Genomic DNA, 57,671 nt, shown 5'->3' on the forward strand with positions numbered 1-57,671 from the left:
ATGCCAGACGATATCGCTGCCGTTCGAAATAATTCGCCGCTTTTTTGATGACCTGCGAATAACTGAACTGATTGGTTCCTAATACGACGCCGACTGCAAGAGCAAAAAACAATACAAACACGACAATGATCGTCGGTGTCGACACCTTTTTCTGATCCTTTTCGGCTTCCATCTCGGCAGCATACGCTTCATCCTTTTGTCGTTTTTTGTCCGCTTTTTCCTTCTGCTTTGCTTTATCCTTCGCCTGCTTTGCAGATAGCATCTCCTGCTTTGCGGCATTCTTTTCTTCTTTCTTTGCTTCCCGCTCTGCCTGTTTCTGCTTCTTTTCCTCTTCCTTTTTGGCTTTCTTCGCTTCAAATAAAGCCTCTTCTTCTATATCATCTTCATCCGGCTCACCAAAAAGGATCTCGGAGATTGTCTTCTTTTTATGTTCTGTCTCCTCTGCATCGACCACAGTTTTTTTCTTCTTCTCTGCCTTTTTTCGTGGCTGTTTAACTTTCTTCGCTGGTTTTTCCGGCTTTTCGCCAATATCCTCAATATCTGCCAGATCTCCGTTCAATAAGCTTTCTGCCATCGACGACTGCAGTAATGCATCTAAACTATCCTCATCCGCTGTATATGGATTCTTCTCTTTCTCCGTTTTTTCCGGTTCTTCCGGCAATCCCATATCCATGGAACCAAATAACGCATCATCAAATACGCCTTCTGGCAATGCGGTATCTTCCTGCATCTGCATATCTGCATCGCCAAAAACATCGGAATCCTCTATATTCTCCGATTCGTCCTTCTGCTTCGCATTAGCCTGCTGTGAATCACTCTGTTGCACATTCTCCTGATTTGCCTTTTCGATCAAAGCATCAAGATTCATGTCATCCGGTTCTTTTTCCTGCGGCTTTTTCTTTACGACTGGATTTGCTCCCGCGTCCAGATTTGTGATATCCACATCATCGAAATCTATATCATCAAAATCCAGATCCCCTAAATCCATGCCGTCCAGATTATCTAGTTCATCCAGAGAAATACCATCCATATCATCTGCATCGACATCCACACCAGAATCCATATCGATATTATCATTCAATTCTCCGTCCATGGATGCCAATTCATCCAACAGACTATCCAGATTATTATCGTCCAAAATCTTCCTCCATGTATTCATAATTCCACAGATAAAATTATCATATCACATTCCAAAACCCAACACAAGTAAAACCAACGCTCTCCTGCACGCAAAAGGCACCGTACATTTGCTGTACAGTGCCTGTCTTTCTTTTATTCCCAATCATCAAAATCCTCATAATCATCATACGCGCCATTTGCATAATTCTTCGTATAATTAATATTGCTGGATCGTTTCTGCTTTGGCTGCGGACGACTGGATTCCCGTTTTTTATTATTCTGCTTCTTTTTTACCGACTTCTGTTCCTTCTCTAAGCGCATCTGGACCTTGTTTTTGTCCGGAATCGCCATCGTAGGCTTACTCTCCTTTGGACGGGATGGCTTACTTCTTCTGCCTCTGTCTTCTTCATCCTCATCCTTCTTTGGAAACTTAGGAGCACCTCCGTAGTTTCGGTTTGGACGCTCATTTCTCGGTGGTCTGTCTCCATATGGTCTGTCACCGTATGATTTCTCTCCATATGACCGGTTTCCATTTCCACGCTGTGGTCTGTCTCCACCTGCCTGTCTGTCTCCGCGCGGAGCACCTGAACGATCCGATTTCTGGAATCTGGTTCCTCCACCCTGTCGTTTCTCCCGATCAAAATATTTTCCTTGTCCTCTGTTCATGCTGGAACCACCTTCTCTTGTTCCTTCCGTTGCCACGTCTTTATCTCCTTTCGTAACTTTGCATGGATTTTATTTTTTAGCTTGCATGCATTTTATACTCAATTCTAAGCTTGTCTGCAATCAAGGCAATAAATTCGGAATTTGTCGGTTTTCCCTTTCCCGCACTGACCGTATAGCCAAACATGTCTTCAATCACATCAATTTTTCCTCTGCCCCATGCAACTTCAATCGCATGTCGGATTGCACGCTCAACGCTGCTTGATGTCGTCTTATACTTCTTGGCTATGCTCGGATACAACAGCTTTGTAATATAATTGAGCATATTCATATCATTGACTGCCATCATAATTCCTTCACGTATGTACTGATATCCCTTGATATGCGCCGGAATTCCAATCTCCCGGATAATCTCCGTGACATCGTTTTCCATTGTATGCACACCATAATCATATACGTTATCTGCCGGCAGTTTGACATCTTCATCTGTGCATCCTTCCATCGGCTCCCCAACCTTTGCAAGGTCTGCAATCTGAATAATTCTCTTCGCCAGTACCTTCGGATTACACGGCTTCATGACGTAATAATCAGCACCCAGATTAAATGCCATATTGATGATCCTGCTTGATCCGACTGTAGATAAGAAAATAATCTTCAAATCCACAAGCGACGGATTGTCACGCAGCTGTTCCAATACTTCAAGCCCATCTACATTCGTAATGAAAACATCCATCAACAATACATCCGGCTGTGTCTGCAACGTCTGATCATATACTTCACTGCCATCCGCAGTACAGCATACTATCTCAAATCTCTCCCCACTGTAGGATTCTAATTGCCTGCTAAGCATCTCATACCCGGCATCTGCAATCATCACCCTGATCTTCTCTTTATTCATATTATCCTCCCCTTCTTAGAACCAACCTCCTATCAATCTAAATTAACCATAGGAAGATGATATAATTTCAAAATACCATTGTCAAGCGCATTTCCACAGAAATTTTCTTTTTGTGGATAATTTTGTCTAAGCGCTTTTTACCTTCGATTCAAGTCGTATTTTGTCGGCAATCAATGCAATGAATTCAGAGTTTGTAGGTTTCAGCTTCCCCTGCTGCAGCGTATATCCAAACAATTCATGCATCGTGTCGGAGTTTCCCCTGCTCCAGGCAACTTCAATCGCATGTCGGATTGCACGCTCCACTCTGGATGGCGTTGTATTGTACGTCTTTGCAATCGAAGGATACAACTGTTTTGTAATCGAATCCAGAATATCCATATCCTGTACTGCCATCAGAATGGAACTTCGCAGATACTGATATCCCTTTATATGCGCCGGAACACCTACTTCATGTATTATATCCGTGATCTTAACCTCTAACTGGGTCTGCAGCTCCTCTCCCGTTCCCTCTGTCTGACAGACACTCATTCCAGTCTGTTTGCAGCGGGCCAATGCCAGGATTTCTTTCTCAATATCCGGATCATTGCACTCCTCATCGATGAATCGTACAAAAATATGGTCTACACTTCCCCGGCATGTAGTTTGGGCAAATCGAATCTGACTGGCGTTCCCTTGCAGCAGGAAATGGTATCCACGGTTTCCCCATCCGTTCACTTCTTCCATCACTGCCAGTCCGTCCAGATTCGGCAACAGAAAATCAAGCAGGATTACATTTGGATTTTGCATGCGAATTGCCGAAACAGCATTTCCGCCGTCTGAAATAATATCGCATACGCTGATATCCTTGTTCTTTGAAATTTTCTGTCTTAATTCCGTTGCTGCCTTCGTATCATGTTTTATGATAAGCACTTTTGTCTTCATAAAACTATCCCCCTCTAATTTTGATATCAAAGACATTATAGTTTCATTGTTTTACGAGGGCAATACATAACAAAACGCAAGTTGCGACAGTAAATATTGACAGCATTTTCGGTCATTTTTTCCCATTTTTTACTGCATCATTTCTTCGATGAAAATGCCGTAGCCTCTTGTCGAATCATTGACAAAAACATGTGTGACCGCCCCTATTAACCTGCCATCCTGCAAGATTGGAGTTCCACTCATTCCCTGCACAATTCCACCCGTTAATGTTAACAGATCCGGATCTGTCACCTTAAGTTCCATACACCTTCCATTCTCATTATCTGCATCGACCGACACAATTTCGACTTTATAATTTTTCGACTCTCCGGATACGGACGAAAGCAGATACGCAGTTCCGACATGAACATCCGATTTATGTCCAACCGCTACTTTCATGTCGTTTTCATGTGTCTTTTGCTGTCGTTTCGTCAGATATCCATGAATCCCATAGGCGCTGTTTTCTTCCACTCTTCCAATCACATATCTCCCCGTATAATTGATTATCCCCTCTAATCTCCCCGGTGTATCCTGTTCAGGCTTCCTGATCCGGACAATCGTTGTATCATATACCGCACCATCAGATACACGAAACATCAGTCCGGTATCATTGTCATTGATACTGTGTCCCAGTGCTGCAAACCGTTCTCCATCTGTATAGGTAAGCGTTCCGATTCCCGATATATCATCTTTTACCCAGACACCGATTGCATATTTCCCATCCTCTTTCTTGATTGGAGTGACACATATATTTCGATACTGATTTTCCCGACATACCCGGAGCAGGATTTCTTCTCCTTCACTCTGTTGAATCAGCGCAATCAAATCGGTTTTATCGTTCACTGCTTTCCCATTGATCCACATAATATAATCGCCCGGGATAAGTGCACCTTCACAGGGAGAGATTTCTGTTCCATCAGCAGATTGTACAGCATTCACGCCAATGACCATCACTCCTTTTGTTTTTACATAGATACCGATCGGTTGTCCAGACGGGTAAACCATACATTCTGTTTCACCTTCATTTGATACGACCGGCATGGAATCCGTATTCTCAACATTTACAACTGTTTTTTGCGGATTTCCAAACAGATACTCCCGATTGTGATATGCCAAAACTCCGAGCAGAAGCATCAATACAGCGATTAGAAATATTCGATACTTTCTCACATCGCATCCTCCTCTCTTCCTTCTTTTTATTTTTATGCAATACGCCTAATTTCATAAAAAAGAGTACATAGATTCTCTCCATGTACTCTTAGTATCTAATATTTCATACTATGTAATTCAGTTTATTTTTGCCTGTTCTGCCAATCCTTTCATTTCCGCGACGGTATGAATCGTTGTCTCTGTAATCTTCGCACCACCGATCAGTCTTGCCAGTTCTTCTATTTCCTCCTCTTTTGAGAGAAGCCGAATGCTGGAAATGGTTTTCTCATTTTCCACATTTTTTTCAATCAGATAGTGTGCATCAGCCATCGCCGCAATCTGTGGTAGATGCGTAATGCAGATAACCTGATGATGTCTCGACAGTATCGACATCTTCTCTGCCACCTTCTGTGCCGTTCTTCCGCTGATACCAACATCAATCTCATCAAAAACAAGCGTCGGTGTATCATCCTGGTTTGCAAGACAGGATTTCATTGCCAGCATGATTCTTGAAAGCTCACCCCCTGATGCTACCTCCTGCAGCGGCCGCATCGTCTCTCCGACATTTGTTGATATATAAAAGCACGCATCATCATATCCATTTGCGGAATACACAGGTGCTGTCTCAAAACGCATCTCAAAGCGTACCATATTGAAATTCATATCTTCCAGCGATTCACGAATCTTCGCACACAACTTTTCCGCAAGCGCACGCCGTTTCTCTGAGAGTGCACGACTGCTTGCCTCAAGTTTTGCTGTCTGTTTTTTCCATTTCTCGGAAAGCTCTTTGATATAAGCATCATATCCGGAAAGTGTCTCATATTCCTTCTCAAAGGATGCGAGACTCTCCAGAATCTCAGATATGGAGTTTCCGTATTTTGCCTTGAGCGAATTAATCTGATCTAACCGGCTTTCCATCTCATGAAATTCCGACTCATCAAATTCCATGTCCTTCATATACTCACTGATTTCCCGGTTGAAATCCGCAAGAAGTCCATCTGCATCCTGCAAAATATTCGATGCATCTGTCAACTCTTCGTCAAGCTCAATCAGACGCCGCATATCGCGGATTGCCCGTCCAAGCTGTTCTGCAGCCGAAGCTGCACCATATCCGGTCATCGCATAAATATCATTTGCATATTGCAGAATTTCCTTCGCATTGACTGCCTTTTTATACTGATGCTCGAGTTGTTCGTCTTCCCCTTCCACCAGTTTCGCATCCTGAATCTCTTTGATCTGATATTTCAGAAAATCCACACGTTTGTTGCGTTCTGCCTCGTCCATGCTGCCTCTTTTTTTCTCTTCTTCAAGTTCCCGGTAGCTATGATAATCCTCCTGCACCTGCTTTTTCAGCATCTGGATATCTTCCCCGCCGAACCGATCCAGAATTTCCAGATGCTTTGCCGGCTTTAACAGTGTCTGCTGTTCATGCTGTGCATGCAGATCTATAAGCAGTGATGCGATATCCTTCAGTCTCGAGATCGTAACTGTCGTATCATTGACCCGGTTTACGGTTCTTCCATTTGGCGACAGTCTTCTGGATATCAAAAGTTCATCCTGCTCATCGACTTCTACTTCCATCGCTTCTAACGCTTCCCGGATTGCAGGCTGTTCTACTGAAAATGCCAGCTCCACCAGACCATCCTTTGTCTCGTCCCGTAGCAATTCTTTCGGGAATTTTCCTCCCAGACAGATTCCAAGTGACCCGATAATAATTGACTTACCGGCACCGGTTTCTCCTGTCAGGATATTTAACTGATCGTGAAAATCAATATCGATTTCTTCGATCAGTGCAATATTCTTTATGTGCATTGTCAACAACATTTTTTTATCTCTCCAATTATATGTTCTGCCTGCTGCCCATCTCTGATTGCAAGAAACAATGTATCATCCCCTGCAATACATCCCATGATTCCTTCTACCAACAGATTATCTATCGCCGCGCCAACCGCCATCGCCATTCCGGAAACGGTCTTTACTACAATAATATTATTGGCAGCCTCAATAGAAAGAATACTGGATGTCATCACATGCTGGTACGATGCATGCGTACCTGTGCCTGCCTCCCGACCGACAGCATACCGATGTTTCCCGCTTCCGCAGGATATTTTTTCCAGTTTCAATTCCCGTATATCTCTGGATACTGTTGCCTGTGTCGTCTCAAATCCAAGTGCCTGTAAACGTCTTGTAAGCTCTTCCTGTGTATCTATCTCATATTCTGAAATCAATTCCAGCAATGCCTGCTGGCGTTTCTGCTTACTCATGTCATGCACCCCCTATTTTTTCCCGAAGTACACTGTAGAAACTCACATCATACATTTTAATCAACGATATTTCCCGTTTCGAACATGTCACTTCCACACTCTCACCGGCAGATAACTCAATATTATCTGCACCATCAAAGGAAACGATAGCCTCTGTCTCCTGTGTCCTTCGTTTTTTGACAACTTCTATCCGTATACGATCTGAGCTGTCAAACACCACGCTCTTGGAGGTAAGCGAATGCGGAGAAATCGGTGTTACCACGACAGCTTTTGATTTTGGGCTGATGATCGGACCCCCGGCAGACAGATTATATCCGGTCGATCCGGTCGGTGTCGCGACAATCACACCATCCGCTTCATAGGTATCTAACAACTGTTCATTCACATAGATATTAAGTCCGATGATACGCGAAAATCCTGCACGTGTAATCACTACATCGTTCAGACAGGAAAAAGAAGTCTCTCCTGTACATCCTTCAATCATCATACGTTTCTCTATGCCGTAATCGTCCACCAACAGACGATCGATTGCCTTATAAGCATTCGACTCTTCCACTTCGGTTAGAAATCCAAGCGTTCCAAGATTGATGCCCATAAGCGGAACCTCATAGGTTCCAATACTATGTGCCGCACGAAGCATGGTTCCATCTCCGCCAAGCACAATCACGGCCTCTACACCTTCCATATACTCTGGCTTGATCGCTGTACCGTTATAATGCTGCCGCATATCACTTACGACCATTGCCGTCGCCCCTTTTTCGTTGATATAGGCAACAATATCCTGGGAAAGTTTTAAATTGATATCTTTGTCAGTATTTGCGACGATTAAAAACTTATTCATTGCCCTGTTCCTTATCTAACGTTTCATGGGAAGCTGTAACGACTTCATTTATATCAATGGATGAAGCATCCACGATTTCCAAATCCTTTTTGTTTTTTGATAGAAATAATAAATACTCAATATTTCCTTCCGGACCTTTTACCGGAGAAAAATCCAATGCCAATGGGTAAAGATCAATAGACTCTGCGTAATCCATCACCATACGGATCACTTCTTCATGCACAGCGCGATCACGCACAACCCCTTTTTTCCCTACTTTTTCCCGTCCGGCTTCAAACTGAGGCTTGATCAGACAGACAATCTGCCCATCCTCCGTCAGAAGATCCTTCACCGGAAGCAGTACCTTTGTGAGCGAGATAAACGACACATCAATCGATGAAAATGCTGCCAGCTCATCGATATCCTCCGGAACGACATAGCGGATATTTGTCTTTTCCATACAGACAACCCGCTCATCGTTGCGAAGCTTCCACGCAAGCTGCCCATGTCCGACATCAATCGCATAGACCTTTACTGCACCATTCTGCAACATGCAATCTGTAAATCCGCCCGTCGAAGAACCAACATCCATGCAGACCTTACCGGAAAGTGTAATAGGAAATTTCTGCATTGCCTTCTCGAGCTTTAAACCACCACGGCTCACATATGGTAACGTCTTTCCTTTGACTTCGATTGCCGCAGTCTCCGGAAATGTAGTTCCTGCCTTATCCTCTTTGTTCCCATCTACATATACAATTCCTGCCATAATAATTGCCTTTGCCTTCTCCCTTGAAGGTGCCAGTCCTTTTTCCACCAGCAATATATCCAGACGTTGTTTCTTCTGTTTTTCCATCTTTTTTCCTCTATAATATCTGCTATTTCACATATTGGTTATACACTTCTGACACCTGTTCAACCAGACTCTCTGCATCTATCTGCATATGATGCCGAAGTTCCGGAATCGCCCCTTGTGGCACACTTGGAAGCGGAATCGCTCCACTGATAAACCGATAGTTCTCCGGATTTCCTTTTCGTGCCAGATAAAATTCCAGTTTTTCACTGTATCCACCCTGCACAATCGTATCTTCCAATGTCACAAATATCGTATGTGTCTGCATAAGCCGGTCAATCAATTCGGTATCAAGCATCGATTCAAACCGTACATTGATCAGGCTGACAGGAATCTGCATCACCCGTAACTGTTCAACCAGCCGGTCAGCTTCCTCCATCATATGTCCACACGAAAATACTGCAACACCATTTTCTTCCTGTATGACTTCACTTTTTCCATAGACAATCGGATCCTGCTTATCTGCATGTCCCTTATATGCGCTGCCACGCGGATAACGAATAGCAATCGGTCCATCATGCTCATACGCATAATCAAGCATCGCTTCCAATTCATAGCGGTTCTTCGGTGCAAGCACTGTCATATGCGGCATATGTGACAGATATGCCAGATCATAGATGCCCTGATGTGTCTCTCCATCCTGTCCGACAAGTCCTGCACGGTCGATTGCAAAAATCACATGCAGGTTCTGCAGACAGACATCATGCAGAATCTGATCATATGCACGCTGCAAAAATGAAGAATAAATTGCCACGACCGGCACCATACCTGCCGCTGCCATGCCAGCCGCGAATGTCACGGCATGCTGTTCTGCAATTCCCACATCAAAAAAGCGTGTCGGATATGCCTCCTCAAACCGGATTAATCCGGTTCCCTGTGCCATCGCTGCTGTGATTGCCGTCAGTTCTTCATGTCTGCTGCCTATCTCCACGATTTTCTTTGCGAAAATGTCTGTATAGCAGCTTGTTTTTTTCGCTGCCAGCACCTTTCCGGTTGCCTTATCAAACGGTGCAATTCCATGGAAATAATCCGGATGCCTCTCAGCATAGCCATACCCTTTTCCCTTTTTCGTTTTCACATGGATAATAATCGGTTTGTCCAGTCGAAATGCATGCTGAAACGTCGTGATCATCTGATTGATATCGTGACCATCAATCGGTCCGACATATGTGATGCCAAGTTCTTCAAAGAACATTCCCGGCACCAAAAACTGTTTGATATTATCCTTTGAACGCTTCAACACCTTTGCAATCTTCTTTCCGGTTTTTGACCCCATCAGACTGCTCTCCACACCGGTTTTTAACTCATTATATGCATTGCCAAGCCGGATTTCGTTTAAATACTTGGATAAGCCACCGACATTTTTGCCGATAGACATGTTATTATCATTGATCACAACCACGCATCCGGTCTTTAACTGCGCAAGACCATTTAAAGCCTCATATGCCATACCACCGGTCAGGGATCCGTCCCCGATCACAACTGCAACCTTCTCATCTCCGCCACGGAGATCCCGTGCCATCGCGTATCCCATTGCCGCCGAGATTCCGGTTGAGCTATGCCCGGTATCAAACGCATCACAAGCACTCTCATTACGTTTCGGAAATCCGCTTAACCCATCATATTGCCGAAGAGTATCAAAAGCTTCCTTCCTGCCAGTCAGGATTTTATGTGTATACGACTGATGTCCCACATCAAATATCAGCTTATCTTCCGGAAAATTCATCACCGCATGCAGCGCCATCGTAAGCTCCACCGTACCAAGGTTCGAAGCCAGATGCCCTCCATGTTCACTTACTTTCTCGATTAAAAACTCCCGGATTTCTTCTGCTAATACAGGATAATCCTGTCTTTCTATCTGCTTAATATCGTTTTCTTTTGTTATCTTCTCTAACATCTGCATTGTCTTTACCTGTCTTATATAACATCGTATACAATCGGTTAATGGTCACGGTTGATCAGACTTTTCACAAGTGCGATCATATCCGCCTTTGCCTCCGCATCAAATACGCTTATATTCTCCAATATGGAAACCGCCTTTTGGGACATCTCTGACACATACTGTTTTGCAGCATCCATCCCATGCAGTGTCACATATGTAATCTTATGATTTTTATCATCGGAATGAATCGGCTTTCCAAGTACCTGCTCGTTACCAACAAGATCCAGGATATCATCCTGTACCTGAAATGCAAGTCCGACTGCATATGCCGCCTCTTCAAGCTGTGCCACAACCATATCCTCCGCACCGGCAAGATACGCGCCACACATGCAGGCCGCTGCGATTAAAGCACCTGTTTTATTCTCGTAGATGAATGCAAGCTGTGCCTCATTCATTGGCATCCCGGCGCGCTCCACATCCAAAACCTGTCCACCAACCATACCATAGATACCTGCTTTTTTTGCAAGCACGGCAAATGCCTTCTCTACATTGACATCACCCGGCTTGACAGAAAATCCCAGACAGGCTGTCTCAAATGCAAAGTTTAACAATGCATCTCCGGCTAAAATTGCCATATCCTCACCAAACTTGACATGCACGGTCGGAAGTCCTCTTCGCAGCTCATCATTGTCCATTGCCGGAAGATCATCATGAACGAGTGAATATGTATGAATCATCTCCATTGCTGCCATAAATGGACGCACCAGTGCCTCCTCCGGTTCAGCCGCAAACATATCGTAGCACAGACGGAGCATCATCGGACGAAGTCTTTTTCCACCTGCTTTTACCGCATAATTCATCGCAGCAAGCACCGTCTTCTGGTGCCCTTCTTCTGCAGGCATATATGGTTGTATCATCTGTTCAATTACCTTGGCATCATACTTCATCTAATATCTTGATCTCCTTTTCCACACCTGCCAGTTCTTCCTTGCAGGCATTTGCAAGCTGTACCCCTTCCGCATAAAACGTCATGGAATCCTTCAGATTCGTATCCGGATTTTCCAGAAGCTTATTGATTGCATCGAGCCGTGCAAATGCTTCCTCTATGTTAAATTCTTTCTTCTCATTTTCTGCCATTTTATCGTATTCTCCCTATCGTCCATCTTCACTTATATCCACGGAAACAACTGTCGCATGAATTCTGCCATCATGCAAAGTAACATCCAGCGAATCTCCTACCTGCGTCTGGCTTGCCGACATCACCGGTTTTCCCTCCGACTCGAGATAACCAAATCCTCCAATCAGTTTCGCCGTCGGTGCATTTCCATGCAATCGTGTCAACTGCAAGCATAATCGGTGTTCATAATCTTTATAGCGAAGCCCGATCTGCGCACGCAATTTCTCCTGATACTGCGCAAGCTTCTCTTGATTCTTCTCAAGCTTTGCCTTCGGATTTAAGACCGCAAGCTGCTGCATATACATCTGCAGCTTCGTCCCCTTCTCCTGCATACGCCCCTTCATACGGATGCGCATTTCTTTTTCTCCTGCTGCAAGCCGAGTCTGATATAAATTCTTCTTATTCGTCACATGATAGTTCATCGTGCGCATATACTGATGAATCAAATGTAAAATATCATCAATAGATGGCACGGCTGCCGTTGCCGCTGCCGTTGGTGTCTCCACACGAAGATCTGCCGCATCATCTGCCAGAGAAGTATCACCTTCATGTCCGGTTCCGGATATGATCGGTGTCTTCGCTGCATAGATTGCCCGAACGACCGTCTCATCATCAAACACTTCCAGATCTTCTCTCGATCCACCACCTCGTCCGATGATGATCGTATCCACGCCCATCGCATCCAGTCTGCGGATTCCCTGCACGATCAGTTCCCGCGCATTTTCACCCTGTGCTCTTGCATCACAGACAATCATCTGCACATAAGGATTTCGTTTTTTTGAAACACTCATGATATCCTTGTATGCATTGGTGCCAATTGATATTACCACCCCAACCTTCCGCGGATACTTCGGAATCGGCTTTTTGATTGCCGTGTCAAAGATACCTTCCTGTCCAAGTTTCTTTTTTAACTCTGCATATGCATCGCCATGCCAGCCGCGTTCTTCTCTCTTTTGCACTGAGACCGCATTGACACTATATTCACTCTTGACATCGTAAATAGAACAGCTTCCCCTTACGATTAGAATATCACCCTGATTAATGGGTGGAAGCTTCAGTTTCTCCACAATGCTTCTCCACACATTCACCTTGATAATTCCTTTATAAGATACTGTCTCATTCTGTCCTTCCGGTGTCGTACAGTCTTTGAGTGTGATATACAAATGCCCCGTCGGTCCCTTGCTGAAACTTGATACCTCACCTTCCAGACAGATATTCTTTAACAGGTAATCCTGTTTAATAATATTGCCTATATAAGTATTTACTTCACAGACAGAAAGAATTTTCTTTCCATTTTCTACTCTCATGGTTCCTCAACCTTTGCCAGTACCGCATTGATAAATCCGCTTGCATCCGGATTACAATATTTCTTTGCCAGTTCCACCGCCTCATTGATTGCTACGCGGAATGGTACTTCCTCGTCATAAAGCATCTCGTAGAGTGCCAGACGCAGGATTGCAAGTTCCGGCTTTCCAAGTCTGCCAATCTGCCATCCATCAGAAATCTCACTGATCTTCTCGTCGAGTGTCGGGATCATAGCAAGTATCTTATGTGATTTCTCATCGATATATGCCAGATCTTCCTCTTTTACTTTTCCTGCTTCCGTCACGGCGATATCCTCCGGATCATCCTCCGGTTCGCCGATTCTTCCTACCGAAAATCGAATCTGTTCTTCCATGTCTTCCTGACTGTTGAAAGCTGCCTTAAATACAATCAGAAAAATATTTTCTCGTATTGCTCGTCTTGTCATAATTAACCGCCTTACTCTTTATTCATTTTGATGCCGGATACAACTACATTTACAACGCGCACATGAAGACCTGTCATGTTCTCGATTGCCTGCTTTACCTTCTCCTGCACACCTTCGGATACTTTCTTGATGCTTGTACCATACTCAACTTCCAAAGAAACATCTACAACAACATTTCCATCTGTAATCTCTACTTTCACACCATTGGCAAGATTCTTCTTACCAAGCTTCGCTACAAGTTCCTTGGAGATATTACCTGTCAGCTTGGAAACACCTTCTACCTCGATTGCCGCAATTCCTGCGATGGATGCCACCACGCCATCAGCTATACTGATTTTACCAATCTTTTCTTCTTCATTTATCATATCGCTCATAATTGCCTCCTTATCATATTCTTCTATGTTTCTATATCATTGCATATGTAAAATATTATACCCAATTTGTGCATATTATGCAACCAAAAAGCCCTGCATCCCTGCAAGGCTTTTCATAAAATACTGAAATATTATTACTGCGCAAGTGTAATTACAATTTCTTCCACTGCACATCCGGTCTTTCTTGTTACAACATCCTCAACCTGTGCCCGTTTTTCGTCCGGCAGATCCGTACAATTTAAAACGACATCCACACTTCCATCCCCAATCGATACGATTGCATCTCCAAATCCTTTCGCTGCAAGAATAGCCTCTGCCTCCTGCTCTTTTTCCGCATCTTCTGTCAGCTTCACATATGCATTCGTCGCTTCCTGCACCGCTTGTGCATCCATCCCATCGCCATTGATGATCTCAAGCAGATTCTCCTTATTCTGGCTCCGGCTCTGCTCCCGGTTTAATTTAATCGACACAAAATTATTTGCTGCATTCGCAGAAGTAAGTACCGCTTCTCCGATTTTATCTTCCGCTGAATTTAATTCGATATATTCATCTTCGGAAAGCTCTGACACGGTCAGCTCCCCGGAAACAATTTCTGCCGGTTTTGCATCCGTCATCGTCTGCAGCTGTTCTTCCGCAAATGCAGATTCTGTCGGCTGCGACTCTCCCGGCGCTAAATCCAGCTTATTTCCGGAGAAATTTATGTAGCCCGCTACACCAAGTAATACCGTGAGTGCCCCAATGATAATCTGGTTTCGTTTCATGGTTTTCTTTTTCATAAAACCCTCCCTAATTTTTTACCAAAACCGCCACTTTATGTGCCGGCAGATCAAATAATGCGCACACTGCCAAAGTAATATCTGCAATTGTTGTATCCGAGACCACTTCCCGTCTGACCGTGATCAGCACACCTGTAATCGTCTCTCCCACGCTTGAACCATAATAGGTCTGCTTATGCTCTCCTGCATAGATCAGCACGTCAATCATGTCCTCTCCATAGGTATCCGTCAGCAGTGCCCGCAGACGATCTTCATAGGAATTGACGGTCTCTGTTGTAGCGACTGTTCCCACCGTTCCCATGTTCAACGACTTTTGCGGCATCACAATCACCAGCAGCAAAATACCACACAATACAACCAGAATCACCTTGTTCCATTTTTCGTTTTTCTTGAATTTCCACTCCATATTCTCACCGTCTTACTACATATATACGAACATCATCCAGATTATAGACATCTGAAATGTATTTTTTTATTTCTTTTTCCATATCATCTGTTGCCATATTATTGGTCAGATAGATCGTACATTGCAACAAGGTTCCTTCTGTATCGGTAATAATTGCAACATCTTCCACCGGATATGATGCAAGTTCTTTTTTTATTCCCTCCCGAAATCCCATACCATAATAATCCGTAATACTTCCGCCAACACCTGCCGCTGACTCCTGACTCTCAATATGAGAAAACTCATTTAACAACTCCTGCAGATCTCCACTTCCAAAATCGAACAAAAATTTCAACGGACTTGCCAGAAGCACGATTACAACCAGTCCGATAAAATAACGAATATATTGTTTATACTGGTTTGATGGTGCCATATGTGTGACAATCGTCGCCAGCAATAAATAAAAAATCAGACTTTTCATCCACCCAAACAGCACCTGCTCACCCTCCTGTTCCATTCGTTACACCTGTCATAATCGCAAGTGTAATGATAAAAAGCACCAATGCACTTGCAAGTGCCTGCATCAGCATTCCAATTCCATGTGCCAGCGCCGCCGTACCATCTACATAACGCTTATCTCCCATCGGCTGGATCAGTGCCGTGGTGATCCGCACGGTAAACATCAACAAAAAAAGTTGAATCACTGGTGCCAGACAGATACCTGACAAAATTAAAATTCCTGCAACGCCGATACTGTTTTTAATAATCATTCCGCAAGCCAGATATGTTCCGGCAAGCACCGATACAACACTTCCCGGAATCGCTGTCAATGCACGATTGACCGCCGATTTTCCAATTCGATCCATCTGTGGCTCCAGCAGACCTTTAATCACATTTAGTCCGATGACGACGACTATGATTGTCCGCAAAATCCATTTTATCAGGCTTTGCACAAGCTCACACAGCTTTGAAAAACTGTCTTCCTTTTGCAGATTGTTGACCAGAGATACGATTACATAAAATTCGATCAGCGGCAGCACCAGACGTATGATAACTGCCTGAATCAACCAGATACCGATCAATACAAGGTTGTAGGTTCCGCCTGCAGTTGCAGCATGTCCGACAAACTGCAGGACAAGCAGAAATGCAGGCACCAAAAGCCGAACCGCAACCAGCACTTTGTCAAGCGCGGCAAGCGTAATGGTATATGCCATAGAAAACGAAGTCAGAAGCAGCGAAGTCATTAGCATATACGTAATATAAAATCCGTTCTCACTGATAAACCCGCCAGCAAATGAATTGGACAGATTCACAAAGATACTTCCAATCAGCACAATTCCAACCAGTTCCAAAAGCAGGCTTTTATTCTTCTGCAGCTCTCCGAAGAACACCTGGCTGATCGTTGCAAACAATGCTGAAAAAACAGATTTGCTATCCCCTTCCACCTGTTTTTTCACCATCTCTGAAACAGGCATTGACGTTGCAATCCCCTCCTGATTTAGGGCACGCTCCAGCTCGTCCAGATTTAACTCTTCAAAAATAACATCATAGATAGATGAGGTATTCTCTTCCGTTGTTGCAGAAATGTTTTCTGTCACAGTCTCTGTCTCCTCAGACAGGTTATCCGGCTCCCGCCCTAATTCCGTTGTAACAGCCTGTTCTCCTGTCTCCTGTGCATACAAAACCCGTATACCAGAGTGTAAAAAAAGAAAAATGGCCAGTATTATTACCAGCCATCTGCAAGTAAAATATGCAATTGTTCGTGTTGTCCGCCGGTCCATTCCGAAGTTCCTTCCATCAATTGATCAACGCCAAAACAGTCTGCACGACCTGCATAAATACCGGAAGTGATACCACAAGCATCGTCAATTTTCCCAACAGCTCAATCTGAGAGGCAACCGCACTATACCCGGCATCCTTGCTGATACTCGCTGCGAACTCACAGATATAGGCAATCCCAATCAATTTGACCAGAATTACCAGATAAGTACTGTCCATCCGGATCTTGTCTGTCAGTGTTTCAATGCCGGAAAGCATCACCCGCATCCGCGACACACAGATAAATAAAAGAACCAGACACACTGCAACACTGATAAATGCACTGTATTCCGGACTTTTTGATTTCAGGGACAACGCCAGGATGACTGCCACAATTGCAAACACCATTGTCACACCCAGATTCATGCTGCACCCTCCCTTAATATCTTTCTAAAATCCAAACAACGTGTTGATCTCCTGAAATAACTGATTGACATAAGGGATGATCCATGTGAGAACAATAATCAACCCAGCAAGACTGACCAGATACGCCTGATCGTCTCTTCCGGAGTGCTTCAGCACTTGATTGATCAGTGCCACAACAATCCCCACAGCTGCAATTTTAAATATCAACTGAATTGTCATCTACATTCCCCTGCATCTTCTAGATCAAGATTATAATCAACAGCACACCCACTACCGTTCCTATCACAAATGCTACCTTCATCTGTTCCTTCGATGTAGACTCCAGCTCACGGATATGTCTGCCAAGATCTGTCTGCAACAATGCAAGACCTTCCTCCTGCGCCTGCACATCCAGATACCCGATTGTCTGTCCCAGGTTATATATATATTCGATATCCTCCTTTTTCAGACCGGACTTTTCATATAACTCGTCCGCGTTTTTCATCCATATCTGATAGAAATCCGCTTCGGCGGCTCTCTCCTGCACCGGTGGCATATCCTGTATGTTCCTGAGTGATACTGAAACCGCAGACAACCAATCCGCGTACGGCGCTTTACATTTTCTCGACACACGTGTAAATACCTGTGCCAGAATATCTCTGTGATAACGTAATTCTCCTGTCAGAAAGGAAAGGATCCGGGCGAATTCCTGCATCTCTTTCACACGTCTTCGAATTCCCATCGCCCGCAAGATTCCCATTGCCGTACAACCGCCAAACACCAAGGTCATCCCGATCAGTTTGCAACCGAAAGTGAACCAATGTATAGCTCATTACCCCTCTCGTCAAAAATAGATTCCACCGTTCCGATTCCTGCACTGTTTCCAAGCACGATATACCGTTCAAACACTTTCTCTTCCACTAATTTCCGCAGTACCGGCCGTGTGCGGATATCATCGATGGAATCTCCATGGATTGTTGCCAGAATTCCACAACCACAATTGATTACATACGAAATCGCATCAATATCATCCCTGCTTCCGATCTCATCCACAGCAATTACCTTCGGACTCATCGACCGAAGCAGCATAAGCATTCCCTCTGCTTTCGGGCAGCCATCTAAAATATCTGTACGCAATCCGACATCATTTTGAGGTACTCCCATATAACAGGCGGCAAGTTCCGACCGTTCATCCACAACTCCGACATTCATGCCTCTGCAATAACTGTTCCCATCCGATATCAACCGCACCAGATCGCGCAGAATCGTCGTCTTTCCACATCCCGGCGGCGATATGATGAGCGTATGCAGCAGTCTGCCCTCTTTAATCACATACGGCAGCAGCCCCGAAGCACACCCTTGAATCTGATGTGACACACGAATATTAATAAACGATATATGTTTCACGTTTTTAACTCTCCCATGTTCCAATACAACCTGACCGGCAACACCCACGCGATGCCCGCCACACACTGTCACAAACCCCTGTCTCACTTCATCCTCATATGCATATAACGAATAATCGGTGACTGCATCCAGAATTGCCCGGATATCATCTGCAGTCACACGATATGCTTTTTTTCGATCCAGTGTCAGCCCCCCACAGTTCTGCACAAAATATTCTCCCTGTTTAAATACAAGGATCAGCGGCTCACAAATACGAAACCGTAATTCTATCAGGGAGTTATAATCTATATCAATCTGATTCATTATGTACCGAACACAAGGGGGAAGCAATTTAATAATTTCATTTTTCACAGCATTCACCCCTATCTTATATATATGCGGGATACAGAAATATATGATTGGAAAATGTAGATTTCATCTGGATTACAGATCACACTATCACGCCTATCGGCTCAGTATGTATAAAAAAGGCACGTCCCGAACGGAACATGCCTTTGATCATTTTGATTAAATTTGAAATTCAAATTACTTTGCTCTTGAAAGATATTTTCCTGTACGTGTATCAATCTTAATAATCTCACCCTGATTGATGAACAGAGGAACATTCAATGTTGCGCCTGTCTCAACTGTACATGGCTTTGTAGCGTTTGTAGCTGTATTTCCTGCTACGCCCGGCTCACACTCTGTAATCTCAAGTTCTACAAAATCCGGACCTTCCACTGCGAATACATTACCTTCGTAGATAGAAATCTTACATGTCATACCTTCCTTAACAAACTTCATAGCGTCACCGATTACACTCTCATCAACAGGGATCATCTCGAATGTCTCCTGATCCATGAAGTAATACAAGTTACCATCTCTGTAAGAGTAGTCCATATCCTTACGCTCGATGTAAGCGGAATCGAACTTTGCTGTAGGGTTGAAACTTGTCTCTCTGATTGCACCTGTAATAATATTCTTATACTTTGTACGGACAAACGCAGCACCCTTACCTGGCTTTACATGCTGAAATTCTATTACCTGACAAGGCTGACCATCACATACAAAAGTCACACCATTTCTGAAATCACTTGCTTCCATAATTATCCTCCTAAAATAACATATACGTTCGAAATTAAATACATTCAGTATCTTTGATATTTTAATATACCTAATAAAAATTTTCAATAACTTTTCTGGATTTTTCTTATTTTTTCATATTTTTTATATTCAATTTACATTTTTTGTATAATGTTCACACTTTGTTCACTTGAAATAGTTTGCCAAAATCCGGAAATTATAGTATGCTAAACATAAATCGTTACAAAAGTCGTGATATAATTATGAACACTGGTACAAAAATCTACCTGTACCGAATCACATAATCTCATACATCACATATACTCTATTTAAAAATCAAGTAAGGAAGTGAATATATGAATCAACAGGAATTTTCAGCAGTCACACCGGAGTTTGAGCGTTTGGCAAAATTATGTGAAAGCCATGATGTGATTGATCCCGAATTGTATACAAAATATCAGGTAAAACGTGGGCTACGTGATTTAGATGGCAAAGGAGTACTGACCGGACTTACAGAAATCTCCACAATCATCTCCTCCGAGGAGGTAAATGGTGTCACAATACCAGTCGATGGTCAGCTCTACTACCGCGGAATTAATATTTATGATCTGGTCAGGGGCTTTACTTCCGAGAAGCGTTTTGGTTTTGAAGAAACCGTATATCTACTGCTCTTCGGTGAGCTGCCGAATAAAAAAGAGCTTGCAGATTTCAACACGCTGCTCGGTTCCTACCGGAAGCTGCCTCATTATTTTGCAAGAGATATTATATTAAAAACACCGACACCCGATATCATGAATGCCCTTGCGAAAAATATCCTCACACTCAGTTCTTACGATACAAACGCCATGGATGTCAGCATCCCGAACGTCCTTCGCCAGAGCATTGAGCTGATTGCGAATTTTCCAGCGCTTGCTGTGTACTCGTATCAGGCATACCGCCACTACGAGCTTGGGAAGGGACTTTATATCCACCAGACAAAGCCGGAGCTTTCCACTGCCGAGAATATTCTGCGCCTCCTGCGTCAGGATAAATCTTATACCGATACCGAGGCAAAGGTGCTCGACTTAGCGCTCGTGCTCCATGCTGAGCATGGCGGTGGTAACAACTCCACATTTACAACACACGTTGTTACCTCTTCCGGAACAGATACATATTCTTCAGTTGCCGCTTCCCTTTGCTCTTTGAAGGGGCCAAAGCACGGCGGTGCCAATGTCAAGGTAAAGCGTATGTTTGACGATTTGAAGGAACACGTCCGTGACTGGGATGATAAAGATGAAATCCGTCAGTATCTGTGCGATATTTTGGACAAGAAAGCTTTCGATCGTTCCGGACTGATCTACGGAATGGGACATGCCGTATACTCCATCTCCGATCCACGTGCGAATGTATTCCAGACTTTCGTCGGAAAACTGTCCGAGGAAAAGCACAAAGAAAAAGAATATAAGCTTTATATGGATGTCGCTGAGATTGCGAAGGAAGTCATCGCAGACAAGCGTAAAATCTATAAGGGTGTCAGCCCAAACGTCGATTTCTACAGTGGCTTCGTCTACACAATGCTTGATCTGCCGGAAGAACTCTTCACACCGATGTTCGCCGTTGCCCGTATCGCCGGCTGGAGCGCCCACCGTATCGAAGAGCTGATCAATGCCAACAAGATCATCCGCCCGGCTTACAAGTCGATTGCGGAAAACCGTGCATATACACCGATTGCAGAGCGGTAAGATAATAGTTTGTTTATTTGTAAATAATACGAGACATAGTTTATTACAAATTTCACGCAGACACGTTCGCACTCATAGAAACACATAGCGGATACTAAATTCGTGCTTACGCACTCATTAAGTACCGATGTGTTTCTAATGGTCTGCTTAGAAATTGTAATAATTTATGTCTCTTACTTTTTCTTTATTTTTTGATGGTTTTCCGTTATAATCCCTTTTCTTTCAGCTTCGCCACAAGCTGCACGTAAAATTCCCGCACATCAAATCCCGGAATATCTTCGCGGTTCAAGTCAATCACATCCCCATGCGAGATTCCACGCTTGCCCTTTACAGTCAGGAACTGGTAGTCTTCTCCCCATGCAAAAGACTTTTCTCCAACCAGACCATCATTCGGTCCGTCAAACCGCTTAACAAGCAGATACGACAGATTGAGCGGGAATCGTCCGGATGATGGGCGGTTCAATTTCGAGCCAAAAGACTGGTAATAAATCCCCGGTACATTCTTGACTTCTTCATTGAAGCTTGCACAGTTCGTAGAAGTGAGATCATGCACAGCCGCCATGAAATCAGGATTCGTATCTCCAAGCTTTTCCGCGCCTGCATTGTATGCCTTTTCAATCGCCTTTTGCTGTGCCTCCGGAATCTTCTCTAATAAATAATCGGCAAATTCACAGCCTCTGTGTGGCGTGTTAATCGTCGTAAGTGAAGCAATATACTTTCCTGCCGAAGTCAGTGCGATTGCCGCCCTCGTGTCAAGTCCACCTTTGGAATGTGCGATCACATTTACCTTCTCACAGCCGGTTTCCTCGACAATCTGCCTGATACGTGCCTCTAATTCCTTTGCACTATCCCGCACAGCCGCGGCACTGTTATGGTTTCCGTAATAGATCTTCGCACCATTTTCCGTAAGCTCCGCCGGTATTCTGCCCCAGTAATTTAAGTGTTCAAAATCCCGGAAGAACACGCCATGCACCATAAGTATCGGATATTTTGTTTTACATATCTGCTTATCTGCCCGCGCAGCATTTCGCTTCGCACGCAGCTTCTCGAACTTTACTTCCCGTCTTACCGTCCGGATAATGATATGCAGCATCACCAGATGCGCAATCGGAATCCAGCCACATATAAGCCCCAACACACGCCAGCGGATTCCCAGCTGCTGTGATGTCAGATACACGCTGATCATTCCAATCCAGAATATCGTAATCTCAACCAGGAAGATAATACACAGACGGATCAGCCAGTATTTTTTCTCTACCGTAATTCCTGCCGGACCATTTGCAAACCATCGCTCATAGAATCCGCAAAAGCCAAGAATCAGATAGATAGCCGCAAGTAACGTTGTCACATAAAATATCTGCAACATGTTCTTACCGAAATTACATATCTTCAATTTTCCTGTCATTATTTTCTCCTATCGGCATCTACCCTTGCAGTCCTGCTGACTGACGGATCATATCCTCAACAACAATATCATAAATCTCGCCAACTGTGTTGCAATACTCCAGCACCTTCCAAGGCTCATTCGTATGAAAATGAATCTTCACCAGATCCTCGTCTCCAGCCGCAATCAAGCTGTTTCCCTCGATATGATCCGTGATATAATCTGCGATCTCATCCTCGTCCAAATCCTTATCTCTCCGGTCGATCAGCAACTGCGTATCATACCGATATGCAAACTGATCATCCTCTGCATCAATTGAATTCATTCCCATGTTTGTTTCCTCCATTTTTCAATCTTTACTCTGCTTCGGTTATTTTCTTCGCAAGCACATGACTTCTCCAATTCCAGCGTAGCCGCTCCTAGGTCAGCAATAACCAGCTTGCAGTACTACCTGCGTCGCTCCAGCTTCGTGGCCCGCATCATATAGCTTACATTGTTCACAAGCAGGATCATACATACATATACAAATCCCATAATATCTGTCTTAAACAAAAATGTAAAGATAAATGTGACAATACACAAGATCAGGCATACCACATTTGTGCTCAAAAATGCCTGATATCCCGCTCGATATGCAATCAACCGCTCTGCTTCATCACAAGAACTCATCCACACCTTATGAAACTGGAAGTCTAATGCATTTCCACGTTTTTCCGGATTTAACTTTTTCTCAATATCAACTGTAAGTTTTGGAATCAGAGTCTCGACTGCCATTGTTATTACAAACAACGCAACTGCAATCAACCACATCGCGGATTGATATCCACCAGCTTTTCCATATCCTTTTTCTACGTCATATAAGAAGCAAAAGAACAAGCAAAGTTCAATAATTGAAAAAATATTCGACAAAATCATCGGCACATTCAATTTATCCTCCAACGTATCCCACAGATCATCATTTTCACGATCCTTCTGTAACTGATTATATAAATTATTGCATCTTGCATACGCGATTACCGGAAGCAGGCATCCAAGAAACGATGCAGTCGCGAAAAGTATCGGAATCGCATCAAATGCAAATGATCGAATTGCTGTAACAACTGCGTCGAAATTTTGCGTCTTTTCTACCTTTCCCATGATTTTACCTACAATATATCCCGCCAAAAAACAGATTGCCAACACAGAAATTAAAATGATTAATGCCTTCTTTGTTGATTTTTCCTTCAGTTTCTTATCTTTACTCATCTTCCGCATCCTCCGTATATTCAAAGATATCTTCCACTGTCACACCACATGCTTTGGCAATCTTCAACGCTAATGTGACAGACGGCGAATAATCTCCACGCTCAATCTGACTGATTGTCTGGCGCGATGTCTGCACCAAAGCTCCCATCTCCTGTTGATTGACTCCAAGCTTCGTCCGGTATTCTTTCAAATGATTATTCAGCGGCATCGTGATTCTCCTCTCCATCATGATATTTTGGATTCACAAAAGCAAAAGATTCCCACACCTTTTTATTTTTCGTTCCACCAAAAATCATATTTCCGTACAGACTTGCAAAGATTGCCGCATAGCAGAGAGCAAATCCAATGTTATCCATCGTCATCCAGCCAACAGCGAACCCGACAACAGCCCCAAGAAGATATCCGAATGCAACACTCTTTTTCTCCTTTGGATCCATATTCTTCTTGTAAACAAGTTCATCTCCCCACTCGATTCCAGCCCAAAATCCGTCGCTCATACAGCCTTTCATGTAATTGCGGATCATGTCTTCAATCTTATTTTTCTGGTCGGACAGTGCATCTGGCAAATACCATAAAATAAGCTTCATTGCCGCTTTGCTATCTTCAAAAATCTCTTTCAATTTTCCGACAGCTTCCTGACTCTCCATCCTCCGTTCACCCGCCATAGCTTCATTCTTCCCGGCTTCTATAAAATAATCCTCAATCCTCTCAAACACATATATTCCGACCAGTTTTTTCTCCTGATAAATGCCACACACCTTTCCGTTGCTTGCAAGCGCCTTGTCTACAGCTTTTTTTATATTCTCACCGGATGCCTCAATCGGTACTGCCTCGCCCACATGGGCGCCCAGCTGGAAATCCTCTCTATCCACACGCTTACCCTTGATCGTATAGATTTTCAGCTTCTTATCCGCTTTAACAGTTCCAATCTCCATATCACACACTCCATTCTTCCGCGCCCTTACAAAATTGCATTGCCCGGTTATTTATACTCACTCTTTTTATACTTGACAACTATTCTTGTCATTTGTGCACGATCTATATATAGCATATGACAAGTTTTCTTGTCAATATATTTTGACAACTTTCTTTGTCATTTTTTCGTTTGCTTTCCTCTACTCCGGGTGTCACCACATCGTAGGTTTTTCCGCTCGCATTCCACTCCTCACGCCCAGTTTTCTCTCCGTCACCTGCCTATTAGTTTCCGGTTTGGGTTTTCTCGCTTGCTTTTCTCTCCCCAAACCCACGCCATGGGTTTTTCCTCTCGTTTCTTACCCCACACGCCCAGTTTTCTCTCCTCCACCTGCCTATTAGCTTCCAGTTTGGGGTTTCTCGCTTACTTTTCTCTTTCTACACCCACGACGTGGGTTTTTCCGCTTGCTTCCTACTCCTCACGCCCAGTTTTCTCTCCGTCACTTACCAATCAGCTTCCAGGGTGGGTTTTCACGCTTGTTTTTCTCTTCCTGCACCCACAACGTGGGTTTTTCCGCTTGCTTCCTACTCCTCACGCCCAGTTTTCTCTCCGTCACTTACCAATCAGCTTCCAGGGTGGGTTTTCACGCTTGTTTTTCTCTTCCTGCACCCACAACGTGGGTTTTTCCGCTTGCAAACACCCGCGCACACCAATTTAATAAAATGTATCTAACCATGCGGTCAAACTCATATATAATATGTTTGGAATTTAGAAGTTCTTGATGTTCTGTTTGATACACAGCAATACCTGAACACGATGTTCAGGTAAGCCGCCACTGAGCCATGGACGGCGAATTGGCGGCGGTTGCGTGCATGTTTATTACCTATATCAGAACATCTTAGAACTTCTTAATTTCAATACATCATATATGAGTTGACCACATGGCTAGATACAAAATTAACAGGATGCGCGGGGATTCGCTCATAAAAAAACGCCACACGATTGGAAATCCCAAACGCATGGCGTTTCATAAACTCTAAATTTATTCTGCTTTTCCGATTGAAAGGAATCCATTGTCGTTCGACTGAAGCAGGAATGAAAGTCCGATCTTCTTCTTTGCTTCCTCGGTTGCAACATAGATTTCCCCGGTCTCAACCAGAGATTTTGCAATCTCAAGCACCTTATCCTTAAACATCATCATCTCACGGCGATCTCTGGAACTCAGCTTGAACAGATACTGGTTCTTCGAGCTGATCAACAGGATGCTGTAAGAATGTACGTTATTCTTTGTCTCACGCATACCGGAACCAATCATACGGGAATTTGCAATGATGATCTCAGCATTCTCGTCCGGCAGATACTCTGACAGGATCAGCTTGTAGATCTTCAGATAATCCTCCTCCTGATCTGCGCTGACCGGCATCTCCGCAACCGCAAACTCCACAACGGAATCCGCAAGCTTGATCGTACCGCCCTCGTCGTTGATCACAGCCGTACTCTCCTTCGGAACACACAGGCGGAAGAACTTGTTCTCGATAACCTTCTGTCCGCTAGTTGGCTGCTTGATTACAAGGTCTGTATACTTCTTCTCCAGCATATTCATGGAGATAATCGCACTGTCATCCCCCGTCTCCGCAATCTCACACAACTCATTATACAGATCCACGATGCCCGGTGTAATATAGGCGACCATCTCTACAATCTTCTTCACGGCCGGAACATATGCCTGCTTTGCACTGTGCATGTAAAGCTCAATCTGCTTGCTCATATCACTTGTCTTGCCAGCCTTATACTCAATTACCTTGAAGAGGTTGTCCTTATCAAAATCCTCATAACCGTTGTCGTAAGCCTTCTCAAAATACTTGATACTCTTGATCTCACCGTGATAATTCTCATCTGCCTCCTGCTGCTGGTAGATCTTACCAAGCTCGTAAGCTGCCTGATAGCTTCCCAAGCCAAGGGCTTCCAAAAATGCTTTTTCAATCTCATATGAATTTGCAATATAGAACACCTGACTCTGCTTATACAGTGCAACCTTCAATGCTGCCTGTCCGCTTCCGGCTTCTACAGAACGCTCCCATGTTTCTACTGAACGCTGCAGATCCTCGTTACCAAGCTCCTGAATATCCTTGATATACGCTTCTGCCTCCAAAATACCATTTGCCTGCGCTTCCTTGAAATACTCTAACGCCTTAATACCATCCCGCTTCGTACGAAGCACACCGTAGTAATAAAAACGTCCCAGATAGAATGCAACCCTTCGATGTCCGAGACGATGTGCTGTCTCATACCAATTGAGCGCCTTCATGTAATCCTTCATCTTCTGATCATAGATGTTACCAAGCAGGAATGCCAGATCCGGATCCTTCGTTGCATCAAACAACTGCTTTGCATAACTAATTGTCTTCTCAAGATCCTTATATGGTGAATCCTCATCGTAATACAATTCAATCAACAGATAACTAGCCTTGATACTTCCAAGCTTCAACGCCTGCTTCGCAGCCGCCATCGCCCCCTCGTAGTCCTCTAAATAATAACAATACAACGCCTCACTGTAATACTGGTTATCCTTACGGTTCAGACTCTGGTCACTAACGAGTGTCGGGTCAACAAATGCGAACGAATTCGCTGTCTCGAAGATAATCTCCTCATACTGTTCGATAATCTCCATAGATGCACATACAAAACGCATACACGCAAGCCGCTTACCCTGATAAAATGCAAAGGTTACAATACCCTTCTCCATCTCCTTGTGGTAGAATGTTGTACAGATGCCATCTGCATACTCTGTGATATATGCCTTTAACTGTAATTCCTCGTCAAATGCATCGTTACAATAACGAAGATAATTCTCCAAAGTTTTCTTGGAATCTCTTGGAATGCTGTCATAGCTTACATACATGGCAAAATCCTTGTAAGTAAGACTTGGTGCATAATATTCCTCATCGGTATCGCTGTTAATCGTCTTTACCCAGTCCTTTGGAAGCTTATGAATATATCCATCAATCTGATTATGTACATATGTATACTGATACTGCAGACGTGCCGGATCAATTGCTTTATATTTTGGTTCCTTTCCCTTCGCACGTCTTGCCTCAGCAATCTCCGTATACAGTTTGTCTTTTTCCTCAAACTCAATACTATCTGTATGCTGGCTTGCATACTCGACACGGTCATAGGCACTCTTTGCCTTCGTATCACCCATATCTGCGAGCTTCTTGTACCATGACATTGCCTTCTCGTAATCTACCGGCACTACAAAATCACTCTTATTTCCGTACTGATCAACACGATTCAAACCATTCTCATAGATATTACCCAAATTCATATAAGCAGCCTTGATTCCACACTCCGTTGCCTTCTCGAAGAATGTGATTGCTTTCGAAAAATTCTGGATATCCAGAAGCATCTGCGCAAGCTTATAGATCATCTCGCCATCTTTGCTTAAGTTTGTATATTTCTCATAGTATTGTGTTGCCTTGCTCAGATCCACATCTACAATACAATTACTATACTTACCAGTCTCATATAATTCCCCTAGAATTTTCAGCGCATCCGTTCCAAAATTCTTATAATTCGGATCCATGATTGCGATGTCAACAATCTTCTCCAATATTTCTACGGCATCCTCGGCGTTACCATTTTCCATAAGGTTTAATGCCTTATCATACTGAAGTTCTACATTGCTTTTGGCTGACTTTTTCTTGCCGCCAAGTCCGGACAAAAACGGAATCTTGCTAAAGAAATTACTTAGCTTTCCCATCTGCGATCCTCCTTTGTGGTCTTCCCCTGCATAATTATTTATATAATACCATAGTTAAAATCCTTATGCAACAAACACTACTTGACAGATTCAATATAATTTTTGATTTCTTCGACAGCAGCCTCCTCATCCGAACCATTCGCTTCAATTTCAAGAGAATCTCCATTTCCGAATCCTAAGCTCATCATTCCCATAATGCTTTTTGCATTGATTCTTCGATTCTGCGAATTGATTGTAATTTTACTCTCATACTTGCTTGCAATCTGCACGAGCACAGCCACCGGTCTTGCCTCTGCATCCGCTGGTAAATTCACAACAACTGTCTTACTAATCATTTTGGTTCCTCCTTAGCTCTTCGGCTATCTCACTTATTTTCTTCAATCTATGATTTACTCCGGACTTTCCGATTGGTGGGTTTAATTTCTTACCAAGTTCCACCAGACTCGTATCCGGCTCCTCCATACGCAGACTTGCGATTTCCCGCAAATGCTCCGGAAGAGATTTTAATCCTTTGGTCTGTTCAATATACGCGATATCCTCCATCTGCTTGACAGCGGCATGTACAACCTTATTTAGGTTTGCAGTCTCACAATTCACCCTTCGGTTGACTGAATTGCGCATATCCTTCAAAATACGTATATTTTCCATATCCATCAAGGAAACATGTGCTCCCATAATATTCAACAGATCCACGATCATGGATCCATCCTTGATGTATACTACAAAATATTTTTTTCGTTGAATCTGTTTTGGTTCAATCGCAAAATCACGAATCAGTTTTGAAATCATATCTGCCTGTTCCGCATGGTCACAGACAATTTCAAAATGATATCCCTTCTCTGGATCGGTCAATGAGCCAGTCGCCAGAAATGCGCCACGAATAAACGCCTGCTTACAACAATTCCGTTCTACCAGAATTGGATTTACGGAAAGATAATCCCCATGATCTGTAAGCTTTAACATCTGTCTTCCCTCGGGTGTGTTGATGTCCACCCCTAGAAGTGCGGTCAGCTTCATGATTTTTTCCTGTAAAATGGCATTTTCACCACGCATCATCCAGATGCTATCCCGATACACGCCAGACATTGCAATCATCGCTGAAAGCTCCGCCATCCGGCAGTGTCTGCCTGTACTGATATGAGAAAGCAATTCCGATTTTACTTTCGATGAAAACGACATATCTATTCCCCTTTCACGATACGATCCTTGCCGATATCTCTATGATACAGCCGCACCGTATATGGAAGCTTCTCTAATGTCTCGTACAGCGCATTCGCAACAGTCACAGAGCGATGCTTTCCTCCCGTACAACCAACAGAAATCACTAACTGATTCTTTCCTTCTTTAAGATAATTCGGAATCAGGAATTCCAACATGTCTGTAAGCTTTTCCATAAACAATGGATATTCCCTGCAATCCTTTACCATATCGGAAACCGGCTTATCATTTCCGGTTTGAGGCCGAAGTTCCGAAACATAATATGGATTCGGAAGGAATCGCACATCAAACACAAGATCAGAGTCTCTCGGAATTCCATATTTAAATCCAAATGACATCACAGTCACAATAATGTTATTATACTGTTTGCCTTCTACAAATATTTTTTCAATCTCATGCTTTAACTCGCGAGTCAAAAGATTGCTTGTATCTATAATATAATCTGCGCGCTGACGCAGAAACTCAATCTTCTCCCTCTCCTTGACAATACCCTCGTTGATTCTGCCATGCTTGGATAACGGATGCGCTCTACGCGTCTCCTTATACCGTTTTACAAGCACCGGTTCATTTGCATCCAGAAACAAAATCTCATACGTAAAATTTCTCTTTTTCAGAGTCTCCAAACATACTGACATCTCTCCAAGAGCCTGTCCGCTTCGGATATCCACACCGATTGCGACATTGTCAACCTCAAGCTTATCATCATGCGCAATCTCAGCAAATTTTTCAATTAACATGACCGGGAGATTGTCAACACAGAAGAATCCCATATCTTCTAACATTTTCAACACCGTTGATTTTCCAGCGCCACTCATTCCCGTTACAATAACAAATCTCATCGGATTATCCTTACCTCCGGATCCAACATCACACCGTACTTCTCGTTCACAACTTCCTGTACGTGCTGCATAACTGCAAGCACATCTGCGGCGCTTGCATGCTCCACATTGACAACAAAACCACAATGCTTCTCTGACACCATTGCACCACCGACACGATAACCTCGTAACCCACTATCGTCAATCAGCTTTGCTGCAAAATATCCTTCCGGCCGTTTAAATGTCGAACCCGCACTTGGATATTCCAGTGGCTGTTTGCTTCTTCTTGCTTCTGCCAGTTCATTCATCCGGTTCAAGATTACAGTCTTATCACCTTTTTGAAGCGCAAGCTCCACGCCTACTACAATCTTATCCGAATCAATAATACTGTGACGATAGGAAAATTCCATCTCATCACAAGTATATTTCCGACGCGTACCATCCGTAGACAACACATCTACACACGATACAATGTCCTTCATCTCACCGCCATAGGCCCCTGCATTCATCACAATGGCTCCACCAATACTTCCCGGTATTCCTGCTGCAAACTCCATACCCGTAAGGCCTGCCTCATATGCAGTTTTTGCCACTCTTGCCAGTATTGCCCCCGCCTGCGCGTATACAACCGTTCCATCCACCCGGATCTCACTCATAGCATTGCCGATCTGGATTATCATGCCCGCATAACCAGCATCTGCAAATAGAACATTACTTCCATTTCCAAGCACACAATATGACATATTATGCTTCTGGCAATAAGCAATCAGTGTCTGTATCTCATCAACATTCTTTGGAATCGCAAAATACTTTGCCGCACCACCAACGTGAAACGTCGTATGTTTTTGCATCAGTTCTTGTTCCAGAACAGTGATTCCTTTTATATCATCTATCATTAAACTCATCATATCCTCACAAAAATAACATAAAAAAGCCCATAAGCTCTGATTTATCATAACTTATGGGCAAAATTAATTCAATATGAAAAAATATAGAAAAAACTTAAGGAAAAAGTGTTTCCTTCGTCATTTTCACGATTAGGAATCCCTAATTATTCATGATTGCACAGGCTCCACCATACATACCTGCATCATTTCCAAGTGTTGCAAGCGTAAACTTCGTGTTTTTGCATGCATGGAATGCATACTCCTTGAAGTACTTCTCTGTTGTATCTGTGATAATTGTACCCGCTTTTGATACACCACCACCAATAACAAAGACTTCCGGATCAACAACACATGCGATTTGTGCCAATGCTTTACCAAGGCATTTTCCATGTCTGTCTACAATCTCAGCAGCAAGCTCATCGCCCTGCTTTGCTGCATCAAACACTTCCTTTGCAGATACATACTGTACATTACGAAGAGCAGATGGACGATCCGTTGTGTTGAGCAATGTATTTGCCATTCTTACGATACCGGTTGCTGATGTATACTGTTCCAGACATCCCTTTCTGCCACAGCCGCAAACCTCTGTCTCATCATCGTTCACCTGAATATGTCCGATCTCTCCTCCAGCGCCATTCACGCCGGAAAGCATCTTTCCATCTAAGATAATACCTCCACCAACACCGGTTCCAAGTGTTACCATAACGATGTTGCTGAAGCCTTTTCCACCACCTTGCCACATCTCGCCAAGTGCTGCCATATTGGCATCGTTACCCGCTTTAACCGGAAGTCCTATAATCTTAGATAATTCATCTGCTGCATTGAAGATTCCCCATCCAAGATTTACACAGCGAAGAACCGTTCCATCTGCCTTGACCGGTCCCGGAACACCCATTCCGATACCCTTTACTTCGCTCTTGGCAATCTGCTTTTCTGCAAGCTTATCCTCGATAGATTCTGCGATATCGCCTAAGATATACTTTCCGCCCTCATCTGTGCGTGTTGTAATCTCCCACTTATCAACCATCGTTCCTTCTGCCGTGAAAAGACCAATCTTAACTGTTGTTCCTCCGATATCTACGCCAAATACATATTTTGCCATGTTCCTCTATATCCTCCTTATTTCTCTTAGACATTATGTGAATTTTTTGCTATATTCTGTGTTACACGGTTGTACAACTCCTGCGCTGCATTGTAACCCATCTTCTTCTGTCTGTGGTTGACTGCTGCCGCCTCTACAATAACCGCAATATTCCGTCCCGGTCGAATCGGAATCGAATGACTGACAATCTTATTTCCAAGAATCTCCGTATACTGGTCTTCCAATCCAAGACGATCGTAATTTGCATCCTTATCCCATTCTTCCAAATTCACAATCAGGTCAATACTCTGTGTATGCTTTACACACTCTACGCCGAACATACTCTTGACATCGATAATTCCGATTCCTCGAAGCTCGATAAAATGTCTCGTAATATCCGGTGCAGTACCAATCAATGTCTCATCACTGACTTTCTTGATTTCCACGACATCATCGGATACAAGTCGATGTCCACGTCGTATCATCTCCAGTGCTGCTTCACTCTTACCAAGACCACTGTCACCGGTAATCATAACGCCTTCACCATATACATCAAGCAAAACTGCATGAATAGAAATGCGTGGTGCCAATTCCACATGCAACCACTTTACAACCTCGTGTACAAAATCAGAGGTTGTCTCCGATGTATCCGTCAGAATCGGTATACCGCATTTCTTTCCAGTCTCGATAATATAATCGTATGGCTTAATATTCCGACAAAAGATCAAACATGGAATCTTGAATGCAAATAACTTCTCAAATATCCGGACATTCTCTTCCTCTGTGTGCATATTCGAAATATACGCAAACTCTACATTTCCACATATCTGAATACGTGCAGAATCAAAATGTTCAAAAAATCCCGCCAACTGAACTGCCGGACGGTTCATATTCGGATCTTTAATCAATATATGATCGGTATCTATTTCAGGCGTATGATTAATCAGATTCATCTTTTGAATCAATTGGGTCACACTTACGCTATATTCTTCTTCCATGCCCTCTTACGTCTCCTTACTTATTTTGAAAAAACGGGCTGTCGCAGACGCAACAGCCCTTTGCTATTTTACTCTTCATCCTCAGACGCTACTTCCTGATATTTCTCAAGAATAAGACTCTGGATTTTGTCTCTCGTCTCAGAATTGATCGGATGTGCAATATCCCGATATTCGCCGTCCGATGCCTTTCGACTCGGCATTGCAATAAACAGTCCCTTCTCTCCTTCAATCACCTTGATATCATGCACGACAAATACATCATCAATCGTAATTGAAACAACTGCCCGCATCTTGCCCTCTTTTGTAACCTTACGTACCCTTACATCTGTGATTTGCATATTAGTCCCCCTTTTACGCAACTCTTTTTGTGAAATTATAATGCGTATCTGAAATTCTTTTCTACAATGACCTTAATCTCATTTGGATCACCGGTATGTACTGTATTCGCACGAAGTGTATCACGACTCTCCACGATACAGTTCTCAATATAACAGTTATCCCCGATATGTACATCGTTCAGAATAATTGAATTCTTGATTACGCAGTTGTTACCAATATAAACTTTTTTGAAGAGAACAGAATCCTCTACCGTACCATTGATGATACTTCCGCTCGCAATCAAACTGTTGCTTACCACTGCATCACCGTTATATTTTGCCGGTGGCAGATCCTCAACCTTGGAATATACATCCGGATGCTGGCGGAAGAAGTAATCACGGATATCTTTCTTCAGGAAATCCATATTTGTCTTGAAGTAAGAATCAATCGTACCAATATTTCTCCAGTAAGAATCCAGCTTGTATGCGTATACCTTCTTTACATTCTTATAACGAACAAGTATATCATTTACAAAATCGCTTCTGCCTTCTGCAGCACATGCCTCAAGCAGCTCAATCAACTGACGACGTCTTACAACATAAACACCGATTGAGGCTGTATTGGTTTCTGCTACGATTGGCTTTTCCTCAAAGCTGATTACACGATTGTCATCTGCAAGCTTTACAACACCGAAACGATTAATATCGTCTTCGCCCGGCTGAATATCCTTACATACAACCGTGATATCTGCTCCTGTTGCGATATGCTCCTCAAGTACCTTATTGTAGTCGAGCTTATACACTGCATCACCACTGGCAATAACAACATATGGCTCATGAGCTGATTTCAGAAAATTGATATTCTGATACAGCGCATCTGCCGTTCCCTTGTACCAGTAGCTGTTTGTTGCTGTGATTGTTGGTGTGAACAGATAAAGTCCACCCTGCTTTCTTCCGAAATCCCACCACTTAGAGGAATTTAAATGTTCATTTAATGAACGTGAATTATACTGTGTATAAACAGCTACCTTCTGAATATGAGAGTTTGTCATGTTGGAAAGAGTAAAATCGATTGCACGATAACTTCCCACGATCGGCATAGCCGCAACCGCTCTCTTTGCGGACAGCTCTCCCATTCTGCTACTATTTCCACCTGCTAAAATAATACCGATTGCTCTCATTCTACTCACCTGCCTTTATAATACTGGATCCACTCTTTAACAATCCATCCGGATATTCGTCAATGGTTGTCTCACCAGAGATGGCAACGTTCTTACCAATCTTCACGCCTGCCGGAATTACGGAATTCTCTCCGATTGTTACAAGACCGAATGAGTAGATATGTGGTGCAAGTTCATTTGGAACTTCCTCACCGACACCAAGTTCTGCGTTATCTCCAATATGAACACCCTCTGCAATAATTGCTTTGTCCATAACAACACCGTCACCAATCACAGCACCATTCATAATGATGGAATTCTTAATCACAGCACCCTTTCCGATTGTAACACCGGAACCGATAACGGAATGCTGTACAGTACCGTAAACTTCCGTTGCCTCACCAACAATACTCTCTGTCACAGATCCTTCCGGATCAATATACTGCGGCGGAAGCTGATCGCTCTTTGTATAAATTCTCCAAAATTCCTCATACAGGTTGAACTCCGGTATGATATCAACGAGTTCCATATTTGCTTCCCAGTAAGAACCAAGAGTTCCTACATCCTTCCAATAGCCCTTATACTCGTATGCACAAATCTTGCTTCCACGCTCATGGCAATATGGAATGATATGTTTACCAAAGTCACAAGAAGGCTGATCTTTCAGAGCTGTCAAAGCTTCACGAAGCAGCTTCCAATTGAATATGTAAATACCCATAGACGCCTTATTGCTCCGTGGATGCTCCGGCTTTTCCTCGAACTCCTGAATACATCCGGTATCGTCTGTGATAACAACACCGAAACGGCTTGCTTCCTCTATTGGCACCTGATAGGTTGCCAATGTGATATCGGCCTTGCTTGTCTTATGATAGTCAAGCATTGCCTCATAATCCATCTTATAGATATGATCTCCGGAGAGAATCAAAACATAGTCCGGATTATAGTAGTCAATATACTCAAGATTCTGATAGATTGCGTTCGCAGTACCCGTATACCACTGGCTGTTTGCACTCTTCTCGTATGGTGGAAGTACGGTAACACCACCGATGCTTCGATCCAGATCCCATGGGATACCGATACCGATGTGCTGGTTGAGCCGGAGTGGTCTATACTGTGTCAACACGCCGACAGTATCAACCCCCGAATTAATACAGTTGCTGAGTGGGAAATCAATAATCTTGTATTTTCCACCAAATGCAACCGCCGGCTTAGCAAGCTTCGAAGTCAAAACGCCCAGACGACTTCCCTGTCCGCCTGCTAAAAGCATAGCTATCATTTCTTTTTTAATCATAATGTCACCCCTTTTAGCATAATATGTTTGTATTATAGCATTAAACCCAAAAAAGTGAAATACTTTTAGGCAATTTTTATAATTTTTTCGTAAAAAAGCTCATTGGAATAGTGAATAATACTAAAAATTACATTTTATTACACATTTACCGTTCCTGCGACATCTTTCATTGCCTTTAAAAATGGCAAAAAATCCACTTCCAACGACGCAGCAAGTTTGATATCATCCTTTTCCTGCAGAACTTTACCAAGGCGTCCAACCGCAGACGCCATTTTCGCTTTATCTATTTTTTGTTCCTTCTCGTTGATTAGATCCTCACAATTATTGAAAACTTCAATTTCCCAATTGATTCCCTGAATCACCAGATTGAACAACTCATCCGTATCGGTCTGCCGATTATGTCTGAGTTCTGTAATCAGTGTTTCCGTTCCCGGAATGATATTTGCACTGTAGTTGTAAAGTTCTTTCAGCAATTCCTGTTGTGCAGATATTTTATCACTCATACAAAATCTCCTCCTGCCTACGACTCTTTGTTCTTTGTGACAATCTCCGTCAACGATGATGCTAGTCCTGCAATCCCGGAAATCTCACTCGGAATAATCAACTTGGTTGCCTTTCCATCAGCCGCTTTCGCAAATGCTTCAAGACTCTTCAATGTAAGAACCGCCTGATCCGGTGCAGCCTCATTTAAGAACTTGATACCATCTGCATTTGCCTGCTGTACTTTAAGGATTGCTTCTGCCTCACCTTCAGCACGACGGATTGTTGCTTCCTTCGTTGCCTCTGCACGAAGAATTGCCGACTGCTTCTCTGCTTCCGCAGAAAGAATCAGAGATTCCTTCTGACCTTCTGCCCGTAAGATTGCTGACTTCTTCTCACCTTCCGCAATCAGGATCTGCTCACGTCTCTCACGTTCTGCCTTCATCTGTTTTTCCATTGCATCCTGAATTGCTGCCGGCGGAATGATATTCTTCAACTCTACACGGTTTACTTTGATACCCCAAGGATCTGTCGCCTCATCGAGAGTTGCACGCATCTTCGTATTGATTGTCTCTCTTGACGTCAGAGTCTGGTCAAGTTCAAGCTCACCGATAATATTACGAAGAGTTGTCGCTGTTAAGTTTTCGATTGCCATGATCGGCTTTTCCACACCATATGCAAAAAGCTTCGGATCCGTAATCTGGAAGAATACGACTGTATCAATCCGCATCGTAACATTATCTTTCGTAATTACCGGCTGTGGTGCAAAATCAACAACCTGCTCCTTCATAGAAATGCGGTGTGCTACCTTATCAATCAACGGGGTTTTCAAATGTAAACCTGCTGACCATGTCGTATTGTAAGTCCCCAGACGTTCAATAACATATGCATGCGCCTGTGGTACTACACGGATCGAGCTGCAAATCACGATCACAACTAAAATAACAAGAAAAATACCTAAAATCTGTGCTCCGTTCATTTTATTCCTCCCAAATTATGAATTTTCTTTTTTAACAACCATAAGTTTTACGCCATCAATGCTATCAACCAGTACTTTGTCTCCTGCCGGAATCTTCGTTCCATCCACAGAACGCGCTGTCCAGTCCATGCCGTTCAATTTCACAACACCTTTTGCTTCGATATTATCGATGTCCTGTTTTACAACGCCTTCCTTTCCAATCAGACTATCCACATTTGTCTTCTCAATGTTCTTCATGAAGTGTTTCGTTGCAATCGGTCTGGTAAATACAAATAGGATTGTCGAAACAACAGCAAATACAAGAATCTGCACCAGCCAATGTACTCCGGTCAGCGAAATCAGTCCCGCAATGAGCGCACCTCCCGCAAACCATATGGATGTCAATCCCAGAGTAACAATCTCTACAGCAATCAGTATTACCGTAATAATCAGCCAAACTGTTAAAGCCATATGAACCTCCTCCTGCCTTATTCGTGAAACGCATTTTCTGCCATTCACACGTTATTTTTATTTTACCACACTACAAAATAATCTTCCATAAAAAAAGAAGAGAATTTCGTAAACATTGCACAAATTTAACGAAATTCTCACATTCTTTTTTATTTACCTGTTTTTAATGACTAATTTGTCTGCATTGCCCGCTTTGCACGCATACGAAGCGTCGGATCCAGAATCTTTTTACGGATACGAATAGACTTCGGTGTAATTTCCAAAAGCTCGTCAGTATCAATAAAATCAAGTGCCTGCTCCAAAGAAAGAATCTTTGGTGGTGTCAGTTTTAACGCATCATCCGAACCAGATGCACGTGTGTTAGTCAACTGTTTCTTCTTGCAGACATTAACTTCGATATCCTCTGCCTTACCGCACTGTCCAACGACCATACCGCCATAAACCTGCTCGCCCGGTCCGATAAAGAGTGTTCCACGCTCCTGTGCATTGAACAGTCCATAGGTAATACTCTCACCTGACTCAAACGCAATCAGGGAACCCTGACTTCTATAATTCATATCGCCCTTGTACGGCTGATAACCATCAAACATTGTATTGATGATACCGTTTCCTTTGGTAGCAGTCATAAAATCGCCTCGGAAACCGATCAATCCACGGGATGGAATAGAAAACTCCAGTCTCGTTGTACCATTTCCGGTTGGTGCCATGCCCTGCAGCTCACCCTTACGCTGATTCAGCATATTGATAACTGTACCGGAGAATTCATCCGGCACATCAATAACCGCAATCTCAAACGGCTCTAATTTCTTGCCCTTCTCATCTTCCTTGTAGATAACTTCTGCCTTACTTACTGCGAACTCATATCCTTCACGACGCATATTCTCGATCAATACAGACAGATGCAGCTCACCACGTCCGGATACTTTGAAGCTCTCCGTTGTATCAGTTTCTTCCACGCGAAGAGAAACATCCGTATTTAACTCACGGAACAGACGGTCACGCAGGTGACGGGAAGTAACAAACTTTCCTTCCTTACCTGCAAGCGGCGAATCATTTACCATGAAATGCATTGCGATTGTAGGCTCAGAAATCTTCTGGAACGGAATTGGTTCCGGATCATCCGGCGAACAGATTGTGTCACCGATGTGGATGTCTGAGATACCGGAAATAGCTACGATTGAACCAATACCTGCTTCGTTCACTTCTACCTTATTCAGACCTTCAAACTCATATAATTTACCAATCTTTACTTTGCGGTACTTGTCAGGCTCATGATGGTTTACGATAATCGCATCCTGGTTTAACTTAATCGTACCGTTATCTACCTTACCTACACCGATACGACCAACATACTCATTATAATCAATCGTACTAATCAAAATCTGTGTTCCGGCATCCGGATCACCGGTTGGTGCAGGGATATACTTTAAAATCGTCTCAAACAACGGCTGCATATCTGTCCCCGGTTCATCCGGTGAGAGGGACGCAATTCCCGCCTTTGCAGATGCGTATACAAATGGACAGTCAAGCTGCTTTTCATTGGCATCAAGCTCTAACAAAAGCTCTAACACTTCCTCTTCCACCTCTGCCGGTCTTGCCTCCGGACGATCAATCTTATTGATACACACGATTACGTTCAAATCCAGTTCCAACGCCTTCTTGAGCACGAACTTTGTCTGCGGCATTGCACCTTCAAATGCATCCACCACGAGAATAACACCATTTACCATCTTTAAGACACGTTCTACCTCGCCACCGAAATCGGCATGCCCCGGGGTATCTATAATGTTAATCTTCGTATTCTTATAAGTAACGGCGGTGTTTTTTGAAAGAATTGTGATACCTCTCTCACGTTCGATATCATTGGAATCCATGACACGCTCTGCTACTTCCTGATTGTCACGGAACACACCACTCTGCTTTAATAGTTCGTCCACGAGAGTTGTCTTGCCATGATCGACATGGGCGATAATTGCTACGTTTCTTACATCTTCTCTTGTAATCTGCATATCTCTTTCCTCATCTCTATATACATACTCAACTACAACAAACTTAGGTATTTTAGCACATTCTTCCCTTACTTTCAATATTTTACACAAAAAACTTTGAGAATGAAGTCCAGCCAAAAACTGGAAACTAAAAACTGTATAGCTTTCCATAGTTTTGTAAATCCTTTGTAGTAGCAACTAAAAGAACTACAGGAGATACGAATTATGGCTGGAAATAAGGTAGTAATATGCGGAGTCAACACAAGTAAACTCCCTTTGCTCAACGAGGAAGAAAAAAAGGCATTATTTGTCCGTATGAACGCAGGGGATAAAGACGCCAGAGAAGAATTCATCCGCGGAAATCTGCGTCTCGTATTAAGTGTCATTCAACGTTTTTCCGGCAGCCACGCCGAAAACTCGGATGACCTCTTTCAGGTTGGCTGTATCGGACTGATCAAAGCACTGGATAATTTTGATCAATCTCTCGATGTCAAATTCAGTACCTACGCAGTACCAATGATTATCGGCGAAGTCCGGAGATATATACGTGACAACAATGTAATCCGCGTTTCACGCTCGCTTCGTGATATTGCCTATAAAGCAATATATATGCGCGATATCCTGACAAAAAAAAATGACCGTGAACCAACGATAAATGAAATTGCCACAGCGCTTGACATTCCAAAAGAAGATATTGTCAATGCATTAGACGCAATTGCGACACCCATGTCATTATTTGAACCAGTATATCAGGAAGGTCAGGATATTCTGTATCTGATGGATCAGGTAAAAGATAAGAAAAGCAAAGAAGAAAACTGGGTAGAATCCCTCGCCTTACAGGAAGCAATGCACCGTCTGAATGAACGTGAATGGAATATCATCCGGTTGCGTTTTTTTGAAGGCAAAACCCAGACCGAAGTTGCGGATGAAATTTCTATCTCCCAGGCACAGGTCAGCCGGTTAGAAAAAAACGCCTTAAAGTCCATGCGGCATTATCTGTCAAATGAATAATCCCATGTCCGACCAGTTCCATTACATGAAAAAAGAAAGTTTCAGACATTTGCACTCGTACATCTGAAACTTCCTTTTTTCTTTATCTTACCCAATACTTAAATTCTTCATCCCCCATACGGATATAATCATCGTTCTTCAGCATGACATCAAATCCGGGCTGGATCATCTTGCCGTTCACAAATGTATGGTTGGTCGAATTCTCATCACGAATGTAACACTCACCATTGCTGATCCGGAAACTGCAATGCTTCCGGCTCACTTTGCGGTTATCCATAATCTGGTAATCACATTCCGGTGATTTTCCAACAAGAAATTCCTTCTTTTCAATCGGTATCAACGCATTTGTCCGAGAGCGAACAAGATATGGGGTGATATTGTTGTAACTCATCTGCTGCAACACTGTTGTCTCACCCTGTCCCAGATCAATATCATCCTTCAAGATTTCTTCTTTCTGCAATTCGATGATAAATGTATAGAACTCCCGAAGAGAAAACATCAGCCGGCTGTCAAGATAATGCAGAATCTGATCCACACAATTTACACACTGCATATCCGCGAACCGAATCTTACTGATAAAATTCTGCACGAACTCACAGACATTACAATCTGCAAAATCCTTCTCAATCGGCATATAAATCAGTTGCACATGCAGATTTGACAACTCAATATACATGTACTTCGTATTCAGAAGCACCTTCTTAATCGGCATATTGCAATCCTCAAAATACAATAACTGATTTAAAATATTGGACAATATTGAGAGGAACTCTCCTTTATATAACTGTTTTTTCAAAAACTGTCCAAGTGGCAGTGTTGCCGGAATCTTATAAGATAATACCCTTACACCATCCACGATACTTTGCTGACAGGTAGACTGATTTCCTAAAAAAAATGCATTGAACCCTTCCATCTCTGTCTGATTCACAATCACTGTATCTTCAATTCTGAAATTCAGATTAAATTCATCATAACTTTCCTGTATCTGGTCCATCTGCTGACCCCCTGTCCCTCTTTATTCTTTCAAGGAAAAATCTGCAATTGCATGTTCAATCGTCTTATCTGCAGCTTCCTTACCGTATTTCTCTACATCCATACGGCTCTTTGCCATGTGTGTCAGGTTTCCGTTGCCGTTCACACAACCACCCTGGCATGCCATACCTTCCATGAAATTACCATCCAGCATATTTCTTCGCAGTTTCAGCAATGCAATCTTACACTCCTCAATACCATCACAGACAACCGGTTTTAATTCAAAATCCTCTGCCCCCTGTTCCTTCATACCCTGTTTTACAGCACTGCTCAATCCGCCGGTGTGTGCAAAGATACGTCCAAAATAAGAAGCATCCTCCAGACTCTCTTCCTCCAGTGTCGTGATATCAATATCCCGGCTGTCAAGCACTGCCTGCAGTTCCTCGAAAGTCAGCGCACTGTCAATATATGGTGCAACTGTCTCCTTGCGGATCTCCATCTTCTTTGCAGTACAAGGTCCGATAAATACAACCTTCGCCGTCGGATCCTGCTCCTTGATATGTTTACCGATCATTGCCATCGGAGACAGCGTTGAAGATACATACGGCAGCATATCCGGGAAATTCTTCTCCACATAAGTTACGAACGCCGGACAGCACGAGCTTGTCAGCATGCCCTTCTCCCGTAATTCCTGTGATTCATGCCAGGTTGTCATATCTGCACCAAGTGCAACCTCCACAACTTCATCAAAGCCAAGTGCCTTGATTCCACTGATAACCTGTCCGCGCTTCGCATAGATAAACTGTCCGGCAATTGCTGGTGCAACGGCTGCATATACCTTGTATTTCTTGCCATGGTCACTGTCCTTGAGCATGTTGATAACCTGTAATATATATGATTTCTCGTTAATAGCACCAAACGGGCACTGATACACACACGCGCCACAGGCAATACACTTATCGTTATCAATCTTCGCTTCCTGATCCTCATTCATTGTGATTGCGCCGATCTTACAAGCCTGCTGACACGGACGCTTAAAATCCGATATAGCACTATACGGACACGCCTTTGCGCAGGCACCACACTCCTTACACTTGGACTTATCAATATGCGCTTTCTGATGCTCATCAATCGTAATTGCACCGAACTTACATGCATCCGCACACCGGTGTGCCAGACATCCACGACAATGCTGTCCGACTTCATATCCGCCAACCGGACACTCATCGCAGGCAATCTCCATGACTTCTATCACGTTATCATTATCCGGATTGCCCCCCATTGCCATCTTGACCTGTTCACTCACAATTGCACGCTCCTTAAATACGCAGCATCGCATCGTCGGTTTCTTACCCGGAATAATCTTCATCGGAATATCCAGGATTCCTTCGAGCAGTGTGCCGTCCCACGCCATACGTGCAACTTCGCGCAGCACTTCATAACGAAAATATTGGGTTCTGGTGTCAAATTTTCTCATATTTTTTCTAGAGAGATTTCTCTCCTTCTCCTACTTTTATGTCGTAACATGAAATATATACAATTATCTTAATATTTCTGATAATTTCTGTCAACGAAAAGAATCTATTTTCGTGTATTTTTTAATGATTGTCCCCCTGTGCCTGTGAAAGCATCTGCTCTTTTACCTGATACAGTTTTTTTGATAAATCCACATAATGGATGTGTGGATTCGTAAATCTCTGCTCCTCTTCCCATATCTGGTTGTCAAGCTGTTCCGTTACATATGCCTTAATCTCATCTAATTCCGGTTTATCATATACCAGCTTTCCATCGCGGAAAATAGGCACCTGCAGTTCTTTCACATCCACGTTTTCAAACTTCATCTTTTTCCATGGCTTAACCGGATCCACATAAGCAAATGGCTCGTCTCCATTTACCTTCTCATCATACATTGTGATAAGATCAGCAAGCGCATACCCGGTCTCTCGGCTATAGATCCGCCACAGTTTCTTTCTACCCGGATTCGTAATCTTCTCAACGTTCTCAGAGATCTTGATTCTCGGCACAAATTCTCCGGCATCATTCTGTACTGCGGCAAGCTTATAGACACCGCCAAAAATCGGATCGGATTTTGAAGTGATCATCCGTTCTCCGACACCATATGAATTAATACTTGCATTTTGTTTTTTCAGTGATTGCATCAAAAACTCATCCACACTGTTCGATACAACGATCTTACAGTCCTGCATGTTATGTGCATCAAGTGTCTTACGGATTTTCTTTGAGAAATACGCCAGATCGCCACTGTCGATACGCACACCTTTCAAGCGTTTTCCGGCAGGCTCCAACACTTCCTTTGCCACGCGGATGGCATTCACCAATCCGCTGTTTAATATATCATACGTATCAATCAACAATGTGCAGTTATCCGGATAAACTTCTGCATACGCCTTAAATGCTTCATACTCATTGTCAAAAAACTGAATCCAGCTATGTGCCATTGTCCCAATCGCCGGCACCCCAAATCGTTCATCTGCCAATACAGTCGCCGTTGCAGCTGCACCACCAATGTAAGCAGCTCTTGCGCCAAGAATTGCCGCATCACCGCCATGTGCACGTCTCGCACCAAACTCCATCACAACCGCACCGCTCTCCGCCGCTGTCCGGCAGATGCGTGATGCCTTTGTTGCAATCAAAGACTGGAAATTCATTGTAAGTAAAAGCATTGTCTCGATAAGCTGTGCTTCAATTACCGGTGCCGTCACCGTGACAAGGGGCGTATTCGGATAACAGATCGTTCCCTCTGGCAATGCATCGATATTTCCTGTAAATTTAAACCCGGCAAGATACTTCAGAAATCCTTCTGAGAACTCACCCTTGCTCCGTAGGAACTCGATATCTTCCCTCGAGAAATGCATATTCTCGATATACTCGATCAACTGCTCTAATCCGGCAGATACAACAAACCCGCCGTTGTCCGGGTTCTTCCGGTAGAACATATCAAATACGACCTTTTTATCTTTAAATCCTTTTTCAAAGTATCCATTGGACATCGTCAGTTCATAATAGTCCATCAACATTGTCAGATTTCTCATAGAATAAACATCTCCATTTCCCATGCCCGAAAACATACGATTTCATGTTTCCATACGCTTCATGTTTCCATAATTAGAAAAACTGCTGCACCAAAGCGATGGTGCAACAGCCTTTGTCTTTTTATTTCATTTTAGTTGTTAAATCCACGATAGATAATATCGGATCTCTTCGGTCCGTTGGAAACCATCGTGATCGGGAATCCAATCTGTTCCTCGATAAACTCGATATACTTACGGCAGTTCTCCGGAAGATCCTCGTACTTCTTAATTCCCCGGATATCCTGTTTCCATCCCGGAAGCACCTTATATACCGGCTTTGCTTTCTTTAATCTTGCGGTTGTCGGAAAGTCCGTTGTCACCTCTCCGTCGATGTCGTAACCGACACAGACCGGAATCTCATCAAGATAGCCAAGTACATCCAATACCGTAAATGCAACATCGGTTGTACCCTGAATACGGCAGCCATACTTCGATGCCACACAGTCAAACCATCCCATACGTCTTGGTCGTCCGGTTGTTGCACCGAACTCTCCTCCATCACCACCGCGACGGCGAAGTTCATCTGCCTCTTCTCCAAAAATCTCGCTGACGAACTCACCTGCTCCAACAGCGGAAGAATATGCCTTACATACTGTTACAATCTGTTTAATCTCATATGGCGGAATACCCGCTCCGATTGCACCATAGGCTGCCAGTGTAGAAGAAGATGTAACCATTGGATAGATTCCGTGATCCGGATCCTTCATAGAACCAAGCTGTCCTTCCAATAGGATATGCTTTCCTTCTTTGATTGCCTTGTACAAATATGCAGATACATCACAAACAAACGGAGCTACCATCTCCTTGTACTCCATCAAAGTATTATATACTTCATCTACTGTAAGAAGTGGTTTCTTGTACAGATACTCCAACAATACATTCTTTGATGCAATTACACGCTCTATCTTGTCACGCAACGCCGCCTCATCATCGAACAACTCGCTTACCTGGAAACCAATCTTTGCATATTTATCTGAATAAAACGGAGCAATACCGGACTTTGTAGAGCCGAAAGACTTTCCTGCCAGTCTCTCCTCTTCGTATTCATCAAATAATACATGATATGGCATTACCATCTGTGCACGATCCGATACTAAAATCTTCGGCATTGGAACACCTTTATCTGTAATTGACTTTACTTCATTGAACAATACCGGAATATTCAGTGCTACACCATTTCCAATAATGCTGGTTGTATGGTCATAAAATACGCCAGAAGGAAGTGTATGCAACGCAAACTTTCCATAGTTATTTACAATCGTATGACCTGCATTTGCTCCACCCTGAAAACGTACGATAATGTCTGCTTTCTCTGCGAGCATATCTGTAATTTTACCTTTACCTTCGTCACCCCAATTAGCGCCTACTACTGCCTGTACCATAGTCTAACCTGTTACCTCCGTTTTTATCACTTTGCAATTAATAGTGTGCCGACCACAGCCGACCTGTCTATTTTACTTTATTTTTACAATAAAATCAATACACATCCGTGATTACGCATCTTATACGTTAATCTCTGCTTTTACACCAAGGATATCTTTGTTTGCATCAAGAATTGGCTGAATCTGCTCTGCCAGAAACTCAGCTGTCTGCTCCGGTGCACGTCCAACGAAGTTCTTTGGATCAAGCAATGCTTCAATCTCTTCTCTCGTCATTCCAAACGCAGAATCGCATGCAATCAGCTCTACTAAGTTATTCTCGTTTCCATACTTCTTGACCTGCTCACCAGCAATCATAGAATACTCACGAATCTTCTCATGCAGTTCCTGACGGTTTCCACCACGTTTTACGGCATCCATCATAATGTTCTCGGTTGCCATAAATGGGATTTCCTTCATGAAGTGCTGATAGATAACCTTGTCATATACAACGAGTCCGTCTACAACATTTAAGTAAAGGTCCAAAATACCGTCAATAGCAAGAAATGCTTCCGGCACAGAAATCCTCTTATTTGCAGAATCATCCAGTGTACGTTCAAACCACTGTGTACTTGCCACAATTGCCGGGTTCAAAGCATCTGCCATCACATAGTCAGCCAGAGAGGCGATTCGCTCACTCCGCATCGGATTACGCTTATATGCCATCGCTGAGGAACCAATCTGATTCTTTTCAAACGGTTCTTCTACTTCCTTCAAATGCTGCAGAAGACGGATATCATTCGAAAACTTATGTGCAGACATTGCAATACCGGAAAGTACATTTAAGACTCTTGCATCAACTTTTCTGGAATATGTCTGTCCGGAAACCGGATAACATGCTGCAAATCCCATCTTCTCTGCGATTTTGCCGTCGATTTTCTTTACTGTCTCATGGTCGCCCTCAAACAGCTCTAAAAAACTTGCCTGTGTACCGGTTGTTCCTTTACAGCCAAGCAGCTTCTGCTGCCCAATCATATATTCAAGATCCGCTAAATCCAGCAATAACTCCTGCATCCAGAGTGTTGCACGCTTACCGACTGTCGTTGGCTGTGCAGGCTGAAAATGTGTGAATGCCAGTGTTGGAAGATCCTTGTATGTATCCGCAAACTTTGCAAGCTCATTGATTACATTGATCAGCTTTGTACGGACAAGCTTCATTGCCTCTGTCATGATAATCACATCTGTGTTATCTCCGACATAGCAGCTTGTCGCACCCAGATGGATAATCCCTGCTGCTTTCGGGCACTGTTGTCCATATGCATATACATGGCTCATAACATCATGGCGCACAAGTTTTTCACGTTCTCTTGCCACATCGTAGTTGATATCCTCCACATGGCTTTTCAGTTCATCAATCTGCTCGTCTGTAATACGTGGATTGCCATCTGCATCCTTTAATCCAAGCTCCTTCTCTGTCTCAGCAAGTGCAATCCATAATTTTCGCCACGTCTTAAACTTCATGTCCGGAGAAAAAATATACTGCATCTCCTTGCTTGCGTATCTTTCCGAAAGTGGGCTTACATACTTATCTCTGCTCATAAAAACCTCCATATATTTATATATTTTCCTCACATGCATTTTCTATTATACACCTTATGCGTCATATTCGCCACGAATATCTTCTTTTGGTGGATCAATTGGCCATTTTCCTGTGAAACAACCCTGGCAGAACTGTCTGCCTCCGGTCAGTTCCGGCAGCCGTTCAAGCTTAAGGTATCCCAGCGAATCTGCACCGATGATCTGACGGATCTCCTCAATCGTACGGTTGTACGCAATCAACTGGTCGCTGTCCGGTACATCCGTTCCGAAATAACAAGGATATAAGAATGGCGGTGATGAAATCCGCACATGGACTTCCTTTGCACCGGCTTCCTTCAACATGCTGACAATCCGGTCACTTGTCGTTCCTCTCACAATAGAATCATCAATCATAATAACACGCTTTCCGGCGACTGCATCCTTTAGAACATTCAACTTTACACGTACGCTGGATTCACGCTGACTCTGCTTTGGCTTAATAAAAGTTCGTCCGACATAACCATTTTTTACAAATGCGGTTCCGTATGGGATACCGGATTCGAGCGAATAGCCAAGTGCCGCTGCATTTCCTGATTCAGGCACTCCAACTACCAAATCTGCATCAACCGGACTATCCTTCGCGAGACATCTTCCGGCAATAATACGCGACTGATACACACTCATGCCATCAATCACGCTGTCCGGTCTTGCAAAATAAATATATTCAAATATGCATCTGCCATGCTCCTTCTGGCACAGTTCCTTATGACTCTCAATGCCCCGCGGCGATATAACGACCATCTCACCCGGTTCTACATCCCGGACAAATTCCGCCCCGATTGTATCAAGTGCACAGCTTTCGGATGCAAGCACATATGCATTGTCACGCTTTCCAATACAAAGCGGACGGAATCCAAATGGATCACGGGCACCAATCAGTTTTCTCGGACTCATAACAATCAGTGAATAGGATCCAACTAATTTACGCATTGCATTTTGGACTGCTTCTTCGACACAAGTTGTCTTGACACGCTCTCTCGCGATATGATATGCAATCACCTCAGAGTCAATCGTTGTCTGGAAGATTGCACCATCATGTGCCAGTTCTCTTCGAAGTTCCGGTGCATTGACCAAATTTCCGTTATGTGCAAGCCCAAGTGTACCTTTTATATAGTTCAGTACAAGCGGCTGTGCATTTTCTCTGGTACTTGCCCCTGCAGTTGAATACCTCACATGTCCAACACCGATGTTTCCGCTGAGCTTATCGAAATCTTCCTGCGTGAATACTTCATTCACGAGACCCATTCCCTTTGCTGACAGGACTTTACCTTTTGGTCCATCCGTATCGGATACCGCAATACCACAACTTTCCTGTCCTCTGTGCTGCAAAGCGAACAGTCCATAGTAAATCGTTCTAGCCACATCATGTCCATCAAAATCATACATGCCGAAGACTCCACATTCTTCGTGCAGACCGTCATCCTGATAGTGTTCCATTACATCACTCATATCGCACGTTCCTCTCATTATAATCTTATTATCCGCATATTGCTTCTTTTTTGGGTATTTTTTTCAAACCTTGCTTATTATAACCTAGATAACTTAAAGTATCAAACAGTTTATGCAGTTTTTTCGAGTTTTCGTGAATTTATATAGCGTTTTACTTGTTTTTTTGATATAATAGTGCCAATCTAATAAAAATTCCAAGCTGGAGGGTTAATATGCAGGAAAAAAGAAAGAATGTTAGACTTCCGATTAAATTAAAACTGGAAGTTTCTAATTTATTTAAGCAGGACGGTGTGAAAATTGAGAATCTTGACGCTGAAATTGAGGTCTTTGATATTTCCAAGGCCGGTATTGGATTCATGTCTCTGTCCAAACTTCCGGTTAATTATTATTTCAATGCCACAATCGAATTTGAGAACCGGGAAGAAGTAATTTTATCCGTTGTAAAGATTCTGTATGTAACACCAATCGGTAATGCCGGTTACCGCTATGGTTGTGAGTTTGTCGGTCTGCCTTCCATGTATGATTATATCTTTGAAGAGTATGCACAGAATCTGTAGTTTCTGATTTCATACATACAAACAAAAAAGTTGTGTACACTATTCGTACACAACTTTTTGTTTGTATTAATTTTCTATTTCCTGACTCTCTGCCTCTGCTGGCGGCTGATACTCTTCAAAGACCAGTTCTTCTCCTCTGTGGAATGCCTCAGTACTGTCCTTTTTGAATAAAACAATCAATGTCTGGAACAGAAGCTTGATATCCAGCCAGAAACTGTACTCTTCAATATACGTCAGATCCAGAATCAGCTTATCCTTCGGCGATGTGTTATATTTGCCGGCAATCTGTGCATGTCCGGTAATTCCTGCCTTTACACGCAGCCGGTACTCAAATTCCGGAAGGACAGACGTGTAGTTAAACACATTTGCAAGCATTTCCGGTCTTGGTCCTACCACACTCATGTCCCCCTTTAAGACATTAAAAAACTGTGGTATCTCATCCAACCGGTATTTTCGTAAAAACCTCCCCACACGGGTTACACGTTCATCATCTTCCACAACCGAATAATTCTGTACATTCTCCCGCATTGTTCGAAACTTATACACAGAAAAGATTTTTCCATCCCGCGTTGCACGGTTCTGCTTGAAAATAATGCTTCCATGATCATCAATCTTAATCATGATGATAACGGCCAACATAATCGGCGATGTGAGAATCAAAGCGATCACAGATATGATAATATCCATTGTACGTTTGATAAACCTCTGTTCCAATGTCAGCCCCTTTGAATAATTACAATACACCGATACATCATCCAGAATAAAATGTTTCGCACTCTTCTCAATGACATCATGCATATCCGGATTAAAGTATACGTTCTTCATATTCTGATAACAATACTCCAAAATCTGCGTACGATCCTGAACCGGCACATCGTAAATAAATATCGTATCATGATCCTGGATATACTGTTTCAAATTCACATCCCGGTAATCCACAACACGGCTTATCTTATATTGCAGCTTATACTTTAATATACCGCGCGCAATCTCATTCAGGCTCTGCTGGGAAGATGTGACGATAATACAATCTTCCGGCCGGTATATCTTAAAATACAGATGATTACCACCATATACAAAAATCAGAATGACAACAAACTGTATCACCAGAATCGGCACCAGCAAATATGGCTGTTCCAATTTAAAACTATGATTGTTCATCTGATTTGTATTCATGATAGACAATACTATAACATCAATCACATCCGTAAATATCTGGTTTAGAAACAGCGACAAAACAATCGGCTTGCTTTTTCGTTTTCCTATATCATAATGTCCATAAATGGTCGAAAACATGTAATGCATGACCACATATGCCGCAATCGTAATTCCAGACGTTCGGGACAGATTCCAAAGCTGCCAGTTTGACTTTGCATAAATTCCATACAATACAAAAAACAATATCAAATTCAAAATTGCCTTGAGAAAAAACACAAGGGATGTCTCAAGTTTTCTGGTATTATTTATCATAAACTCTTACTGTACTTCATATCCTTTTTTTCGAATTACATCCACGACCGCATCCACATGTTCCTTGCAAAGTGCATCTGTCTTTGCCTCTACCATAACACGGATGAGCGGTTCTGTTCCACTCTCACGTAGAAGAATCCGTCCATCATCGCCAAGCGCTTCCTCAACCTTCTTTGCTGCCGCAAGCACATCTGTATCTTCCATAACTGCTTTCTTGCTTGTAACCTTCACATTCACCAGAAGCTGTGGGTAGATTGTCAGTCCACGTGTCAGTTCCGAAAGCGGCATCTTCTCCTCCACCATGGCTTCCATAATTTTTAAAGATGTTAAAACACCATCTCCGGTTCTTGCATTTTTGGAGAAGATAATATGTCCGCTCTGCTCGCCACCAAGAATATAACCATTTTCCATCATACACTCATAGACATATTTGTCTCCGACTGCCGTCTTCTCATAGCCGATACCCTCTGCATCCAGAGCCTTGTATAATCCAAGATTTGACATTACAGTTGTGACAACCTTATTGTTGTTCAGTCTGCCTCGGTCACGCAGATATTTTCCGCAAATATAGATGATTGCATCGCCATCCACCAGATTACCCTTCTCATCGACAGCCAGACAACGGTCTGCATCACCATCGTAAGCGAATCCTGCATCTAAATTATTCTCTACCACAAACTTCTGTAATCCCTCGATATGTGTGGAACCACAGTTTGTATTGATATTCGTACCATCCGGCGTATTGTTGATGACATAGGTCTTCGCACCAAGTGCATCAAACACAGCCTTTGCAACCGTAGATGAAGCACCGTTCGCACAGTCAAGACCCACACGCAGATTCTTGAATGCACGTGTTGGAAGTGTCATCAGATAACCGATGTAGCGGTTTCTACCCATTGAATAATCCGTTGTACGACCAATCTTTTCCTTCGTTGCAAACGGAATTTCCGGCACCAGTCCATCGATATAATCTTCTATCTGCTTTTCAACTGCCGCATCCATCTTGGCACCATGACTGTTGATGATCTTAATTCCATTATCATAAAACGGATTGTGGCTTGCGGAAATCATAATTCCACAATCAAACTCATCAGCACGCACAATATATGAAACACTCGGTGTCGGCGTGACATGCATCAGATATACATCTGCACCACTCGCAGTCAACCCCGCTACAAGTGAGTACTCAAACATATAGCTCGAACGTCTCGTATCCTTTCCGATCACAATCCTTGCACGGTCATCCCCCTGCTTCTCTTTTCCAAAATAATATCCGAGATATCTTCCGACCTTATACGCATGTTCCACTGTCAGGTCTATGTTTGCCTCACCGCGGAACCCGTCTGTTCCGAAATACTTTCCCATATTTTCCCCTTTCAATTTAGGTTTCTAAATTTTATCTTGTTTGTTTTATGCTTGTGTGCATTATTCTTATTATATGCTTTTTTCTCCAAATTGTAAAGAATTGGCATAACAATGAGTTGTCACACGGTTTTATCCAAATCCGTCTGTTCATCCTCAACATCCATCCTTTCGGATTTCTCCTGATAATGCAGTGCATATCGGCTATATAGGTCTTCGATATCAATATCATCCTCTGTATAAGCAGTTTCCTCTTCGCGGTCTGCATCTGTCATACCTTCAAATTCATCGTCACGTGGTTGATGAGCTACTTCCTCAATATTAATCTGCGGAAGCATAATATCCAGTGCCTGCTGTTGATTTAAGATCTCCACATGCTTTAAACTTCCGCCAAACTCACCATCGAGTGTCCATGCAATCTCCTGTTCCCCATCTACTACGACGCGAGATGCCTTACATTCAAAAAACATCTCATTACCCTCGACCTCATTTTGCAAAATTCCTCGAATAATCTGCTGCATCTCTGCCGGTGTCGACGGCATCTTGATAAAAAGACAGTCAAACTTCCCGTCATCTAACACAACATGCTTGGCCCCCCGCAGCTTAAAACCGCCGACCGAAAGGGTATTTGTAACCATGCCGTACAGGTATTTTCCGGTGATAGTCTTATCATCAAACTGTGCAGTCAGATTAAACCCCCTGTAGTTTCCAATGTTTTTGATTCCCTCAACAATATATGCCGAATGTCCAATTGCCTTTTTTAAAGACTGATTCGTACTGTATGATACATCAGTAAAGATACCAAATGCCGCAATATAAATAAACGACTTTTCCGCAAACTGTCCGACATCTATCTTAGTGCATTTTCCATTTATAATCTGATTTGCTGCTTCTATTGGTTTTCTGGAGATACGAAGACTTCGTGCAAAATCATTCGTTGTTCCAACCGGAATATAGCCAAGCGGAACTTTCTTATGTCCCATCTTGGAATATCCACAGACAGTGTTATCAAGTGTTCCATCACCACCCGCACACACAATCAGATCATAATCTTCACCATCCACGCGCACCTTGCGCTCTGCATCCTCCGGCCCCTGTGTCGGATAAGTCACGACCTCGTATCCAGCCTGCGAAAATACCATGATAATCTCAAACAAATCGTTTCTTATCGCCGTTCGTCCGGCTTTCGGATTGATAATAAATAACAAGCGTTTCATGGCTTCCCTCCATTATCATTCTATCGTCTTGCAAGATAAGCATCTAAGCCCTTTTTCCGTAACTTACATGCCGGGCAATTGCCGCAGCCATCGCCTTTAATACCATTATAACATGTTAATGTCATATTGCGAACTAAATCAAATCCGCCAAGCTTATCTGCGAGCTCCCATGTCTCTTCCTTATCAATCCACATGAGCGGTGTGATAATATCAAACTCATAATCCATTGCCAGATTCAGAGATACATTCAAAGATTTGATAAACTCATCTCTACAATCCGGGTAACCCGAGAAATCACTCTGGGATACGCCCGTCAGGATATCCGTTACCCCCTTCTGCTTTGCGAACACAGCCGCAAATGTCAAAAACAGCATATTTCTTCCATCGACAAATGTATTTGGTGTGCCCTCTGCCGGAGCATCACTGTCTACCTGCATATCATCCCTGGTCAGGGAATTCGGTGCAAGCTGATTTAACAGTGTCATATCCATGATTGTCTGCTCCACATCGAGCTTCTCACAGATTTCTTTTGCCGCATCAAGCTCTGCCACATGTCTCTGGTGATAATCAAACGATACGGCATACACCTTCTTATAATGCTTCTTTGCATATAACAGACAGGTCGTGCTGTCCTGACCTCCACTAAATACAACAACGGCTGCTTCTTTGTTCTTCTTGTGCTGCATAAAAATCACTCCTTCTTATCCTGTGTTCTAATCTCTTTTTTCTTCTATCTCAATAACATCATCAGTTTGTTCTGCAATGTCTCATTTCTCTCAAATTCACCGGTAAATGTCGTCGTAAATGTCTTCGCACTTGCATTCCGGATACCTCTTGCCGTCATACAGCTATGGCTTCCCTCAATCACAACTGCAACATCCTCGCTTCCGGTCACCTTACTCATAATATATGCGATATCCGTACCGATTCTTTCCTGTAGCTGTAAGCGTTTTGCGACCATATCCGCAATTCGCGCAATCTTGCTAAGTCCAAGTACTTTTCCCTTCGGAATATACGCAACAGACACATGCATGTCATACATAAGCGCCATGTGATGTTCACAGTAACTAAATACTTCAATGTCCTTGACCAACACCATATCGCTCGTGTCCTTACCCGGACGCTCGAACGATTTGTTGAACATATCTGCGATCTCATCATTTGTATAATTCATTCCCTCAAATACTTCTTCATACATGCGTGCAACCCGGTCGGGTGTCTCCTTCAATCCCTCCCGATCCGGATCATCACCAAGGGCAATTAAAATCCCTCGAATATGTTCTTTGATTGCTTCTTTATCGATTGCCATCTTATACTCCTTTTTTCTCCGGGTCCCAGATGTATTTGTGCATCTGAAGCTGTAACCGGACATCCTTCATGTTTTCCTGTATCATATAATCTACGATCTGTGCCGGTGTAATCGCCGAAAATGCAGAGCTTAAATATACCGCCGCCTTCTCACACAGGTCATATGTCTCAATAATCTTCTTCGCAGTTTCCAGATCTCTCGTCGATGAAACAACAAATTTTACCGCATCCTGTGGTTTCAGCCACGCGTAATTTTCTGTGTGCATAAACCGTTCCATCCCACTATCCGGAAGCTTATAATCCAGTGTCATACAGACATTCTCCGGACGTGCATCATACCCGGAGATATCCACGCTTCCATTTGTCTCAATCTCCACACGCAGATTTTTATCCGCTGCCAGAAGTGCGATCAACGATTCAATCCCCGGCTGGATCAACGGTTCACCTCCGGTCAGCGTCACATTTTTCACACCACAAGACTTGATATACGCATAGATTTCCTCCACGCTCATACTCTCATATGGCACCTGTGGCTCATTCGCCCATTTTGTATCACAGTATCCACAGGCAAGATTGCATCCCGCAAACCGGATGAAACACGCGAGTTCCCCGGCATGGGCTGCCTCGCCATTGATACTGACAAACTTTTCTACTACTTTATAATCTCCCATATTACTCCATATATACGGCGCAGTTATTCGGTGTCTCATACACCGTCGCCTTTAAGACATGATAGCCTTTTTGTTTCATCTCTTCATAGAAAAACTTTGCGAAGTTCTCCGCTGTCGGACGGAACATCACTTCCACTACCTTAAAATGTTCTTCTTCAAGCACATCCAGCGTTCTTCGTTTCAGGCTCCCGATTTCTACAATCAGGCAATGATCGAGCGCATCTGCGATATTCTTCAGATCTGTTTTTAATCTGGAAAAATCCACAATCATGCCACGGTTGTTTCCTCCCATCTCCAGACTATTGCTTCCCACCTCGATTTCTACCGTCCAGTGGTGTCCATGAATGTTGGAACACTTTCCTTCATAGCCCGCGAGAAAATGTGCGCTGTCAAAGCTTGCATTTGTCTTTAATGTATACATATAAAACTCCTTTCAACAAAAATGCGGGTGCACAAAGCACCCGCAACATAAATTCATCATTTATGGCTTGCCCTAGTTTTGTTTAACGGCAGGATGGTGCGAATGAACTGCCGCGCGTAACCGCTACGCGTCTATGTTATTAGATATTCAGGAACTTCTTTACCTCTGTAAGCATGTCTTCCTTATCACAGACGATATCATGACGAACCTCCGCCTGACGGATGTCCTCAATCGCCTGCGGTACCTTCACACCAGAAAGCTTATTAAGCTCATCTACAAGTTCGAAATCAGACTGCTTATCGTAAGCGCTGTCAATCGCGTTCATAACACTTCTCGTGAACTTGTATGGACTTGCAGTACTTGCGATCACGGTTGGTGTCGTGTCTCCGGTCTCCTTCACATACTTATCATATACGGAAGCTGCTACAGCTGTATGGGTATCCATGATATACTGATCGGACTCATATACACGCTTAATTGTAGCTGCTGTTTCTTCCTCAGATGCATAATTTCCATAGAAATCTGCCAGTTGCTTCTTCATATCATCTGTAATCGTATATGCACCCTCTCCCGTCAGCGCCTGCATCAAAGCCTTGTTCTTCTCTGCATCATTGCCTGCAATACGATAAATCAGGCGCTCAAGATTGCTGGAAATCAGAATATCCATAGAAGGAGAAGTTGTTAAGATGAACTCTCTCTTTCTATCGTATGTACCTGTACGGAAGAAATCATACAGAACCTTGTTCTCATTTG

60 protein-coding genes (2 of these 60 running past the window's edge) are annotated in these 57,671 nt (G+C 43.2%); 3 read left to right on the forward strand and 57 right to left on the reverse strand.

The annotated features are described in order from the left end of the window. The 24 genes from KP625_RS04810 to efp all read right to left on the reverse strand — a co-directional run. Window positions 1-1,138 carry the 5' portion of a hypothetical protein gene (locus tag KP625_RS04810; protein ID WP_238299601.1) on the reverse strand. The gene continues 386 nt to the left of window position 1, outside the view, so the window shows 1,138 of its 1,524 coding nt (coding positions 1-1,138); its start codon is at window positions 1,136-1,138; its stop codon lies off the left edge, out of view. A gap of 134 nt (window positions 1,139-1,272) precedes the next feature. Beyond that, window positions 1,273-1,821: a hypothetical protein gene (locus KP625_RS04815; RefSeq protein ID WP_177969347.1), complete on the reverse strand. Its 549-nt coding sequence runs from the start codon at window positions 1,819-1,821 to the stop codon at window positions 1,273-1,275. A 40-nt stretch (window positions 1,822-1,861) separates the two neighbouring features. Then, entirely contained in the window at window positions 1,862-2,680 is an 819-nt protein-coding gene (gene spo0A, locus KP625_RS04820; protein WP_177969348.1) for a sporulation transcription factor Spo0A, read from the reverse strand. Between the two features lie 126 nt (window positions 2,681-2,806). Then, window positions 2,807-3,637 carry a sporulation transcription factor Spo0A gene (gene spo0A, locus KP625_RS04825; RefSeq protein ID WP_441316603.1) on the reverse strand — a complete coding sequence of 277 codons (831 nt, stop codon included), beginning with the start codon at window positions 3,635-3,637 and terminating at the stop codon, window positions 2,807-2,809. Window positions 3,638-3,730: 93 nt separating this feature from the next. Continuing rightward, complete coding sequence (gene spoIVB / locus KP625_RS04830; protein ID WP_238299603.1) at window positions 3,731-4,810, reverse strand: SpoIVB peptidase; 1,080 nt, start codon at window positions 4,808-4,810, stop codon at window positions 3,731-3,733. A gap of 117 nt (window positions 4,811-4,927) precedes the next feature. Further along, window positions 4,928-6,601 (reverse strand): DNA repair protein RecN, encoded by a 1,674-nt coding sequence (gene recN / locus KP625_RS04835; RefSeq protein ID WP_238299604.1) that lies wholly within the window; start codon window positions 6,599-6,601, stop codon window positions 4,928-4,930. 2 nt (window positions 6,602-6,603) lie between these two features. Next, a complete protein-coding gene (locus tag KP625_RS04840) occupies window positions 6,604-7,053 on the reverse strand; it encodes an arginine repressor (protein WP_238299605.1) in 450 nt (149 codons plus the stop codon). A 1-nt stretch (window position 7,054) separates the two neighbouring features. Beyond that, window positions 7,055-7,894, reverse strand: a complete 840-nt coding sequence (locus KP625_RS04845) for an NAD(+)/NADH kinase (RefSeq protein ID WP_238299606.1) — start codon at window positions 7,892-7,894, stop codon at window positions 7,055-7,057. Continuing rightward, window positions 7,887-8,726 (reverse strand): TlyA family RNA methyltransferase, encoded by an 840-nt coding sequence (locus KP625_RS04850; protein ID WP_238299607.1) that lies wholly within the window; start codon window positions 8,724-8,726, stop codon window positions 7,887-7,889. Before KP625_RS04850 ends, KP625_RS04845 begins: the two co-directional genes overlap by 8 nt. Window positions 8,727-8,748: 22 nt before the next feature. Continuing rightward, window positions 8,749-10,620, reverse strand: a complete 1,872-nt coding sequence (dxs, locus tag KP625_RS04855) for a 1-deoxy-D-xylulose-5-phosphate synthase (protein WP_370641418.1) — start codon at window positions 10,618-10,620, stop codon at window positions 8,749-8,751. Between the two features lie 44 nt (window positions 10,621-10,664). Continuing rightward, the gene (locus KP625_RS04860; protein WP_238299609.1) at window positions 10,665-11,552 is read right to left on the reverse strand and encodes a polyprenyl synthetase family protein; all 888 of its coding nucleotides are present in this window, start codon (window positions 11,550-11,552) and stop codon (window positions 10,665-10,667) included. After that, complete coding sequence (gene xseB, locus KP625_RS04865) at window positions 11,542-11,742, reverse strand: exodeoxyribonuclease VII small subunit (protein WP_238299610.1); 201 nt, start codon at window positions 11,740-11,742, stop codon at window positions 11,542-11,544. The genes KP625_RS04860 and xseB overlap by 11 nt, the downstream gene beginning before the upstream one ends. Window positions 11,743-11,757: 15 nt before the next feature. Continuing rightward, window positions 11,758-13,089, reverse strand: coding sequence for an exodeoxyribonuclease VII large subunit (gene xseA / locus KP625_RS04870; protein ID WP_238299611.1), 1,332 nt, complete (start codon window positions 13,087-13,089; stop codon window positions 11,758-11,760). After that, the gene (nusB, locus tag KP625_RS04875; protein ID WP_238299612.1) at window positions 13,086-13,532 is read right to left on the reverse strand and encodes a transcription antitermination factor NusB; all 447 of its coding nucleotides are present in this window, start codon (window positions 13,530-13,532) and stop codon (window positions 13,086-13,088) included. Before nusB ends, xseA begins: the two co-directional genes overlap by 4 nt. An 11-nt stretch (window positions 13,533-13,543) precedes the next feature. Then, on the reverse strand, window positions 13,544-13,906 hold the full coding sequence (locus KP625_RS04880) for an Asp23/Gls24 family envelope stress response protein (RefSeq protein ID WP_021985002.1): 363 nt from the start codon (window positions 13,904-13,906) through the stop codon (window positions 13,544-13,546). Between the two features lie 134 nt (window positions 13,907-14,040). Beyond that, window positions 14,041-14,682, reverse strand: a complete 642-nt coding sequence (locus KP625_RS04885; protein ID WP_177969647.1) for a SpoIIIAH-like family protein — start codon at window positions 14,680-14,682, stop codon at window positions 14,041-14,043. 10 nt (window positions 14,683-14,692) lie between these two features. Further along, complete coding sequence (locus KP625_RS04890) at window positions 14,693-15,088, reverse strand: hypothetical protein (RefSeq protein WP_238299613.1); 396 nt, start codon at window positions 15,086-15,088, stop codon at window positions 14,693-14,695. A 4-nt stretch (window positions 15,089-15,092) separates the two neighbouring features. Beyond that, window positions 15,093-15,584 carry a stage III sporulation protein AF gene (locus KP625_RS04895; RefSeq protein WP_238299614.1) on the reverse strand — a complete coding sequence of 164 codons (492 nt, stop codon included), beginning with the start codon at window positions 15,582-15,584 and terminating at the stop codon, window positions 15,093-15,095. Beyond that, on the reverse strand, window positions 15,568-16,749 hold the full coding sequence (locus KP625_RS04900) for a stage III sporulation protein AE (RefSeq protein WP_177969644.1): 1,182 nt from the start codon (window positions 16,747-16,749) through the stop codon (window positions 15,568-15,570). The genes KP625_RS04895 and KP625_RS04900 overlap by 17 nt, the downstream gene beginning before the upstream one ends. Before the next feature lie 115 nt (window positions 16,750-16,864). After that, window positions 16,865-17,251: a SpoIIIAC/SpoIIIAD family protein gene (locus KP625_RS04905; protein ID WP_238299615.1), complete on the reverse strand. Its 387-nt coding sequence runs from the start codon at window positions 17,249-17,251 to the stop codon at window positions 16,865-16,867. A 24-nt stretch (window positions 17,252-17,275) separates the two neighbouring features. Beyond that, window positions 17,276-17,470, reverse strand: coding sequence for a stage III sporulation protein AC (gene spoIIIAC / locus KP625_RS04910; protein ID WP_177969642.1), 195 nt, complete (start codon window positions 17,468-17,470; stop codon window positions 17,276-17,278). A gap of 19 nt (window positions 17,471-17,489) precedes the next feature. Continuing rightward, window positions 17,490-18,011 carry a stage III sporulation protein AB gene (locus KP625_RS04915; protein ID WP_177969641.1) on the reverse strand — a complete coding sequence of 174 codons (522 nt, stop codon included), beginning with the start codon at window positions 18,009-18,011 and terminating at the stop codon, window positions 17,490-17,492. Window positions 18,012-18,025: 14 nt separating this feature from the next. Further along, the gene (spoIIIAA, locus tag KP625_RS04920; RefSeq protein WP_238299616.1) at window positions 18,026-18,940 is read right to left on the reverse strand and encodes a stage III sporulation protein AA; all 915 of its coding nucleotides are present in this window, start codon (window positions 18,938-18,940) and stop codon (window positions 18,026-18,028) included. 222 nt (window positions 18,941-19,162) lie between these two features. Further along, the gene (efp, locus tag KP625_RS04925) at window positions 19,163-19,723 is read right to left on the reverse strand and encodes an elongation factor P (RefSeq protein WP_238299911.1); all 561 of its coding nucleotides are present in this window, start codon (window positions 19,721-19,723) and stop codon (window positions 19,163-19,165) included. A gap of 332 nt (window positions 19,724-20,055) precedes the next feature. On the opposite strand from efp, the gene KP625_RS04930 reads away from it, so the two are divergent. Beyond that, entirely contained in the window at window positions 20,056-21,420 is a 1,365-nt protein-coding gene (locus KP625_RS04930) for a citrate/2-methylcitrate synthase (protein WP_238299617.1), read from the forward strand. 205 nt (window positions 21,421-21,625) lie between these two features. On the opposite strand, the gene KP625_RS04935 is transcribed toward KP625_RS04930, so the two are convergent. The 19 genes from KP625_RS04935 to typA form a co-directional block, all read right to left on the reverse strand. Then, complete coding sequence (locus KP625_RS04935; protein WP_238299618.1) at window positions 21,626-22,825, reverse strand: esterase/lipase family protein; 1,200 nt, start codon at window positions 22,823-22,825, stop codon at window positions 21,626-21,628. A gap of 19 nt (window positions 22,826-22,844) precedes the next feature. Beyond that, window positions 22,845-23,135 (reverse strand): hypothetical protein, encoded by a 291-nt coding sequence (locus tag KP625_RS04940; RefSeq protein WP_118373867.1) that lies wholly within the window; start codon window positions 23,133-23,135, stop codon window positions 22,845-22,847. Window positions 23,136-23,251: 116 nt separating this feature from the next. Then, a complete protein-coding gene (locus KP625_RS04945; protein WP_238299619.1) occupies window positions 23,252-24,049 on the reverse strand; it encodes a DUF3169 family protein in 798 nt (265 codons plus the stop codon). Beyond that, entirely contained in the window at window positions 24,042-24,257 is a 216-nt protein-coding gene (locus KP625_RS04950) for a helix-turn-helix transcriptional regulator (RefSeq protein WP_238299620.1), read from the reverse strand. The genes KP625_RS04945 and KP625_RS04950 overlap by 8 nt, the downstream gene beginning before the upstream one ends. After that, complete coding sequence (locus tag KP625_RS04955; RefSeq protein ID WP_238299621.1) at window positions 24,244-24,984, reverse strand: hypothetical protein; 741 nt, start codon at window positions 24,982-24,984, stop codon at window positions 24,244-24,246. Before KP625_RS04955 ends, KP625_RS04950 begins: the two co-directional genes overlap by 14 nt. Before the next feature lie 1,020 nt (window positions 24,985-26,004). Then, entirely contained in the window at window positions 26,005-28,725 is a 2,721-nt protein-coding gene (locus KP625_RS04960) for a tetratricopeptide repeat protein (RefSeq protein ID WP_238299622.1), read from the reverse strand. Window positions 28,726-28,802: 77 nt separating this feature from the next. Continuing rightward, complete coding sequence (locus KP625_RS04965; RefSeq protein ID WP_238299623.1) at window positions 28,803-29,060, reverse strand: HPr family phosphocarrier protein; 258 nt, start codon at window positions 29,058-29,060, stop codon at window positions 28,803-28,805. Continuing rightward, a complete protein-coding gene (whiA, locus tag KP625_RS04970) occupies window positions 29,053-29,904 on the reverse strand; it encodes a DNA-binding protein WhiA (protein ID WP_238299624.1) in 852 nt (283 codons plus the stop codon). Before whiA ends, KP625_RS04965 begins: the two co-directional genes overlap by 8 nt. Window positions 29,905-29,906: 2 nt before the next feature. Then, window positions 29,907-30,782 carry an RNase adapter RapZ gene (gene rapZ, locus KP625_RS04975; protein ID WP_238299625.1) on the reverse strand — a complete coding sequence of 292 codons (876 nt, stop codon included), beginning with the start codon at window positions 30,780-30,782 and terminating at the stop codon, window positions 29,907-29,909. Beyond that, on the reverse strand, window positions 30,779-31,666 hold the full coding sequence (gene murB, locus KP625_RS04980) for a UDP-N-acetylmuramate dehydrogenase (RefSeq protein WP_370641420.1): 888 nt from the start codon (window positions 31,664-31,666) through the stop codon (window positions 30,779-30,781). The genes rapZ and murB overlap by 4 nt, the downstream gene beginning before the upstream one ends. Window positions 31,667-31,808: 142 nt before the next feature. Further along, window positions 31,809-32,750, reverse strand: a complete 942-nt coding sequence (locus KP625_RS04985; protein WP_177970644.1) for an ROK family glucokinase — start codon at window positions 32,748-32,750, stop codon at window positions 31,809-31,811. A 26-nt stretch (window positions 32,751-32,776) separates the two neighbouring features. Further along, window positions 32,777-33,727, reverse strand: a complete 951-nt coding sequence (hprK, locus tag KP625_RS04990) for an HPr(Ser) kinase/phosphatase (RefSeq protein ID WP_177970643.1) — start codon at window positions 33,725-33,727, stop codon at window positions 32,777-32,779. A 68-nt stretch (window positions 33,728-33,795) separates the two neighbouring features. Further along, window positions 33,796-34,065, reverse strand: coding sequence for a septation regulator SpoVG (gene spoVG, locus KP625_RS04995; RefSeq protein ID WP_177970642.1), 270 nt, complete (start codon window positions 34,063-34,065; stop codon window positions 33,796-33,798). A 35-nt stretch (window positions 34,066-34,100) separates the two neighbouring features. Continuing rightward, a complete protein-coding gene (gene glgD, locus KP625_RS05000; protein WP_177970641.1) occupies window positions 34,101-35,225 on the reverse strand; it encodes a glucose-1-phosphate adenylyltransferase subunit GlgD in 1,125 nt (374 codons plus the stop codon). Window position 35,226: 1 nt separating this feature from the next. Beyond that, window positions 35,227-36,495 (reverse strand): glucose-1-phosphate adenylyltransferase, encoded by a 1,269-nt coding sequence (locus KP625_RS05005; protein ID WP_177970640.1) that lies wholly within the window; start codon window positions 36,493-36,495, stop codon window positions 35,227-35,229. A 137-nt stretch (window positions 36,496-36,632) separates the two neighbouring features. Beyond that, entirely contained in the window at window positions 36,633-36,998 is a 366-nt protein-coding gene (locus tag KP625_RS05010; protein ID WP_238299627.1) for a hypothetical protein, read from the reverse strand. A gap of 17 nt (window positions 36,999-37,015) precedes the next feature. Continuing rightward, window positions 37,016-37,954, reverse strand: a complete 939-nt coding sequence (locus tag KP625_RS05015; RefSeq protein WP_177969250.1) for an SPFH domain-containing protein — start codon at window positions 37,952-37,954, stop codon at window positions 37,016-37,018. A 15-nt stretch (window positions 37,955-37,969) separates the two neighbouring features. After that, on the reverse strand, window positions 37,970-38,404 hold the full coding sequence (locus KP625_RS05020; protein ID WP_177969249.1) for an NfeD family protein: 435 nt from the start codon (window positions 38,402-38,404) through the stop codon (window positions 37,970-37,972). A gap of 170 nt (window positions 38,405-38,574) precedes the next feature. Further along, window positions 38,575-40,413: a translational GTPase TypA gene (typA, locus tag KP625_RS05025; protein WP_177969248.1), complete on the reverse strand. Its 1,839-nt coding sequence runs from the start codon at window positions 40,411-40,413 to the stop codon at window positions 38,575-38,577. A 204-nt stretch (window positions 40,414-40,617) separates the two neighbouring features. On the opposite strand from typA, the gene sigG reads away from it, so the two are divergent. Beyond that, window positions 40,618-41,403, forward strand: coding sequence for an RNA polymerase sporulation sigma factor SigG (gene sigG / locus KP625_RS05030; protein ID WP_238299628.1), 786 nt, complete (start codon window positions 40,618-40,620; stop codon window positions 41,401-41,403). An 82-nt stretch (window positions 41,404-41,485) separates the two neighbouring features. Here sigG and KP625_RS05035 read toward each other — a convergent pair whose 3' ends face one another. The 6 genes from KP625_RS05035 to purF all read right to left on the reverse strand — a co-directional run bounded on the left by KP625_RS05035 (window position 41,486) and on the right by purF (window position 49,912). Further along, entirely contained in the window at window positions 41,486-42,397 is a 912-nt protein-coding gene (locus tag KP625_RS05035) for an FHA domain-containing protein (RefSeq protein ID WP_177969246.1), read from the reverse strand. Window positions 42,398-42,418: 21 nt separating this feature from the next. Then, window positions 42,419-43,852, reverse strand: a complete 1,434-nt coding sequence (locus KP625_RS05040; RefSeq protein WP_177969245.1) for a 4Fe-4S dicluster domain-containing protein — start codon at window positions 43,850-43,852, stop codon at window positions 42,419-42,421. 121 nt (window positions 43,853-43,973) lie between these two features. Next, a complete protein-coding gene (locus tag KP625_RS05045) occupies window positions 43,974-45,452 on the reverse strand; it encodes a nicotinate phosphoribosyltransferase (protein ID WP_238299629.1) in 1,479 nt (492 codons plus the stop codon). Window positions 45,453-45,559: 107 nt separating this feature from the next. Next, the gene (locus KP625_RS05050; protein ID WP_177969243.1) at window positions 45,560-46,849 is read right to left on the reverse strand and encodes an adenylosuccinate synthase; all 1,290 of its coding nucleotides are present in this window, start codon (window positions 46,847-46,849) and stop codon (window positions 45,560-45,562) included. A 120-nt stretch (window positions 46,850-46,969) separates the two neighbouring features. Continuing rightward, window positions 46,970-48,424, reverse strand: a complete 1,455-nt coding sequence (gene purB / locus KP625_RS05055) for an adenylosuccinate lyase (RefSeq protein WP_177969242.1) — start codon at window positions 48,422-48,424, stop codon at window positions 46,970-46,972. Window positions 48,425-48,478: 54 nt separating this feature from the next. Then, window positions 48,479-49,912, reverse strand: a complete 1,434-nt coding sequence (gene purF / locus KP625_RS05060; RefSeq protein ID WP_238299630.1) for an amidophosphoribosyltransferase — start codon at window positions 49,910-49,912, stop codon at window positions 48,479-48,481. Between the two features lie 212 nt (window positions 49,913-50,124). On the opposite strand from purF, the gene KP625_RS05065 reads away from it, so the two are divergent. Then, entirely contained in the window at window positions 50,125-50,469 is a 345-nt protein-coding gene (locus KP625_RS05065; RefSeq protein WP_021984191.1) for a PilZ domain-containing protein, read from the forward strand. Window positions 50,470-50,535: 66 nt separating this feature from the next. Here KP625_RS05065 and KP625_RS05070 read toward each other — a convergent pair whose 3' ends face one another. The 8 genes from KP625_RS05070 to thrC all read right to left on the reverse strand — a co-directional run. Next, entirely contained in the window at window positions 50,536-51,939 is a 1,404-nt protein-coding gene (locus KP625_RS05070) for an exopolysaccharide biosynthesis polyprenyl glycosylphosphotransferase (protein WP_238299631.1), read from the reverse strand. Window positions 51,940-51,945: 6 nt separating this feature from the next. Then, window positions 51,946-53,304, reverse strand: a complete 1,359-nt coding sequence (glmM, locus tag KP625_RS05075; protein WP_238299632.1) for a phosphoglucosamine mutase — start codon at window positions 53,302-53,304, stop codon at window positions 51,946-51,948. A 119-nt stretch (window positions 53,305-53,423) separates the two neighbouring features. Further along, window positions 53,424-54,518 carry a diacylglycerol/lipid kinase family protein gene (locus KP625_RS05080; protein WP_238299633.1) on the reverse strand — a complete coding sequence of 365 codons (1,095 nt, stop codon included), beginning with the start codon at window positions 54,516-54,518 and terminating at the stop codon, window positions 53,424-53,426. Window positions 54,519-54,538: 20 nt separating this feature from the next. Next, on the reverse strand, window positions 54,539-55,204 hold the full coding sequence (gene queC / locus KP625_RS05085) for a 7-cyano-7-deazaguanine synthase QueC (protein ID WP_177983742.1): 666 nt from the start codon (window positions 55,202-55,204) through the stop codon (window positions 54,539-54,541). A gap of 44 nt (window positions 55,205-55,248) precedes the next feature. Beyond that, complete coding sequence (folE, locus tag KP625_RS05090; RefSeq protein ID WP_238299634.1) at window positions 55,249-55,827, reverse strand: GTP cyclohydrolase I FolE; 579 nt, start codon at window positions 55,825-55,827, stop codon at window positions 55,249-55,251. A gap of 1 nt (window position 55,828) precedes the next feature. Then, entirely contained in the window at window positions 55,829-56,497 is a 669-nt protein-coding gene (queE, locus tag KP625_RS05095) for a putative 7-carboxy-7-deazaguanine synthase QueE (protein ID WP_238299635.1), read from the reverse strand. Window position 56,498: 1 nt separating this feature from the next. Continuing rightward, complete coding sequence (queD, locus tag KP625_RS05100; protein ID WP_238299636.1) at window positions 56,499-56,918, reverse strand: 6-carboxytetrahydropterin synthase QueD; 420 nt, start codon at window positions 56,916-56,918, stop codon at window positions 56,499-56,501. Window positions 56,919-57,057: 139 nt separating this feature from the next. Then, on the reverse strand, window positions 57,058-57,671 hold the final stretch of the coding sequence (thrC, locus tag KP625_RS05105; protein WP_177970395.1) for a threonine synthase. It continues 874 nt past the right edge of the window; 614 of the gene's 1,488 nt are visible here — the last part of the coding sequence; its start codon lies beyond the right edge, outside the window; its stop codon occupies window positions 57,058-57,060.

The organism is Eubacterium sp. MSJ-33 (genome assembly GCF_022174665.1).
In the GTDB taxonomy this organism is placed as follows: domain Bacteria; phylum Bacillota; class Clostridia; order Lachnospirales; family Lachnospiraceae; genus Coprococcus_C.

Bases quoted from the DNA above. Each gene is read 5' to 3' on its own strand.
- KP625_RS05070 (WP_238299631.1), bottom strand. From the start codon at position 51,939: ATGATAAATAATACCAGAAAACTTGAGACATCCCTTGTGTTTTTTCTC.
- spo0A (WP_177969348.1), bottom strand. From the start codon at position 2,680: ATGAATAAAGAGAAGATCAGGGTGATGATTGCAGATGCCGGGTATGAG.
- sigG (WP_238299628.1), top strand. From the start codon at position 40,618: ATGGCTGGAAATAAGGTAGTAATATGCGGAGTCAACACAAGTAAACTC.
- KP625_RS04895 (WP_238299614.1), bottom strand. From the start codon at position 15,584: ATGGAACAGGAGGGTGAGCAGGTGCTGTTTGGGTGGATGAAAAGTCTG.
- KP625_RS04845 (WP_238299606.1), bottom strand. From the start codon at position 7,894: ATGAATAAGTTTTTAATCGTCGCAAATACTGACAAAGATATCAATTTA.
- KP625_RS05010 (WP_238299627.1), bottom strand. From the start codon at position 36,998: ATGAGTGATAAAATATCTGCACAACAGGAATTGCTGAAAGAACTTTAC.
- xseB (WP_238299610.1), bottom strand. From the start codon at position 11,742: ATGGCAGAAAATGAGAAGAAAGAATTTAACATAGAGGAAGCATTTGCA.
- KP625_RS05050 (WP_177969243.1), bottom strand. From the start codon at position 46,849: ATGGTACAGGCAGTAGTAGGCGCTAATTGGGGTGACGAAGGTAAAGGT.
- KP625_RS05080 (WP_238299633.1), bottom strand. From the start codon at position 54,518: ATGAAACGCTTGTTATTTATTATCAATCCGAAAGCCGGACGAACGGCG.
- KP625_RS04890 (WP_238299613.1), bottom strand. From the start codon at position 15,088: ATGGAGTGGAAATTCAAGAAAAACGAAAAATGGAACAAGGTGATTCTG.
- hprK (WP_177970643.1), bottom strand. From the start codon at position 33,727: ATGGAAGAAGAATATAGCGTAAGTGTGACCCAATTGATTCAAAAGATG.
- KP625_RS04840 (WP_238299605.1), bottom strand. From the start codon at position 7,053: ATGAGTAAGCAGAAACGCCAGCAGGCATTGCTGGAATTGATTTCAGAA.
- spoIIIAC (WP_177969642.1), bottom strand. From the start codon at position 17,470: ATGACAATTCAGTTGATATTTAAAATTGCAGCTGTGGGGATTGTTGTG.
- nusB (WP_238299612.1), bottom strand. From the start codon at position 13,532: ATGACAAGACGAGCAATACGAGAAAATATTTTTCTGATTGTATTTAAG.
- KP625_RS04935 (WP_238299618.1), bottom strand. From the start codon at position 22,825: ATGACAGGAAAATTGAAGATATGTAATTTCGGTAAGAACATGTTGCAG.
- glgD (WP_177970641.1), bottom strand. From the start codon at position 35,225: ATGAGAGCAATCGGTATTATTTTAGCAGGTGGAAATAGTAGCAGAATG.
- KP625_RS04880 (WP_021985002.1), bottom strand. From the start codon at position 13,906: ATGAGCGATATGATAAATGAAGAAGAAAAGATTGGTAAAATCAGTATA.
- folE (WP_238299634.1), bottom strand. From the start codon at position 55,827: ATGGCAATCGATAAAGAAGCAATCAAAGAACATATTCGAGGGATTTTA.
- KP625_RS04965 (WP_238299623.1), bottom strand. From the start codon at position 29,060: ATGATTAGTAAGACAGTTGTTGTGAATTTACCAGCGGATGCAGAGGCA.
- purB (WP_177969242.1), bottom strand. From the start codon at position 48,424: ATGAGCAGAGATAAGTATGTAAGCCCACTTTCGGAAAGATACGCAAGC.
- KP625_RS04960 (WP_238299622.1), bottom strand. From the start codon at position 28,725: ATGGGAAAGCTAAGTAATTTCTTTAGCAAGATTCCGTTTTTGTCCGGA.
- recN (WP_238299604.1), bottom strand. From the start codon at position 6,601: ATGCACATAAAGAATATTGCACTGATCGAAGAAATCGATATTGATTTT.
- KP625_RS04940 (WP_118373867.1), bottom strand. From the start codon at position 23,135: ATGGGAATGAATTCAATTGATGCAGAGGATGATCAGTTTGCATATCGG.
- queD (WP_238299636.1), bottom strand. From the start codon at position 56,918: ATGTATACATTAAAGACAAATGCAAGCTTTGACAGCGCACATTTTCTC.
- spo0A (WP_441316603.1), bottom strand. From the start codon at position 3,637: ATGTCTTTGATATCAAAATTAGAGGGGGATAGTTTTATGAAGACAAAA.
- KP625_RS05005 (WP_177970640.1), bottom strand. From the start codon at position 36,495: ATGATTAAAAAAGAAATGATAGCTATGCTTTTAGCAGGCGGACAGGGA.
- queC (WP_177983742.1), bottom strand. From the start codon at position 55,204: ATGCAGCACAAGAAGAACAAAGAAGCAGCCGTTGTTGTATTTAGTGGA.
- KP625_RS04955 (WP_238299621.1), bottom strand. From the start codon at position 24,984: ATGGAGATTGGAACTGTTAAAGCGGATAAGAAGCTGAAAATCTATACG.
- KP625_RS05035 (WP_177969246.1), bottom strand. From the start codon at position 42,397: ATGGACCAGATACAGGAAAGTTATGATGAATTTAATCTGAATTTCAGA.
- purF (WP_238299630.1), bottom strand. From the start codon at position 49,912: ATGAGTGATGTAATGGAACACTATCAGGATGACGGTCTGCACGAAGAA.
- glmM (WP_238299632.1), bottom strand. From the start codon at position 53,304: ATGGGAAAGTATTTCGGAACAGACGGGTTCCGCGGTGAGGCAAACATA.
- KP625_RS04930 (WP_238299617.1), top strand. From the start codon at position 20,056: ATGAATCAACAGGAATTTTCAGCAGTCACACCGGAGTTTGAGCGTTTG.
- KP625_RS05065 (WP_021984191.1), top strand. From the start codon at position 50,125: ATGCAGGAAAAAAGAAAGAATGTTAGACTTCCGATTAAATTAAAACTG.
- murB (WP_370641420.1), bottom strand. From the start codon at position 31,666: ATGAGTTTAATGATAGATGATATAAAAGGAATCACTGTTCTGGAACAA.
- dxs (WP_370641418.1), bottom strand. From the start codon at position 10,620: ATGTTAGAGAAGATAACAAAAGAAAACGATATTAAGCAGATAGAAAGA.
- typA (WP_177969248.1), bottom strand. From the start codon at position 40,413: ATGCAGATTACAAGAGAAGATGTAAGAAACGTAGCAATTATCGCCCAT.
- KP625_RS05020 (WP_177969249.1), bottom strand. From the start codon at position 38,404: ATGGCTTTAACAGTTTGGCTGATTATTACGGTAATACTGATTGCTGTA.
- spoVG (WP_177970642.1), bottom strand. From the start codon at position 34,065: ATGCAAATCACAGATGTAAGGGTACGTAAGGTTACAAAAGAGGGCAAG.
- KP625_RS04850 (WP_238299607.1), bottom strand. From the start codon at position 8,726: ATGGAAAAACAGAAGAAACAACGTCTGGATATATTGCTGGTGGAAAAA.
- whiA (WP_238299624.1), bottom strand. From the start codon at position 29,904: ATGTCGTTTTCATCGAAAGTAAAATCGGAATTGCTTTCTCATATCAGT.
- KP625_RS04885 (WP_177969647.1), bottom strand. From the start codon at position 14,682: ATGAAAAAGAAAACCATGAAACGAAACCAGATTATCATTGGGGCACTC.
- KP625_RS05045 (WP_238299629.1), bottom strand. From the start codon at position 45,452: ATGGGAAATGGAGATGTTTATTCTATGAGAAATCTGACAATGTTGATG.
- KP625_RS05015 (WP_177969250.1), bottom strand. From the start codon at position 37,954: ATGAACGGAGCACAGATTTTAGGTATTTTTCTTGTTATTTTAGTTGTG.
- KP625_RS04905 (WP_238299615.1), bottom strand. From the start codon at position 17,251: ATGAATCTGGGTGTGACAATGGTGTTTGCAATTGTGGCAGTCATCCTG.
- spoIIIAA (WP_238299616.1), bottom strand. From the start codon at position 18,940: ATGAATCAGATTGATATAGATTATAACTCCCTGATAGAATTACGGTTT.
- queE (WP_238299635.1), bottom strand. From the start codon at position 56,497: ATGGGAGATTATAAAGTAGTAGAAAAGTTTGTCAGTATCAATGGCGAG.
- KP625_RS04860 (WP_238299609.1), bottom strand. From the start codon at position 11,552: ATGAAGTATGATGCCAAGGTAATTGAACAGATGATACAACCATATATG.
- KP625_RS05040 (WP_177969245.1), bottom strand. From the start codon at position 43,852: ATGAGAAAATTTGACACCAGAACCCAATATTTTCGTTATGAAGTGCTG.
- KP625_RS04945 (WP_238299619.1), bottom strand. From the start codon at position 24,049: ATGAGTAAAGATAAGAAACTGAAGGAAAAATCAACAAAGAAGGCATTA.
- xseA (WP_238299611.1), bottom strand. From the start codon at position 13,089: ATGAGAGTAGAAAATGGAAAGAAAATTCTTTCTGTCTGTGAAGTAAAT.
- KP625_RS04985 (WP_177970644.1), bottom strand. From the start codon at position 32,750: ATGGCAAAATATGTATTTGGCGTAGATATCGGAGGAACAACAGTTAAG.
- KP625_RS04950 (WP_238299620.1), bottom strand. From the start codon at position 24,257: ATGCCGCTGAATAATCATTTGAAAGAATACCGGACGAAGCTTGGAGTC.
- rapZ (WP_238299625.1), bottom strand. From the start codon at position 30,782: ATGAGATTTGTTATTGTAACGGGAATGAGTGGCGCTGGAAAATCAACG.